This is a genomic window from Bacillus sp. 41-22 (assembly GCF_025809295.1).
Classification (GTDB): Bacteria; Bacillota; Bacilli; order Bacillales; family Bacillaceae_G; genus Bacillus_A; species Bacillus_A mycoides.
The window spans coordinates 1,704,804-1,762,474 of record NZ_CP084035.1 but is presented as its reverse complement, the minus strand read 5'-3'; the positions used below and the strand labels follow the sequence as shown (position 1 = coordinate 1,762,474).

At 34.5% G+C, this 57,671-nt stretch carries 52 protein-coding genes, 2 pseudogenes, 1 riboswitch and 1 other annotated feature (2 of these 56 cut by a window edge); of the genes and pseudogenes, 12 read left to right on the top strand and 42 right to left on the bottom strand.

The window, feature by feature from the left end; all coding sequences use genetic code 11:
- From LCF45_RS09060 to LCF45_RS09050, 3 genes and pseudogenes are all read right to left on the bottom strand, one after another.
- Positions 1-561 carry the 5' end (the start) of an MFS transporter gene (locus LCF45_RS09060; protein ID WP_033730393.1) on the bottom strand. The gene continues 651 nt to the left of window position 1, outside the view, so the window shows 561 of its 1,212 coding nt (coding positions 1-561); it begins with the start codon at positions 559-561; the stop codon falls past the left edge of the window.
- A 289-nt stretch (positions 562-850) separates the two neighbouring features.
- Entirely contained in the window at positions 851-2,110 is a 1,260-nt protein-coding gene (hflX, locus tag LCF45_RS09055; RefSeq protein ID WP_002126761.1) for a GTPase HflX, read from the bottom strand.
- Between the two features lie 480 nt (positions 2,111-2,590).
- Positions 2,591-3,141: pseudogene (locus LCF45_RS09050) on the bottom strand (cobalamin biosynthesis protein CbiN).
- A 182-nt stretch (positions 3,142-3,323) separates the two neighbouring features.
- On the opposite strand from LCF45_RS09050, the gene LCF45_RS09045 reads away from it, so the two are divergent.
- Positions 3,324-4,307, top strand: coding sequence for a ketoacyl-ACP synthase III (locus LCF45_RS09045; protein ID WP_263894750.1), 984 nt, complete (start codon positions 3,324-3,326; stop codon positions 4,305-4,307).
- Positions 4,308-4,364: 57 nt separating this feature from the next.
- Here LCF45_RS09045 and LCF45_RS09040 read toward each other — a convergent pair whose 3' ends face one another.
- From LCF45_RS09040 to LCF45_RS09025, 4 genes are all read right to left on the bottom strand, one after another.
- Positions 4,365-5,633: an MFS transporter gene (locus tag LCF45_RS09040; protein WP_002126758.1), complete on the bottom strand. Its 1,269-nt coding sequence runs from the start codon at positions 5,631-5,633 to the stop codon at positions 4,365-4,367.
- Between the two features lie 154 nt (positions 5,634-5,787).
- Positions 5,788-6,123 (bottom strand): YrdB family protein, encoded by a 336-nt coding sequence (locus LCF45_RS09035; RefSeq protein WP_002064764.1) that lies wholly within the window; start codon positions 6,121-6,123, stop codon positions 5,788-5,790.
- Between the two features lie 531 nt (positions 6,124-6,654).
- Positions 6,655-7,467, bottom strand: coding sequence for a polyphosphate kinase 2 family protein (locus LCF45_RS09030; protein ID WP_002126756.1), 813 nt, complete (start codon positions 7,465-7,467; stop codon positions 6,655-6,657).
- Positions 7,468-7,794: 327 nt separating this feature from the next.
- Positions 7,795-8,103 (bottom strand): hypothetical protein, encoded by a 309-nt coding sequence (locus tag LCF45_RS09025; protein ID WP_016126765.1) that lies wholly within the window; start codon positions 8,101-8,103, stop codon positions 7,795-7,797.
- Positions 8,104-8,192: 89 nt separating this feature from the next.
- Here LCF45_RS09025 and LCF45_RS09020 point away from each other — a divergent pair, with 89 nt between their 5' ends.
- On the top strand, positions 8,193-8,657 hold the full coding sequence (locus LCF45_RS09020) for a hypothetical protein (protein WP_016126764.1): 465 nt from the start codon (positions 8,193-8,195) through the stop codon (positions 8,655-8,657).
- Between the two features lie 19 nt (positions 8,658-8,676).
- Here the strand turns inward: LCF45_RS09020 and LCF45_RS09015 are convergent, their stop codons facing one another.
- From LCF45_RS09015 to LCF45_RS09000, 4 genes are all read right to left on the bottom strand, one after another.
- The gene (locus tag LCF45_RS09015) at positions 8,677-8,955 is read right to left on the bottom strand and encodes a hypothetical protein (RefSeq protein ID WP_263894749.1); all 279 of its coding nucleotides are present in this window, start codon (positions 8,953-8,955) and stop codon (positions 8,677-8,679) included.
- 28 nt (positions 8,956-8,983) lie between these two features.
- Complete coding sequence (locus LCF45_RS09010) at positions 8,984-10,246, bottom strand: MFS transporter (RefSeq protein ID WP_003188619.1); 1,263 nt, start codon at positions 10,244-10,246, stop codon at positions 8,984-8,986.
- Positions 10,247-10,442: 196 nt separating this feature from the next.
- On the bottom strand, positions 10,443-11,822 hold the full coding sequence (locus LCF45_RS09005; RefSeq protein ID WP_003188625.1) for an S-layer homology domain-containing protein: 1,380 nt from the start codon (positions 11,820-11,822) through the stop codon (positions 10,443-10,445).
- Between the two features lie 258 nt (positions 11,823-12,080).
- On the bottom strand, positions 12,081-13,325 hold the full coding sequence (locus tag LCF45_RS09000) for an N-acetylmuramoyl-L-alanine amidase (RefSeq protein WP_003188627.1): 1,245 nt from the start codon (positions 13,323-13,325) through the stop codon (positions 12,081-12,083).
- A gap of 325 nt (positions 13,326-13,650) precedes the next feature.
- Here LCF45_RS09000 and LCF45_RS08995 point away from each other — a divergent pair, with 325 nt between their 5' ends.
- On the top strand, positions 13,651-14,136 hold the full coding sequence (locus LCF45_RS08995; protein WP_002135545.1) for an 8-oxo-dGTP diphosphatase: 486 nt from the start codon (positions 13,651-13,653) through the stop codon (positions 14,134-14,136).
- A 28-nt stretch (positions 14,137-14,164) separates the two neighbouring features.
- Here LCF45_RS08995 and LCF45_RS08990 read toward each other — a convergent pair whose 3' ends face one another.
- The 3 genes from LCF45_RS08990 to LCF45_RS08980 are packed head-to-tail and all read right to left on the bottom strand — an operon-like array spanning position 14,165 to position 17,320.
- Positions 14,165-15,790: a YndJ family protein gene (locus LCF45_RS08990; protein WP_263894748.1), complete on the bottom strand. Its 1,626-nt coding sequence runs from the start codon at positions 15,788-15,790 to the stop codon at positions 14,165-14,167.
- A 5-nt stretch (positions 15,791-15,795) separates the two neighbouring features.
- Positions 15,796-16,407, bottom strand: coding sequence for a DUF4166 domain-containing protein (locus LCF45_RS08985; protein WP_002186178.1), 612 nt, complete (start codon positions 16,405-16,407; stop codon positions 15,796-15,798).
- A gap of 4 nt (positions 16,408-16,411) precedes the next feature.
- Positions 16,412-17,320, bottom strand: coding sequence for a DoxX-like family protein (locus LCF45_RS08980; protein ID WP_002126739.1), 909 nt, complete (start codon positions 17,318-17,320; stop codon positions 16,412-16,414).
- Positions 17,321-17,512: 192 nt separating this feature from the next.
- Positions 17,513-17,699, top strand: a riboswitch (Lysine riboswitch).
- Positions 17,700-17,900: 201 nt separating this feature from the next.
- On the opposite strand from LCF45_RS08980, the gene LCF45_RS08975 reads away from it, so the two are divergent.
- Both LCF45_RS08975 and LCF45_RS08970 read left to right on the top strand, forming a co-directional pair.
- Positions 17,901-19,130, top strand: coding sequence for an aspartate kinase (locus LCF45_RS08975; RefSeq protein ID WP_002031134.1), 1,230 nt, complete (start codon positions 17,901-17,903; stop codon positions 19,128-19,130).
- A 356-nt stretch (positions 19,131-19,486) separates the two neighbouring features.
- Positions 19,487-19,939 carry a VOC family protein gene (locus tag LCF45_RS08970; protein WP_002126736.1) on the top strand — a complete coding sequence of 151 codons (453 nt, stop codon included), beginning with the start codon at positions 19,487-19,489 and terminating at the stop codon, positions 19,937-19,939.
- Positions 19,940-20,655: 716 nt separating this feature from the next.
- On the opposite strand, the gene LCF45_RS08965 is transcribed toward LCF45_RS08970, so the two are convergent.
- Both LCF45_RS08965 and asnA read right to left on the bottom strand, forming a co-directional pair.
- Positions 20,656-22,011: an RNA-guided endonuclease TnpB family protein gene (locus LCF45_RS08965; RefSeq protein ID WP_041868014.1), complete on the bottom strand. Its 1,356-nt coding sequence runs from the start codon at positions 22,009-22,011 to the stop codon at positions 20,656-20,658.
- A gap of 529 nt (positions 22,012-22,540) precedes the next feature.
- Complete coding sequence (gene asnA / locus LCF45_RS08960; protein WP_002126735.1) at positions 22,541-23,524, bottom strand: aspartate--ammonia ligase; 984 nt, start codon at positions 23,522-23,524, stop codon at positions 22,541-22,543.
- Between the two features lie 70 nt (positions 23,525-23,594).
- Positions 23,595-23,854 (bottom strand) — a binding site (T-box leader).
- Between the two features lie 408 nt (positions 23,855-24,262).
- Between asnA and LCF45_RS08955 the strand changes: the two genes are divergently transcribed.
- Positions 24,263-24,394: a DUF3934 family protein gene (locus LCF45_RS08955; protein WP_000047589.1), complete on the top strand. Its 132-nt coding sequence runs from the start codon at positions 24,263-24,265 to the stop codon at positions 24,392-24,394.
- A 135-nt stretch (positions 24,395-24,529) separates the two neighbouring features.
- Here the strand turns inward: LCF45_RS08955 and LCF45_RS08950 are convergent, their stop codons facing one another.
- From LCF45_RS08950 to LCF45_RS08925, 6 genes are all read right to left on the bottom strand, one after another.
- A complete protein-coding gene (locus LCF45_RS08950; protein ID WP_078203063.1) occupies positions 24,530-27,724 on the bottom strand; it encodes a DEAD/DEAH box helicase in 3,195 nt (1,064 codons plus the stop codon).
- 118 nt (positions 27,725-27,842) lie between these two features.
- Positions 27,843-28,775: a response regulator gene (locus LCF45_RS08945; RefSeq protein WP_078203062.1), complete on the bottom strand. Its 933-nt coding sequence runs from the start codon at positions 28,773-28,775 to the stop codon at positions 27,843-27,845.
- A gap of 2 nt (positions 28,776-28,777) precedes the next feature.
- Positions 28,778-30,076: a sensor histidine kinase gene (locus LCF45_RS08940; protein ID WP_002012226.1), complete on the bottom strand. Its 1,299-nt coding sequence runs from the start codon at positions 30,074-30,076 to the stop codon at positions 28,778-28,780.
- Positions 30,077-30,139: 63 nt separating this feature from the next.
- The gene (malS, locus tag LCF45_RS08935) at positions 30,140-31,852 is read right to left on the bottom strand and encodes an oxaloacetate-decarboxylating malate dehydrogenase (RefSeq protein WP_002012227.1); all 1,713 of its coding nucleotides are present in this window, start codon (positions 31,850-31,852) and stop codon (positions 30,140-30,142) included.
- 74 nt (positions 31,853-31,926) lie between these two features.
- Positions 31,927-33,366 (bottom strand): aspartate ammonia-lyase, encoded by a 1,440-nt coding sequence (aspA, locus tag LCF45_RS08930; RefSeq protein ID WP_002012229.1) that lies wholly within the window; start codon positions 33,364-33,366, stop codon positions 31,927-31,929.
- 24 nt (positions 33,367-33,390) lie between these two features.
- A complete protein-coding gene (locus LCF45_RS08925; RefSeq protein ID WP_002130957.1) occupies positions 33,391-34,662 on the bottom strand; it encodes a cation:dicarboxylate symporter family transporter in 1,272 nt (423 codons plus the stop codon).
- Between the two features lie 378 nt (positions 34,663-35,040).
- Between LCF45_RS08925 and pyrH the strand changes: the two genes are divergently transcribed.
- Positions 35,041-35,784 (top strand): UMP kinase, encoded by a 744-nt coding sequence (pyrH, locus tag LCF45_RS08920; RefSeq protein ID WP_003188660.1) that lies wholly within the window; start codon positions 35,041-35,043, stop codon positions 35,782-35,784.
- A gap of 227 nt (positions 35,785-36,011) precedes the next feature.
- Here pyrH and LCF45_RS08910 read toward each other — a convergent pair whose 3' ends face one another.
- The 12 genes and pseudogenes from LCF45_RS08910 to LCF45_RS08850 form a co-directional block, all read right to left on the bottom strand.
- Positions 36,012-36,581: an imm11 family protein gene (locus LCF45_RS08910; protein WP_003188662.1), complete on the bottom strand. Its 570-nt coding sequence runs from the start codon at positions 36,579-36,581 to the stop codon at positions 36,012-36,014.
- Positions 36,582-36,691: 110 nt separating this feature from the next.
- A pseudogene (locus tag LCF45_RS27040) lies at positions 36,692-37,265 on the bottom strand (imm11 family protein).
- Positions 37,266-37,504: 239 nt separating this feature from the next.
- Positions 37,505-38,158: an SMI1/KNR4 family protein gene (locus LCF45_RS08895; protein WP_002126717.1), complete on the bottom strand. Its 654-nt coding sequence runs from the start codon at positions 38,156-38,158 to the stop codon at positions 37,505-37,507.
- Complete coding sequence (locus LCF45_RS08890; protein ID WP_263894745.1) at positions 38,155-39,744, bottom strand: T7SS effector LXG polymorphic toxin; 1,590 nt, start codon at positions 39,742-39,744, stop codon at positions 38,155-38,157. Before LCF45_RS08890 ends, LCF45_RS08895 begins: the two co-directional genes overlap by 4 nt.
- Entirely contained in the window at positions 39,741-40,103 is a 363-nt protein-coding gene (locus LCF45_RS08885) for a DUF3958 family protein (RefSeq protein ID WP_002126715.1), read from the bottom strand. Before LCF45_RS08885 ends, LCF45_RS08890 begins: the two co-directional genes overlap by 4 nt.
- 42 nt (positions 40,104-40,145) lie before the next feature.
- Entirely contained in the window at positions 40,146-40,424 is a 279-nt protein-coding gene (locus LCF45_RS08880; RefSeq protein ID WP_002126714.1) for a TIGR04197 family type VII secretion effector, read from the bottom strand.
- A gap of 357 nt (positions 40,425-40,781) precedes the next feature.
- A complete protein-coding gene (gene cls, locus LCF45_RS08875; RefSeq protein WP_263894744.1) occupies positions 40,782-41,993 on the bottom strand; it encodes a cardiolipin synthase in 1,212 nt (403 codons plus the stop codon).
- A gap of 129 nt (positions 41,994-42,122) precedes the next feature.
- Entirely contained in the window at positions 42,123-43,268 is a 1,146-nt protein-coding gene (locus LCF45_RS08870; RefSeq protein WP_002086373.1) for an ABC transporter permease, read from the bottom strand.
- Position 43,269: 1 nt separating this feature from the next.
- On the bottom strand, positions 43,270-44,379 hold the full coding sequence (locus LCF45_RS08865) for an ABC transporter permease (RefSeq protein WP_002126711.1): 1,110 nt from the start codon (positions 44,377-44,379) through the stop codon (positions 43,270-43,272).
- Between the two features lie 36 nt (positions 44,380-44,415).
- Positions 44,416-45,354, bottom strand: a complete 939-nt coding sequence (locus LCF45_RS08860) for an ABC transporter ATP-binding protein (RefSeq protein WP_002086377.1) — start codon at positions 45,352-45,354, stop codon at positions 44,416-44,418.
- A 124-nt stretch (positions 45,355-45,478) separates the two neighbouring features.
- A complete protein-coding gene (locus LCF45_RS08855) occupies positions 45,479-46,579 on the bottom strand; it encodes a sensor histidine kinase (RefSeq protein ID WP_016119985.1) in 1,101 nt (366 codons plus the stop codon).
- 4 nt (positions 46,580-46,583) lie between these two features.
- Entirely contained in the window at positions 46,584-47,222 is a 639-nt protein-coding gene (locus LCF45_RS08850; RefSeq protein WP_002012250.1) for a response regulator transcription factor, read from the bottom strand.
- Positions 47,223-47,441: 219 nt separating this feature from the next.
- Between LCF45_RS08850 and LCF45_RS08845 the strand changes: the two genes are divergently transcribed.
- From LCF45_RS08845 to exsE, 4 genes are read left to right on the top strand one after another with little or no spacing between them, the layout of a single operon-like run.
- Positions 47,442-47,987 (top strand): RNA polymerase sigma factor, encoded by a 546-nt coding sequence (locus LCF45_RS08845; protein WP_309439211.1) that lies wholly within the window; start codon positions 47,442-47,444, stop codon positions 47,985-47,987.
- Positions 47,984-48,427: a hypothetical protein gene (locus LCF45_RS08840; protein ID WP_002126705.1), complete on the top strand. Its 444-nt coding sequence runs from the start codon at positions 47,984-47,986 to the stop codon at positions 48,425-48,427. Before LCF45_RS08845 ends, LCF45_RS08840 begins: the two co-directional genes overlap by 4 nt.
- The gene (locus LCF45_RS08835; protein WP_002126704.1) at positions 48,420-49,490 is read left to right on the top strand and encodes a hypothetical protein; all 1,071 of its coding nucleotides are present in this window, start codon (positions 48,420-48,422) and stop codon (positions 49,488-49,490) included. The genes LCF45_RS08840 and LCF45_RS08835 overlap by 8 nt, the downstream gene beginning before the upstream one ends.
- Positions 49,487-50,443 carry an exosporium protein ExsE gene (gene exsE / locus LCF45_RS08830; protein WP_002126702.1) on the top strand — a complete coding sequence of 319 codons (957 nt, stop codon included), beginning with the start codon at positions 49,487-49,489 and terminating at the stop codon, positions 50,441-50,443. The genes LCF45_RS08835 and exsE overlap by 4 nt, the downstream gene beginning before the upstream one ends.
- Before the next feature lie 30 nt (positions 50,444-50,473).
- Here the strand turns inward: exsE and LCF45_RS08825 are convergent, their stop codons facing one another.
- Together LCF45_RS08825 and LCF45_RS08820 are read right to left on the bottom strand one after the other, a co-directional pair.
- Positions 50,474-51,721 (bottom strand): DUF445 domain-containing protein, encoded by a 1,248-nt coding sequence (locus LCF45_RS08825; RefSeq protein WP_002086386.1) that lies wholly within the window; start codon positions 51,719-51,721, stop codon positions 50,474-50,476.
- Positions 51,722-51,874: 153 nt separating this feature from the next.
- Positions 51,875-53,212, bottom strand: coding sequence for a D-serine ammonia-lyase (locus LCF45_RS08820; protein ID WP_002168690.1), 1,338 nt, complete (start codon positions 53,210-53,212; stop codon positions 51,875-51,877).
- Between the two features lie 149 nt (positions 53,213-53,361).
- Between LCF45_RS08820 and LCF45_RS08815 the strand changes: the two genes are divergently transcribed.
- Positions 53,362-53,907, top strand: coding sequence for a helix-turn-helix domain-containing protein (locus LCF45_RS08815; RefSeq protein ID WP_002012259.1), 546 nt, complete (start codon positions 53,362-53,364; stop codon positions 53,905-53,907).
- A gap of 56 nt (positions 53,908-53,963) precedes the next feature.
- Here LCF45_RS08815 and LCF45_RS08810 read toward each other — a convergent pair whose 3' ends face one another.
- From LCF45_RS08810 to LCF45_RS08785, 6 genes are all read right to left on the bottom strand, one after another.
- A complete protein-coding gene (locus LCF45_RS08810) occupies positions 53,964-54,644 on the bottom strand; it encodes a prolipoprotein diacylglyceryl transferase family protein (protein ID WP_003188684.1) in 681 nt (226 codons plus the stop codon).
- A 17-nt stretch (positions 54,645-54,661) separates the two neighbouring features.
- Positions 54,662-55,216, bottom strand: a complete 555-nt coding sequence (locus LCF45_RS08805; protein ID WP_002031090.1) for a TlpA family protein disulfide reductase — start codon at positions 55,214-55,216, stop codon at positions 54,662-54,664.
- A gap of 18 nt (positions 55,217-55,234) precedes the next feature.
- On the bottom strand, positions 55,235-55,948 hold the full coding sequence (gene ccdA, locus LCF45_RS08800) for a cytochrome c-type biogenesis protein CcdA (protein WP_002031088.1): 714 nt from the start codon (positions 55,946-55,948) through the stop codon (positions 55,235-55,237).
- 54 nt (positions 55,949-56,002) lie between these two features.
- Positions 56,003-56,815 (bottom strand): M56 family metallopeptidase, encoded by an 813-nt coding sequence (locus LCF45_RS08795; protein WP_002126694.1) that lies wholly within the window; start codon positions 56,813-56,815, stop codon positions 56,003-56,005.
- 1 nt (position 56,816) lies between these two features.
- On the bottom strand, positions 56,817-57,233 hold the full coding sequence (locus tag LCF45_RS08790; RefSeq protein ID WP_002031086.1) for a BlaI/MecI/CopY family transcriptional regulator: 417 nt from the start codon (positions 57,231-57,233) through the stop codon (positions 56,817-56,819).
- Positions 57,234-57,358: 125 nt separating this feature from the next.
- A protein-coding gene (locus tag LCF45_RS08785; RefSeq protein ID WP_002031084.1) for a DUF3942 family protein crosses the window boundary here: on the bottom strand, positions 57,359-57,671 show its 3' portion. The gene runs 86 nt beyond the window's last position; the window shows 313 of its 399 coding nt (coding positions 87-399); its start codon lies beyond the right edge, outside the window — the gene reads right to left on this strand; its stop codon occupies positions 57,359-57,361.

Genomic DNA, 57,671 nt, shown 5'->3' with positions numbered 1-57,671 from the left:
AATTAACAATACAATTCCTACTGCTGCAAAGGCTGTAAAGCCTAAAGAACCAATTTGACCGAGCGGAACGAAAATTAATGCTGTAAAAATAGGTGCTAGAGAATTCCCTGTATTTCCTCCAACTTGATAAATCGCTTGCGCTAAACCTCGTTTTGCACCGGCTGCCATATAAGCAACACGAGCGCCCTCTGGATGAAAGACCGCGGAACCTAATCCAATAAATAAAACAGAAATAATAACAATTATAAAGTTCGGTGCAAATGCGAGTCCAATCATCCCAAGCATACTCGAAAACATACCGAGCGGTAATAAAAATGGTGACGGCTTCTTATCTGAATACATCCCAAAAACCGGCTGCATAATCGATGACGTCATATTTAACGCAAACGCAATCCACCCTACTTGCATATAGGATAAATTCATCGTTTTTTCCAAAATAGGAAACAACGCGGGCACAACCGCTTGCATCGAATCATTCAAAAAATGTCCGAAACTAATCGCAAATAATATTCGATATATTGTCGGTGTTTCTACTGTATTTTTTTGTGAAACTGCCTGCATATGTGTATTTCTCCTTCCTGTACAAAATATATATTTATTACAGTTAGTGTAATAAATTTAGACTTTAATCAGAAAAAATTCTGAGTTTTGAAACATTTCTATTCTATACTGGTTTCATTTCTTTTTCCAGAAATTCAACTTCTAAAAAAATATGTTTTTTCTATCTGCTTTGTCGGATTTATTTATATGAACTCTTTGTATTTTCTTTTATACTAAGGCAGGACGAAAGGAAGGCTTGCAACTATGAAGAAAAGACGATCCTAAAACATATTAGGATCGCCTTTTTTTATTAAATAGAAAAACGCTTATATTTCTCATAATCACTCGTCTTACATTCTAGTGCCATTTTCGTACCTTCGTTTTCATAACTCGTAGATAAAACGTGTGCATGATTGTTGAAATACGAAACTACCTGCCCTTGATCATACGGAATTAACATTTCACACTTCGTATACTCTTTATAAATGTGTGAACGAACTACTTCTACAAGCTCTTTAATTCCAACATGTTTCTTCGCAGATAGATAAACGCGATCTTCTTGCACTTTCGGAATTTCAACATCTACCAAATCTGATTTGTTATATGCATATATCGTCGGGATATTTTCCACGCCAATTTTCTTTAACGTTTCATTTGTAATATCAATTAATTGCTCATAATTGGGATTTGAGTAATCTACAACGTGAATAAGTAAATCTGCTTCCGCCACTTCCTCTAGCGTTGAACGGAATGCTTTCACAAGATGATGCGGTAACTTACTTACAAATCCAACAGTATCCGTTAATAAAAATGATTTATTATCCGGCAAATCAATATTTCGTACAGATGTCTCTAACGTCGCAAATAACATATCTTTTTCAAATACTTGTTTCTCTACAGTACCATTAAAAATTTCAAGCATTGTATTCATTATCGTTGATTTACCTGCATTCGTATATCCTACTAACGACACAACTGGAATTTCATTTTTCTTACGTTGTTTACGCTGCGTTTGGCGCTGTGCAACAAGTGCTTCTAATTCTTTATTTAGAGCCGCAATTTGTTCTTCAATTTTACGACGATCTAATTCCAACTTCTTCTCACCGACACCTTTATTTTTCGTGCCAACTCCCCCGCTTTGTCTTCCTAAAGATTCACGAAGACCGATTAAACGAGGCATCATGTACTGAAGATGGGCCACTTCTACTTGCAACTGCGCTTCTTTCGTTTTCGCACGTTGCGCAAAGATATCTAAAATTAAAATGGTACGATCAATTACTTTACAATCTAAATCCTCTTCTAAATTTCGAATTTGTGAAGGAGATAATTCGTCATTAAAGATGACCATATTTGCATCTGCTTCTTTCACATACGCTGCTACTTCTTCAATCTTCCCTTTTCCAATATAATGCGACGGATTTACTCGTTGTAAATTTTGCGTCACTTGACCGATTACTTCCACATCACAAGCTTCCGTAAGATTTGCTAACTCTTCCATCGAATATGCAAAATCAGCTTCCTTACCTAAATTCACTCCAACTAATATTGCTCTTTGTAATAATTCTTCCATATATTTATTCCTCCATTTCGATTACGCAAAATAAAAAACACAGGTCACTGCCTGTGTTTTCGTAAACGGATAAGGGTTCACCAAAGAAATAGAAGAAAGCAGTGCTTTCGTCCTATACATGGTCAAAAAGTCCCAAGATAGTATACGTATCCAACAAGTGTTCACCTATACTATCCCATTCTATTTATAAAGGCAAAACAAAAAGAGGGCGTATTCGTCCCTCCCTCTTTTTCACATATAAGCTTAATAAAGGGTTCCTTTAAAATAGGCAGACCAATCCCGTTCACTCTGTACACAGACAGAGCCTTTGAGCGCTATTCAATTATTGGCACAAAGTATTGAGACGTAATCTGATTAAGATCAAAGGAAGCCCCTCCGTTCATTTTAAGTTACATAAAGTGTAGCATAAGTAATTCGCTTTCACAAGATTAAACCACCCATAGAAACAGAAAGAAAATCTTTATATTTTTACTTTAATCGTCATTTTTTGCGAGTTCTTCTCACAATAAAAATAACAACAGCAATTAACAATAACACACCTATAGAAACGATAGTTACTTGCCACCAACTTAAACCGCTTACCATTTCATCTTTTAAATCCACTTTCTTCGTCGGAACAGACTCTTTTGCAATATGACTTAAAGCATTTTTCTCAATCTCTGCCTCATCTAATCTCTTCGTTCCACTGCAGATAGATGTCTCTAACTTTTCCTCTCCTCTATAAGAAGAAAAGACTAAGTACTCTCCTCCCTCTGCAAAACGAAATGCACAGCTACTTACACTTGTATATATAATAATTCGCGAAGAACTTGTCCCTTTCCAAATTTTCTTCACTTCAAATAATGTTTTAATTCCGCCTTCACCTTTCTCTTGAACTTCTAACACCTTACCTTCAAACACCACATCATTTTTTTGAAATGCATCTTCTGGTGATACATTAATACAGTCACAAGCATAAGATTTCTCTGGCAAAATAAAAAAGTAAAGCTATAAATTAAAACAAGAGACAACAAATAAATGATTCTTTTCAAGAATCTCAGACCCCTTCAAAGTATCAATTTTAGAAGCTTTCCGTATATTATTTGGACATCACTCCTCAAATTCCTTTCTATTTATTAAAATATATTAATTTTATTAAACAGAAAATCTTTATTGACATTTTTATAACCTGGTATTAGTATCAGGTTATAAAAATAAGTTAGGAGATGTTCCTATGAATTCTAAATCTCGTATTACCGCAATTGGTACTTATGTTCCAGATCAAGTATTGTCTAATAACGATTTAGAAAAGATGGTCCATACGAATGATGAATGGATTGTACAAAGAACCGGCATGAAAGAAAGAAGAATTGCTAACGAAGACGAATACTCCTCACACTTAGCCATTAAAGCAATCGAAAATTTGTGTACAACATATAAGAAAAACTTAGAGGATATTGACTGTATCATCGTCGCTACAACTACTGCTGACTATGTTTTCCCTAGTGTTGCTTGCCAAATACAACAATACTTCAACATACCTCATACACTAGCTTTTGATTTAAATGCGACTTGCGCTGGTTTCACATACGGACTGCATGTCGGTAATAGCTTAATCACTTCTGGATCACATCAAAAAGTACTCGTCATAGCGACAGAGACATTATCTAAAGTTACTGATTACACCGATAGAACGTCCTGTATTTTGTTCGGTGATGGCGCTGGAGCTATTTTATTAGAAAGAGATGAAAACAAACCAAGCTTTATCGCTGCTCACATGGGAACAAACGGTGACGGTGGCATTCATCTATACAGAACAAACTTATCTACTACTATGAATGGCACACTACTACAAACAAGTGAAAAAATTGTTCAAAATGGAAGAGAAGTATATAAATGGGCTGTACGAACAGTACCATACGGCATAAAAGAACTATTACATACTGCAAATTTGCAAATAGATGATATAGACTGGTTCATACCACATAGTGCTAACTTAAGAATGATTGAATCTATTTGCGAAAAATCAAAAATATCTATTCAAAAAACATTAACGAGTGTGGAAGATATGGGGAATACATCTTCCGTCTCTATTCCACTCGCTTTAGATTTAGCTAGAAAAAAAGGAAGATTAAATAACGGAGACACACTTTTGCTATACGGATTTGGTGGTGGGCTTACGCATTTAGGGCTTATTGTGGCATGGGATTTAAGTTAAATACATTAAAAAGAAGTTCTAGGGAATAACTAGAACCTCTTTTTAATTTCATGAAATTTATTTACCTATCCGAGACCATATCACAACTGGAATAAGCAGTAGGGCTACAGCCCCTCCCGCTAATGATAATGCCGCATAACTGGAATTAGCTACTACCATTCCTGACATCGCTCCACCTGAAGCTCCGGCTAACGCAATAAAAACATCTATTTTCCCTTGTGTTTTAGCACGTGTAGAAGGAGTTGTGGAGTCAACGATTTGTGCTGTACCACAAATCAATCCGAGATTCCATCCTAATCCAAGTAAAGAAAGAGCAACAATTAATAATAATAAAGAATCACTCGGTGCTATCGCAGCTATGACACCCGCTGCAAGTAAAATCATCCCACCAGCTATACTCATCGTAGTACGGCCAATTTTATCAATTAACATTCCTGTAACAAGCGATGGAAGGTACATTGCACCTACATGAAAACCAATCACGAGACCTACTGCACTTAAACCATGACCGTGGTGTCCCATATGAACTGGCGTCATCGTCATAATCGCAACCATCACTATTTGAGTAAGTATCATAACGATTGCTCCAACGGTAACACCACGCTTATTCTCTATTATTTCTTCTGTTACTGGTTGCCCTTTATATGTATGTTCCTGTTTATATCTTTCTATTATGTTAGCAATAATTAACGGATCTGGACGAAGCATAACAAAAAGAACAAGACCCGCAAGTATAAATGCCGCTGCTGATAATATGAACGGACCAGCAAGGTTAGGAATTCCAATTGAATCAGCAAAATCCCCCATTACACCTACTAAATTCGGACCAGCCACCGCACCAAAAGTCGTCATAACCATCGTAATACTAATAGCAGTTGCTCGCTGCTTCTTATCTGCTAAATCGGTACCAGCATAACGAGCTTGTAGATTCGTCGCTGTACCTGCACCGTATATGAGTAAAGAAACTAGTAAAAGAATAATACTATTTGTTAACGCAGCCAATACAACTCCAATAGCCCCTAGTCCCCCTATTATAAACCCTGTTGCAAGTCCTATTCGGCGACCATATTTTTGCGATAACTTCCCAACAAAGAAAGCCGCTACCGCAGATCCCATTGTAAACATAGCAGCCGGTAATCCTGCATACGCATCCGTCCCAAGCATTTGCTGTGCAAGAAGTGCACCTACTGTAATTCCAGCAGCTAATCCCGCTCCGCCAAACATTTGTGAAATACTTACGATTATTAACGTTCGTTTATATAATTTTTGTTGCTCTTCTTCTGTATACATACGCTTACTTATTAAAGCATCTGCTGTATCTATCATTTCCTCACCCTCCCTATGAAACTAATATCTCTTGTTAATGTACTATAAAACAACAAAATCCCAAAATTTAAAGCGCTTAAATTTATCCATATTTCGTTACTCCTACACCTTAAATAAGGCTAAGTTCCTTTCGTGAAGAAACTTAGCAAAAAAATTATTGTTTCCAAATAATGATTAAAGTGCGATTTATTATAAATACCATCCCAAGAATAATAGCTAAGGTTATTTGATCAACAACATATAGAGCAACTGAGGTAACTCCAAACAATATGATTTCCAACATAAACCTATATGGTTCTGGCAGCTTTAATGATGCTTTAGGTGCAATGAAAATCCCCCATATTGTCGCAAAAAGTAGTGGTGAGCCAATGCCAAAAATAAATTTCACATATACACTTTCCCAAAATTGAAAGCCCCAATAACATAGTGATGCAAGAGCACATAATTCTAGAAAAAATCGAATCGCTAAATTTATAGGTTTTATAAACATTTAAAGAACACCCCTTTGAAAAATATATTTAAAATCCTATGAAAATAATATTATGCATCCGTTATTTGAACTTGATACGTGCCCATTCATGACATGTAAAAAACAATTATACATCTTATTAATATTATTCAGTTTATCTTTCTAAACTTCGAAAACTTGATCTTGACGGATAATGAATGAAAGCAAATACTTAATGACAGTGATACATATGCCTATAAGCACAAAATAAAGAACTCCACGGTTTACGTTTCGCCCATTACCGAGGAGTTCCCAAAATAACTCTATAAATTTTTTTGACAGCTAACGTTCCATAATTAAAATGCGATTCATATTTAGCCTATTCCCCTACTACTCTTTCTTAAAGCTTCCCCTTCCTAAAACAACAAACTTACTACAGCACAAACTAAAATAATTGGTACACTCGCTTTATATAAATATATAAAATACTTCCAACTAAAAAGCTGTCTTGTAATTTGGGTTTACCAAATTACAAGACAGCTTCCCTTCATATTTCCTATACAAACCTTTTTACTATTTGACTCCTGCATCTTGCACAGATTCAATTTTCTTTTTCTTTCCTTCTTTTATTTCATTATAATAAGAAGGTAATTCTATATTATGCTCTAAGAAATAATCCTCAATTAATGAAATAATTACTTTCAATGTTTTCAAACGGGCGTATAATTTATCATTACTCGCGATAATATGCCATTTTGCATTCGGCTTATTTGTATTTTCAAACATGTCTTCTATTGCTTCGACATACTCATCCCATTTTTCACGATTTCGCCAGTCTTCATCTGTAATTTTCCACCTTTTAAGAGGGTTGTTCTCTCTTTCTGTAAATCTCTTTAACTGCTCATCTTTACTAATATGATAGAAAAACTTTCCTATTATGTAATGATCATCTGTTAATAGTTTTTCGAAATCATTAATTTCATCATACGCTCTCGTCCACTCTTCGTTTGTAGCAAAGCCTTCAACACGTTCAACTAATACACGCCCATACCATGAACGGTCGAATATAGTAATTTGCCCGTACTGAGGCAGTTTCCGCCAAAAACGTTGCAAATAATGATACCGTTTTTCATGAGGAGCAGGTGCTCCAATTGGATTTACTTGGAATCCGCGTGGATCAAGATGTTCAGTCACTCGCTTAATTGCTCCGCCTTTACCTGCCGCATCCCAACCTTCCATAACCATCATAACGGCTATTTTCTCTTCTTTTAATATTTGCTGTAGTGCCAATAAGCGCATTTGATATTTTTCAAGTTTCTTATTGTACTTAGATTTTGATTCAATTCTTTTCGTTAAATCTACTTTAGCAAGATGCTCTTTTTCCATCAAACGAATCCCCCTTGTTATATGACAATGTTATTTTAACATATTTATTGGTAATTTTTTCATATTAATATCTCTTTTAACTAATACTCGTACCCCTCCACCTATATCTATCTTTTATAAGTTGGACGCTACTTTATATTAATAAATTAATCCCCCTGATATGCTTTTTCGTATCCTTTAGCAAGCATTTATTATTAATCAAAAAAACAAAATAAGGAAACTATGCCGAAAAATCTCTACACAGTTTCCTTGTTTTTTTAAATGTGCGTGTGACATACTTGGGAAGATTAATAACGAAAAGATAGGAGCTCTATCGATTCACTTATACTACAAACGAATTACAGGCGGAATATCTCCTTCTCGTAAAAAGTAAGCAAACACTGTAAATCCAATAATTAATATTGAAAATAATGTTATTATAATTCCACCTGGTAGTGTTAGAAAAATAGTATTCAAGCTACTCTTCATAGAGAAAGCAATCGAGTATATTCCTAGCAGAAGACTGATTATAGCAATAGCCACATAAACCACTACCGCATACCATGGATTGAGTTCCAATAAAACAACAGAAATAAATATATACAAAAATAACAGTTGTAGAAACATGCTGCTTCCCATACTTACTAATTCTTTCAATATACCCTCTCCTAAACTACATGGTATATTATCTTAAAAAGAGAAGATAATAACAAATAAATCCTTTAAAGAATGGGAGCTCTCTAAAGATGAAACGAAAAATATTTTCTCTCTTTGCACTAATCTGCTTAGCACTACCAATACAAGCTAGTGCATACACATTTCAATCACTACCAGTTGCGTCAAAGTCTAAACAGTGGTATATCGAAATTGACAAATCTCATAACTCAAACAAGCAAGCCGTGCAGCCAAAACAAGGTGTATATGATACGTATAGTTTACTCTTAAAAAATATTGGTAATGATGTTGCAAATGTATCGGTGGAAATACTTGATAACACACCTACATCTAAAGCTACCTTTAATCCTACTTCATCTAATAACAACGTTTCAAAAAGTCATACAAGCTTTGACTACATGGTATTCCCATTAGACTTTAATAGCCATAATTTTAAAGTTGTCATTACTTGGGAAGAAAAGAATTTCTCTTACAACGGTCATCCAGTACATGAGAGTAAAAAAATGAAGCAAACATTTGTGTTTAATGAAGAGTAAGTCCTAATTTGATTAGGGCTTACTCTTTATTTACAAAACCCGTTTGAATTGCTTCTGTCACTTCTTTTGCAATATGTATTTTTGTAGCGTCTACACAGATTTTTTTGTCCCAAACATGTACGGAAGGCTCTTCATTAGACAAATGCTTAATTAAGATGAATCGATTATATGTCATTTTATTTTCTATAGGAGTAGCAATATACACCGTGAAATTCCTTGCTTCAAATACCTTTTCTCCCAAAACGTATTTACATCCCAACTCATGTACTACTAAATCATGTAGATTTTCTATAGTCATATACCATCCCCCCTTTTTGCCTACATAATCAATCGAACCGCCGAATACTTGGTACAGACAATGCCATTCCAATTGTTATGAGTACTAAAATAGCTAGCATTATAATTGTTATCTTTCCACCTATTACAGTAGCTAACCAGCCTACCACCACATACCCTAATGGTAATAAAGCAAATGAGCCTAACATATCAAGACTTGCCACTCTTCCAAAAGCTTCTTCTGGTACAAGCTCTTGTAAACTTGTTTCCCAAATAAGCCCAAATATCATAATACCGAATCCTTCAATTGCCATTAATCCAATTAAGGCAGGTGCCCAAGAAACGAAAGGCATAATTAATAACGCCATTCCACTAATTAAAACACCACCATACGCAAGTAATCCTCTCTTATGCCACCGCTGCCTCCCACCAAAAATTAGTGCTGCAATTACAGCTCCAGCACCAGAAGCAGCCATACCTAAGCCATACACGTAAGCTTCAAAATGATGATGAACATTAAACAACCATGGAATTAATACAACGATAACGCCTGCATAACAAATATTAACGAAAGAAAAGACTAGAATGGTAATCCACAACCACGGATGACTTTTTAAAACTAAAATACCTTCCATAAACTCTTGTTTGTAATCGATCTTACTCTTTTCAATGGGTTTTATTTTTTTAAACTTAATTTCTTTTAAAGATAATAAACATAAAAATGATAACAAATACGTTGCTGCATCTAGTCCGAAGCCTATCCCTGCAGATGTAACTGATACTATTAACCCACCAAGTGCTGGGCCAATTAATCGTATTCCTTGATTACTCATTTGCGTTAATGCATTAGCTGCATTTCGAATTTCCGGTACAAATACTTTTGCTCTTACAGCTGAATACGCCGGCTGAAATCCCCCTTCCATAAGTCCATATAATGCCACGAGTACATATAATAGCGTAATCGTTAACAAATCCATAAATATAAGTGTTGCAAGTAATAGCATTAATATGCAGCGGATTATATCTGTAAATAACATCAATTTCACCCGGTCAATACGATCCACGACTAATCCAGCAAACGGTAACGCTAGAATATTAGGAAGCATGTACATTGCCATAGTCATTCCCATTACAACTGTTGAACCAGTTAATGAATACACAACGACTGGCAGAATAACCATCGTTATCGAACTACCTAAAGTCGAAAGTAATTGCCCAATCCATAAAAACTTGAAGTGTGGTGACACTTTAACTGGCAATAATAATTTACCGACATAACCTAAATTTTTCTCTGTTGGTATTTCTCCTTGCATATCTCTCTCCTCTTTTCAAATTAAGTTAATACCTAAGATTAAACACAGAAAATTCAATCTTTATTACCTTTAATTATATATGAACTGTTAAATTATTGGTAAAAATATAAAAAAGAAAATCATAATGAATCTACAAATATTACGTGTTGAATATAAATAAAAAAGGTGTTTTCATATATGAAAACACCTTTCCACTTTATAATTTTAAGTTCTTCTTCAATGTCCAATATTTTTCTGGAGCATTTTCAAGTGAGAATTCTACCCAGCCATTTGGATCTTCACGATATACATTTACTTTTGTACCATTTTCTAATTTTCCAACTTCATTTTGTGTAACGTTTGGTACACTCTTAATTGGATTGTTAAACGGGAATGGAACTTGATAGTAAGATCCTACAGTTTGAACAGTAGCTTTCGCATCTTTTGCATAATCTTTATATGGAATTGTTTCGCCTAATGCCTCTACATTTAATGTATTAGGGTTTTTCGGTAATCGTTTTACATTTTGATAATCTTTGTTATTGAAAGGCTTAATACGCTCCATAATATTAGCAATTTTGCCAGCCCATTCTTTATCAGTTGAATACATTACATTCATCGCAGGTAATGTGTAACCTTTGAAATACTTAGCACCTTGTTCTAAGTAATTCTTTCTCACATAATCAGCATTGTATGAAATACTTAATCCATAAGATGGTAAATATTTTGCATGTGCGAATGGGTCCCAATCATACGCTCGTAGTCCAAATAAATTATGTTTGCGATATGCAATTTCTGATTTCCCGTATCCAGACTCTAAGATTGCATGTGCTGCTAAATATAAAGAGTTCACGCCATACTCGTTTTGCGCTTTAATAAAGTCTTGTCCAACTCCAACAAGCGGACTATCGGGATGATATCTTTTAATATAATTATCAATCTCTTGAGCTGTTACATTAGAAGGTAATGTTACATCTAAATCGATATATGATGCCATGGCATTAAATAAAAATTGTGCATATTCTTCACGTGTTAAAACACTAGTTGGATTAAATGCACCTGCTCCATTACCTGCAGCAACGCCGTTAGACTCTAATGCACTAATCGCATCATTTGCCCAATGATCTTTCGGAACATCATTAAATGTATGCTTAGCTTTTACTTTTAGTTTAAAGGCTTTCTGTAAAATTACAGCCATTTCAGCACGAGTTAAAGATTCTTTCGGTCTAAATGTTCCTTTACCATCACCTACGAAAATCCCCATATCTGTTAAAGTTAAAATTTCATTTTGGAACATTGTCGTTCCTTCGCTAATATCAGAGTATGGATTTTTATATTCGCTTTTCGCTTCTGGTTTTAATGCACGATATATTAATGCGGCTACTTGCTCACGATTTACAACATCCCCGAATCCAAACTTACCATTATCATATCCTGCAATAATTTCTTTTGATGTTAAATTAGTAATTGCTTTATACGACCAATGATCTTTCGGAACGTCTGGAAATTCCTTTTCAGCTGCAAATGAAGTTGCCGGAGCCATCACTACTTGAAGTGCGACTGTCACTGCTAACACATTAGAAATAACTTTTTTCATATTTTTTTAACACGTTATGTATATGCTTGTCCCGTGTTAACTTGCCTCCCTTTTCAATAAAATTTTCCCTATTAAACTAACAAACTCTTAATTAGTCAACAGTAAAAGTATACGTGATACAAATAAACTAATCTACCATTATTTTATTTATAATCAGCATAATACGATATATCTTTTTATTTTGATACAAAATTATATAAGCTCATATAAAAAGTCCATCATCTCTATATAGATGATGGACTTAACAATTAATATTTTTTATTTAGCTAAACGATATTTTGAAACATCGAAACCTTTCCACTCATAATAATCTAAAATCCCAGCATAAACTGCCTCTGCAGCAATTTGTCTTCCTGATTCAGTAGCTAATTTGCCATTATCTATATTATTATCAATAAAGGCAAGCTCTGTTAAAACTGCTGGTACTGTATTTTTATTTACTACATAAAACGAATGATCATCTTTTATATCTCTATCTCTTGTATGTAGTGCCTCTACTACTCGCTTTTGAATTTTTTTCGCTAATACTTCGCTATCCTTTTCAATCTGTGTCTCTTCTCCACGCTTGGATTTTTTATAATAATATGTTTCCGTTCCATAACCATCATGATTTTGAGAAGAGTTTGCATGAATGCTTACAAATATATCTGCATTGTTCTCTTGACCAAATTTCACTCGATTCACAAGAGACTCATTCTTGTTACTTCCTGGATTTCCGTTCTCTTCACGTGTTAACAAAGCTTTTAAAGGTGTATTTTTTTCTAACAATTGCTGTAATCTTAAAGATATATCAAATACAATTTCACTTTCCTCTACACCTTGCCCTGGATTCCCTGGATCAAATCCTCCATGACCAGGATCAATAATAACTACCTTTTCTACTAAAGGGTTACCTATTTTAAGAGAATCTGCCTTTTTAATAAATTGAGCTGCCTCTGCTTTAGTTAGAATTTTTTCAGGCTCCCATTTATCACCAGTACCAACAGAAATCCCTAATTCAACTAGGATGTTAGCTTTTGCTTTCCCCCAGCTTTTTTCTAAATCACTGAATTTAGTTGCTGGAGTACCATTTACTTTAGAATCTAATTTGTAAGCTTCTACAATAAGAGAGGCCATTGAAACCCGGTCAATTTTCCCAGTTGGATCAAATACGCCTGGGCCTTTCCCTTTAACAACACCAGCTTTTTCTACAGCTGCGATGTATGGGGTATACCATCCGTTTTGAGAGTCACTGAAAGATGGTTTAGCATCTTTATCGAATGGTAAGTTTAAGATTTTAGCCATCATTGTAGCTGCTTCTGCACGAGTGATCTCTTTTCCAGGCTCGAACATTCCTTTCTCGTTACCTGTAACTGCGCCTTTTTCTGCTAAGTAGTTAATAGAATCTTCTGCCCAGTGCCCTGCTTGGACATCTGGAAACGTTTTTATTTGTGCGAAACTACTAGATGAATAAGATAATATACTAGCTGCGATTACTGCTGCTGCGATTATTCTATTTTTCATAGAATATATTCCCCTCTCAAGTACAATGTTTTTATATAACAGACTAATTATAATTCTGAAAATTAGTAATAGTCAATTGCATTTTGTATAATTTTGTCTTATTATTGTATTTTTTGGAACAAATAACTATAGTTAAACTATAAGAGACTCATTTCATCCCGCATTAACGGGCAGTAAGACCCCCACCTCAAAATTCAGCGAAAGCAAAGAAGTTAGGTGGGTGATCAACTGCCCGTAAAAGCCCGATTGGTGAGGGCTAATAATCAGTGGGAGATGAAGAACCCCCCACTGATTAAAGTTTCACTTTATAAGAGGAGAGATTCGTATGAGCACGAATTGGAAAAGCGTCGAACACCGCATTTATACAATGTGTATGATTCAACATAATAACGAAGTATTACTAATACAACGGCCGGATCATCTAGGCTTCCCTGGTTACATCGCTCCTGGCGGTAAAGTAGATTTTCCAGAAAGTATCGTTCAAGCTGCTAAACGAGAAGTAAAAGAAGAAACTGGATTACTTGTTTCAAATTTAACTTTTAAGGGATTAGATGAATACGTAAATCCGAAAGAAAATGTTCGATATATGGTATTTAACTATTGGACAGATTCATTTGAAGGTGAACTCCTTTTGAATCCTCCTGAAGGCGAATTATTATGGGTGCCAATTGATACAGCACTCAATCTTCCTATGCAAGATTGGTTTAAAGAGAGATTCCCATTATTTTTTGAAAAAGGTACGTTTGAAATTCAGCGTGTTTGGGACCAAGACTTGGATAAACAAGTTGCTATGACAATTACCCATACGTAAAAAAGCTTGGAATCTCTCCAAGCCTTTCTTACTTTCCCTCTATTTTCTTAATCTCATAATCAATTTCTAAAAAATTAACTCCAAATATCCACATTCTATGATTAGCTTCTAATATTTGATCCTTTCTCTCTTTAATAATAAAAGTCTCTGCTAATGGTAAGCGTATTGTAAAGAAGCGGGTATGTAAGTATATCCCTTCATCTCCCTTACGACGCTCTCTTAGCTTACTTGTAATCATTAACTGGTTCGTATCATTGTACAACTTCAAAATACCAGTCATATTCGAATATGGTAAAGGCAATGCGATATTCATATATGTCTCGTTCTTGTATGCATGCTTTGAATAGAGGGCTACAAAAACAGACTCTCCTGCTTCATTTTTTCTTAGCCAAGCCCTTACATTCTCTCTTCCATCCTTCTCATCTATTATCCCAATGATAGAGCCATGCATCGTTTCCCACTTGCCGCCCATTCCTAAATGTATTTGTCCTACACGCTTACTCATTTTCTCATAACAAAATGCAACCGGGCGGAACCAACGAGTCCATTTAATATGCGATTGTAACTCATACTCTTTTGTATTTTCATAAAAACGAATAATACTTAAAGGAATCTTCGTCATGTCAAATGCCTCACTATGAAAATCATTCATTTTATCAACTAAACCTTTGTATTCCTTGCTATCTATTAAATTTCTGTTATGTAAAAATGCTTCACCAACTGTCGCATTTCCTCTTAACCTGCTCATTGTTTTCCCGTAATATTTATAATTCGGAGTACTCTTTTCAATCATCCAACCAAGAAAAGCTGGTAACGCTACTCCAATTCCATTTACAACACCGTGAATCCAGACCATTTGTGCAATTGTAATCGTCATTACTTGTTTGAAATTTCCGTATGAATATATGAGTGAAAACATTATTGTTACCATAAGTGTACTGGATGAAAGAGTAAGGAGAATCTTTGCACTTATAGCATTGAATTTCGTTCTCCATACGTAAATCCCATATCCATAAATGGCACATAAATATATGAACACTGCAAAAAATTCAAATACCCTCGAATACGTAATTCCTATTGCAACTGTCATTGGAGAAATGACGATGATAAACATAATAGAGTCATATAACTTACTTCCCCGTTCTCTTTTTCTTCCAAGTAAACCAGCTGATAACGGCAATAAAAATGCCGAATAATGAAAGTGTGCCGCTGTAAGTAAAACAATGTCAGAACTAAAGTGCATAATTGAAACCTTTGCTACTGAAGCAAAAAACCAAAAACCACCTAAAAACAAATAAATAAACGCACTATCGATAGCCGTCTCTTCTATCGGTTTCCATCCTCTTTCTAACAATCTACTTACACCAAATAACGCAACGATTCCTGTATATGCAAACCAAAGTAGCGCAAAGAAATAGTGATTTGTTACGAAAGCTAGCATTGCACTGATTGCTGCGATTGGATATAAAAACGATACAAATTTATAAAATAATACATACGATCCATTTCTTTTTTTCTTGTCAATAATACAAAAAGACATCGGTATAAATAACAAAATAGATAATAAAATAATTGCTTCAACTGGGTTTACATTTGACCACTCATATATTAGAAAAATAATATAGCAATCAAGCCCAAATAGTATATTTTTCATAACGTTTATTCCCTTTCCACAAATGTTCCCTTATATGAAAATAACGAACCAATTAACGGATTACGTACTTGTACATGAATTCGAAAACATTGCAGTGCATCATCATAACTTTCAACAATTTTTGCCTCTCCGTATAAAAATCTAGGTAACGGTATTTTTCTTCCAAACATAAAAAACCATTGTTTCTTTGAAGAAATATGCATCCCGCCTTTTTCATCAATATAAAAATTCAATGTAGAAACGAGTAAATGTGGCTCACCAAAATAATCTACAATTTCATTATTCTCTTCATCCAACTGCATAACAGCGTTAAAATATCTTTTCTTATTATGAAAATAAAAAGTACGATTCCACCGTACAAACTCATTTCCATGTTCATCTCGCTCAGCGGTATTATGTATCACAAACGGAACTTTTTGCCCTCGCTCAGAGAAAAACATTCGAAACTTCGATGTAATTTTTAATATTAATTTAACGAAAAAAGATCCTCCATAAATTTCATCCATTTCCCCTTCCCCAATAAAGCTATTTTCCTTTGTTATCGCATATCGTTCCTGCAATTTTGGATGAAGCTTTTTATAAGAATCCCCTAATAATCTTTCATAAATATTAACCATATACTTATCCCTTTCTCGTCCTCTTGCAATTTTTTGCGCTTGGCAAATTAGTGCTATTTATATAACCGACAATCGATAACCCTATTAGAAGAAAATTTAATGTAATCGGATTAAACGGTTGCGTAAAACTAGCGATATTCGTCGATCCTGCCGCTAATGTTAAAACTATCAACAATATAATATGCAATATAAATAGTTTTCGCTTTTGAAGTGGCAATAGCCACATAACACCCCATATTATTTCTAAAAATCCAACTATTTTAAGTATAAAAATACTACTTTCATTCGATCCGATTAGTGCAGAAAGCATCTTTACTTCTTCTGAATGAGTAAACATCAATTTCGGTACAATCCCTTGATATAACCATACGAAAGCAAATAAAAAGCAAACTAGCCAATACGTCATCGTTCTTCTAATTAGCAACTTAGGATGAAGTCCCTTTTCTAACCATAATTTTAAAGCATCAAAACTCCATGCTGTCGCCCAACCTAATAGTGGACGAAAAACATATAAATCTATCACATTTCCTATACGACCAAATCTCGTATCATAATCATATTGCGTTTCAAAATGAATATGTTCTTCATTCGGTGTATACTTCCAATAACCACGCCCTATTTGTATAAGTGATAATTGATTGTCTGTCCAAAATTTTAAAGAGGAAATGCGTTCTCCAGTTTCTTTTCTTATTTCACCTATCGATTCCCCTTCTCCGGCTATTTCAAGTCCAAATCCGATCTTTGTTTTATATAAAAACTTCTGTGGTTCTCCCTCTTTTTTTTCTAAATACGAAATCTCAGTAAAACGAGCATCCCACTCTGTATGTATATCAGGCTCTTGTGTATATGCCCATAGTTTCTCCATTGTTGTGTTCATTTCTGTGGCTACATAAATAGGCTTTTTCTTCCCCATCCTTCCACCTCCCATGCGCTATATTTTCAATGTACATGCAATGAATCGATTTTGCTACATTTTTCACAAACTAATTTAATAAAAAGATAGAATTTCAAAAAAATACAAAAAACACTTGATTCCCTGAAAAATTTAAATTATTATAAAACAAATGTTACCAACAACTTCATAAATCATACACTCTCGCCTAAAACGTGAGATAGAGGTTGCAACGCTTATAAGTATTCTAAAGGAGACACAGAGATGTCTATGATTTTAGAGGAAAGGAAGTGTTGCCGAAATTGATAAATTTCTCTGCATTTATCAATTGGGGCTGTTTTCGAATAGAAACAGAACTGTCATATGTACAGACGTGTACGTATGAAGAGCTATCTACAAAAAAGAGATATCATTTTTATGATATTCCTTTTTTGGCGGTTTTTTTATTAGCTCCGTTTTCTGTTTCCCTTTTCCTGTAACAGCACCATCCTCACTTATTTGAGATGGTGTTTTTTGTTTTTCTCTCTGGTAACTACAGGAATATTGGGATTTGTATATGTCCTAACCTATTCTTAAAAATGGACGAAAGAAGGAATTCGTAATGGAAACGATTGTACAAAAATTTGGCGGTACTTCTGTCGGAAGCGTCGAACGCATTCAACATGTAGCAAATTTAATTATTGAAGAATATGAACGAGGACATAGTATTGTCTCTGTCGTTTCAGCAATGGGAAAAAGTACGGATAAACTTGTAGCACTTGCTAACGCTATTACTGAAAATCCAAGTAAACGTGAAATGGATATGCTCCTATCTACAGGAGAACAAGTAACTATTTCATTATTAACAATAGCACTACAAACAAAAGGTTATAACGCGATTTCATTAACAGGATGGCAAGCTGGTATTACGACAGAATCTGTACATAGTAGTGCACGGATTACTGACATTAACACCACTCGTATTCAGTCTCACCTTACTGAAGGCACGATTGTTATAGTAGCTGGTTTCCAAGGAATAAGTGAAGAAAATGAAATTACCACACTTGGTCGTGGTGGCTCCGATACGACTGCTGTCGCATTAGCTGCTGCATTAAAAGCAAAAAAATGTGATATTTATACGGATGTGACCGGCGTATATACGACTGATCCACGAGTTGTACAAGATGCTTATAAATTAGATGAAATTTCTTATGACGAAATGTTAGAGCTTGCCAACCTCGGTGCTGGCGTATTACACCCACGCGCTGTTGAATTTGCTAAAAATCATAATGTAATTTTAGAAGTTCGCTCAAGTATGGAACAAGAAAACGGAACAATTGTAAGGGGAGAATGTAACATGGAACAACAATCAATCGTTAAAGGTATTGCATTTGAGGATAATATTACACGTGTCACAATTAAAGGATTAGAACAAGGTGCACTTTCAACAGTTTTCTCTACATTAGCAGCAGCACATATTAATGTAGATATTATTATTCAAAGTATTACAAATGAAGGAACTGTTCACCTCTCCTTCTCAATCCATTCTAATGATTTAAGAGAAACATTAGAAGTATTGGAACAAAATCAAGAAGCACTTCACTATGAATCTGTAGAACATGAAAATCATTTAGCAAAAGTATCAATTGTAGGATCTGGTATGGTATCTAACCCAGGAGTTGCTGCGAATATGTTCACTACTTTAAAAGAAGAAGATATTCATATTAAAATGGTAAGTACATCAGAAATTAAAGTATCTGTCGTTATTGACCGTCTTCATTTAGTAACGGGTGTTGAAGCACTTCATCAATCATTTATGGCGAAAATTGAACCTTTAGTGCAAATGATTTAATTTCCACCAGTAAAACTTACAACAAATTATACGAATCTATTTCCTTCCTATATAAATAGAAATAGGGTGGGAATATTTTGCGGGGAAGTCGAAGTTCTTTTATCAAATAGCAACTACAGTATCAAATTCTTGAAACTACTTGAAATGATAGTATTCACGAAATAAAGTTCGCGTATATTTCAATAGTAGAAAGTTTACGAAGTGTTTTTTGTTAATAAGTTGTTATATGACATACCCGAAAACACCTTGTCACATTTTCCTACACTGTGACAAGGTGTTTTTTGTTTAGAAGAGATTCTAGTATAATTATGAGGATAATTAGATAATAAATTTATACATATAAGGAGATAAAGACAATGACAAAAAACAAATTACTAAGAATGGACAATATCAGCATCGTTGTAGAATCTCTTGATAACGCAATCTCTTTCTTCGAGGAGATTGGCTTGAATCTCGAAGGGCGAGCTACTGTTGAAGGTGAATGGGCTGGTCGCGTAACTGGACTCGGTTCTCAGTGCGTAGAGATTGCTATGATGGTTACGCCAGATGGTCACAGCCGAATTGAACTTTCGCGATTTCTCACCCCACCTACTATAGCAGATCACCGGACAGCTCCTGTAAACGCCCTCGGTTATCTGCGCGTCATGTTCACCGTCGAGGACATTGACGAAATGGTATCCAGACTTACTAAGCATGGTGCTCAGCTCGTTGGAGAAGTAGTTCAGTATGAGAACTCGTATCGACTCTGCTACATTCGTGGAACCGAAGGAATTCTAATCGGTTTGGCGGAAGAAATCGGTAACAAATAATTAAGTAATTTTTTATAAAAAATTATTGGCTTTGCCAAACAGAATTTCATTATCAATTAAACCATATTTTTAACCACGTCCTAACTTTAGAACGTGGTTATGCTTGTTTGAGCTTTTAAAAATGTATTTTCATTTTACACATAGATTTCAAGACTCTATCCAAATCGTTCTTTAACATATTATCAACATCCCAAAATCATTATAAAATAATTTAATTATTCATTTTATCCTTTCCTAGGAAATATAACTGACTCTTCTCATTTTATATCTTATCGCTCTTTCCCATGAAAAAACGCTCTATATTCATTCAAAATAACTTTCTTCACATCCGAGTAAAATACCATCATGAATAGTGCAACTCCTAATACAACCACCTGTATTTTTTCGTAATCAATGAATGCAATTATAATTAGCAAACCAAATCCAATGTCAACTACCCCCACTGAGTTGAAACGTTTCAGTGGGGGCTTGAGTTAGAACGCTAGGTCTTCTCGTCTATCGCTAGATAGTTTGACGCTCTAGAATTCATGCCACCTTACAGTAACACCCCAAGTATCTTTTTGGTTGGTACTAGAAACGAACAATCGTTTCCCCACTTGCACCACCCTTTCGAAAAAGAGCAATTCTTCCTTGTGGAAGAAGCCACCACTCAGATGACTCCGGCGTGTGCTACAAGCCCCGACAAGTCGAGTACACATGGATGGTTGACGCACCCACTAAGCTATGCACGAAGCAACAGCCTTACGTTTTTGCACTTCTAATAGAATCGGCGTTTTCACTTTGAGATTGTCATCCAATTCTACAACTCTCGATTTTTCCAATGTATTCAATGCACCATTAATATCAGCATGAATACATTTCCCTGCTTTACTTTGGTACAGACCACGAGTGATCCGTTTGCCACTAAAGCGATAATGCGTCCTATCATCCTTATCCCAAACTGGAACCCTATCTTTATCAAGAAAACTAGCTTTTGAAGTATAGCTTTCTTCTTGTTTTAAAAATCGGATGCCTTCTTTTATACATTTATTCTCAATTGCTGCAATCAGTTTATGAAATGGGATTTGAACAAATTTTTGATTATTCTTTTTTCCCATATCAGATTTTTGTTTCCAACCAGCGTTATACCCTACGACAACAGTATCTATGTTGAATGCTTTCACTTTTTCGAACAACAAGCCTACAGTTTGTGAAATGTAACCATTTATTTGTCTTTCCCGTTTATGCCAAAGTGCAGCCATTTTGTTCGTTACAACTCGTTTAGAAAGTCCATTTTCCATGTTTTTCAGTTGTAGATTACGTATCATTTTATTGAAGTACTGGTTAATGGATTTTAATTTTTTTCCATCAATTAAAAATGCATCACCTGTATTTGTTACGCAACTTAATAATCTGTCTACACCTAAATCGCAACTCAAAGCTTTACTAATAGTCGTGGGTTGTTTCTTCATTTGAGAAACGTGCATTTCATATGTGTAATGCACCTCAAAGAACCGACCTTTTTGCTTCGGTACAATCTCAATGTAGGAGATTTTTTTATTTCTTAAGTTTTTAGGCATACGTATTTTAATGGAACCGAATTTTTTTCTGAATGCAACATTCATCGGAATCATCCAATACCCGTTATTATCAACTTTTGGAACTTGATAGATTTCAATGATTCGTTTGTCAGTGGAACGGGAATAATTCGGAAACTTAGGACGACCTGTGAAGGTTTCAGGTTTTTTCTTCCACTGTTCCATTGCTTTAAAAAAGCTCTTCACTTCTGTAAATAAGGCTCTACGAATCGCTTGAACAGAGTTTGATTGAATACCCCAGTAGTTCATATCGGTTTGCATGGCAGTGTCCACTTCTTTTACAGTAGCCATCTTGTTATTATTCAAATAACTTTGTTTAATCGTGTACAATCCAACATTTCGCAATGCTTTAGAACTATGTGACATGCGTTGCAGTAAGCGAAATTCTTTAGCTGTGAGACAAGCTCGTCCGATATTCTGTTTCTGCGTGAATCGTTGCATGTTTTCTCTTTTTTTTTGTTTACGTAATACTTTCACTGCTCTCTTTTTAGTCATTGTTTTCACCACCTTTCTCAGAGAGTTCATTAAAATTATTTCTTTCCTAAGATAATGTTTTATCTTAGGAAATCTCGTTTCACGAAACGAGAACTAACACTTTTGTAACTGTTAATTACTTTTGACAAATCAATATTTGGAACTAAACGGAACTAAATGTGAACATGGTCTTCATCTTAATTCCTTTTTGCTCAAGTAACCGAATGATTATTATCCAATTTCGTTGTCTTACGATATATTCCCTCCTTATCTACTACAGATTATATCGTAAGACAAAAAGAAACGAATGTTCCCCATCAAAAAATTGTTATGAACGAAACAAAAGAGTTCAGCCTATTGACTGACGGCAATTCATCTCCACCTGAATTGTTGGGTTTCACCCGTAACACAAATCAGATGGAGTCTTCTTGCCGAAAAGGATAAAAGGAGACGAAAAAGAAACCATTAGTAAAACTCACTGTAAACTATTCGTTTACAAAATAAAAAAGAAAGAATAGCTCTATGTTTGAGCTATTCTCTCTCACTTCTATTAAAACAAATGAATGTTTTCTTTCTTGCAAGCTTCACGTAAATCATCAGGCCATACAGAAGATTGAACTTCACCGATATGTGCTTTACGTAAGAAGTACATACACATTCTTGATTGGCCGATACCACCACCAATTGTTAATGGTAGTACGTCTTCTAAAATACCTTTATGGAAATCATACTCACGTTTGAAGTCTTCACCAGTTTTCGTTAATTGCTCATCAAGTGCTTTACTATCAACACGAATTCCCATTGATGATAATTCGAACGAAGCTTGTAGTACTGGGTGCCAGAATAAAATGTCACCGTTTAATTTCCAATCATCATAATCGGACGCGCGTCCATCGTGCTTTTCACCTGAACGGAGTGCATCACCAATTCCAATAATAAAGACTGCACCGTGTTCTTTCGCAATTGCATGTTCACGATCTTTCGGTGTTAATTCTGGATATTTATCTTCCAGTTCTTGAGAAGTAATGAAAACAATTTCTTCTGGTAAATACTTTCCAAGGAACGGATACTTTTCAAATAAGTGATCTTCCAATTCTTTGAATATTCCATAAATTGTTTGTACTGTTTTTTGTAAGTAATCGATAGTACGCCATTCTTTTTGAACGATTTTTTCCCAATCCCATTGGTCAACATAAATGGAATGCGTTGCATCAAGTTCTTCATCACGACGAATCGCGTTCATGTTTGTATATAAACCTTCACCAGCTTCATATCCGTATTCATGTAATGCGAATCTTTTCCACTTCGCTAGTGAATGTACAATTTCTAATTCTTCTCCTGAATGTAACATATCAAATTCAATTGGACGTTCTACACCGTTTAAGTGATCGTTTAATCCTGATTTCTTCGTTACGAATAATGGTGCAGATACGCGGAATAGTTCAAGGCGCTTTGCTAATTGATCCTCGAAAAATGTTTTAACTTCCTTAATTGCGATTTGAGTCTCTCTTACTGTCATTAATGATTGATACATGGTGGTTTCCTCCTAAAATGTTTGGATGTTGTGAAAAGAAGCCAACAAAAAAAGCCCTTCTTTCCCAAAAAACTGGGACGAAAGACTTTGGTTCCGCGGTACCACCCAAATTAGCAACAGAGGTTGCTCACTTATACAGTACGGAGATTAAAAAATCTCGATACTGTTCTTCTTGTAACGGCGAAGTTCCCGGCTAAGTCTACTTTCCTATAAAGGATTTCGGTTAGCGACTCCAGGAGGTTCTTCATAATAGGCTTCGTATCAGGCTCACACCGCCCCTGACTCGCTTAAACTACATCCTACTACTACTCGTCCTTTCATAGTCGTTTTATTGTCACATCTCTGAAACATTTTATTAATGATTATTCTATACAAAAAATCGATAAAGTCAACAAAAAGTTTCAAAAAAATTTTCAATTCTTTATTTTATGCCTTTACCGATTGTTCTTAATATAACATTTTTATTTCCTTTGTCTCTTCAATCCAAAAAACATTTCACTAATTGAAACTAACATATATACAACAACTAGTGTGATTGTTCGAAATATAGAATCCGCAGTATTTCTTATTATTTTCATTTTCTTTATAATTCCTTTCAGTTTACTCGCAATTTCATGATATACTATAGCATTCAAGCAGTTTGTTTTTATTTAAAGCAAGCATAGTCATTTATCGATAGTATTTTTCTAAAACATTGGCTATTATCAAATCAGATTTTTTATATAACGGAGTGATCATATGAGTAAAACGAAAGCAAAACCGAAAAAAGGTGTAGGACAAGGTACAGGAAGTAAAGGATGGAACCGTTGGCAATCAAGTGCGAAAAAGAAAGCTGCAAAACCATACAAAAGTAAAGGTACAAAGAAATAAAATAAATAGTGGGAGACGAACAACTCCCACTATTTAAAGTTTCACTTTATCTCTTTACTTTGTACAAAACAAAATATAATTATTACAACAAAAAAGCTATGCTTTCATCTCTATGAAAGCATAGCTTTTTCCATATTAAATCATAAGAATATCGCGGATTTCTTCCTCCGTAATAGAAGATAACTTCTCTTCTCCCGGTTCGATAATTTCAGCGATTAAATTTTTCTTACTCTCTTGTAACTCGTGCATTTTTTCTTCAATTGTTCCATGTGCTACTAACTTAATCACTTGCACTGTATTTTTTTGTCCCATTCGATACGCTCTATCCGCAGCTTGTTGTTCAACAGCTGGATTCCACCACAAGTCGTACAATATAACTGTATCTGCACCTGTTAAATTTAGTCCTGTGCCACCAGCTTTTAACGAAATAAGAAATAGATCCCCTTCTCCTTCGTTAAACCGATTGCATAGCTCTACACGTTCTTGCGCTGGTGTACTCCCGTCTAAATAAAAGTATGGAACTGCTTGACGATTTAATTCACGTCCGATTATCGAAAGCATCTTCGTAAATTGGGAAAAGATAAGAATTCTCTTCCCTGTACTTCTGCATTCCTCCAAAATTTCTAGCAGCTGATCAAATTTAGCTGAACTACCTTTATAGTCATCAACAAACAAAGCAGGATGACAACAAATTTGCCGTAGTCTCGTTAAACCAGCTAAAACCCGAATTTTATTTTTACGTAACGTATCTTTATCCAAATGTTTTAACGTTTCTTCTCTTAACTTTGCTAAATAAGCTGCGTAAATCCTCTTTTGATCTGGTAAAAGTTCTGATGATTGTAAGTGCTCAATTTTTTCTGGGAGTTCGTGTAATACATCACCCTTTAACCTTCTTAACACGAATGGTTTTACCCGCTTCGCAATATCTTCTCGTCTTAAATCACCGAACTCTTTTCTTCCCGGTAATAATTCTGGGAAGACAACGTGGAAGATAGACCATAGCTCTTCTAATGAATTTTCTACAGGTGTTCCTGTTAATCCAAAACGGTACTCCGCCTGCACTGTTTTTACCGCTCTTGCAGTTTGCGTCGTATGATTTTTAAATGCTTGTGCTTCATCAAGAAATAGCGTATGAAATGGCTGCGCATATAACCTTATATCTCTTCTCAGTAAAGGATATGACGTAATTACTACATCAAATTTCGTTATATCTTTTAAAATTTTTCGGCGCTCTGCTTGATTTCCATCGGCAATAACTGCTCTAATATGTGGAGCGAATTTTTTTAACTCGCTAAGCCAGTTGTAAACGAGGGACGACGGAGAAACAACTAATATAGGCAGTTTCTTCTCTCGAATTTCCGGCAAAACAGAGTCTATAAAAGCAATACTTTGCAACGTTTTCCCCAGTCCCATATCATCAGCTAAAATGCCGCCAAAACGATAATAGGCAAGTGTTTTCATCCACTGGAATCCGTATGTTTGATACTCTCTCATTATCGCATCTAAGCCACTTGGCACCGCAAACTTCAGCTTTTTAGGATTTTGAATGTTCTCTACCAATTCTTGAACAGACTCATCTAAACTTAATACGTTTCCTTCTTGCAGTGAATTCATCCATTTCACACTACGAATAAGAGGGACATCTATTTCTTCGCCCTTTAAAAATTCTTTTCGAATACTAGATTCTTTTATAAACTGATTAATATCATTAAACTCTTTACTCTCAAGTGATAGTAGAGCACCACTTGCTAAACGATAATATTTTCGTTTCTCCTCAAGAGCGACTAATACCCCTTTAATTTCTGCCTCTGGAATACCTTTTATATCAAAGCGGAATGATAACCAATCAATTCTCTCTTTCCTTCTAACTCTTATAAGAGGAGCTGTGTCTCCCTTATGAATTCGTAATTTGATGGCTGACGTCGCATAAATATCAACTAAACCTTTTAACGTTGGAACAGCATGATATAAAAAGTTATACTCAGCTTCTTCATTATGCATAAAATAACCGCCTTCCGTTTTCGCAAAGGCACTTTCACTCATAATGTCTAAAATCTCTTTTTCCTTTTTCTCATCACGATTAAAAACAGATGGCTGCCCATCCTCTTCTAACGGATTAATCACGACGTTTCCATAATGAAATTCGAGACCTGCTAACAAACGATTTTTCACTCGATCTAAATACAATTTTGCTTTTAGCGAAGGCGTTTCCACACAATCTGCTACTACCTCATCTATTCGCACAGTTCCTAGCTTCATTAACCCTGGTACAACTTTTGCTACAAAGTGCTCCATCTTATCTGCTGGAATATACAATTGGTTACTACTAGAACGATTCATCATTTTTTGTAATTCGATAAGCCGCTTACAATCCTCAGCGTTCAACTGATACAGTTTCCCTCCAAATAGAGCATAACTATACGTATCCATTACTTCTACTTGTTGTAAGCCGTCAATATAAAGTGTAAACCCACCGTTACTCCCTTTATTAAACTCAAAATGTAAAGGAAGTAGCCCTTTTGAAATTTGTAAACCGTGAAAAGATTTTCCATCTTGATTAAGTCCCACAAACTCAACTTTAGAAAGTAAAGAAAGCATATCCTTCCATGAAGCTGGCGGTATTAAAATCATACTATCATCTTGTTTTGCATGTACTTCCAGTGTATCCTCATACATTTTTTCATTATGATAAATTTTAATGAGCTGCTGAATAATCGCATCCGTTTCTTGCCTGAAGCTATGTACATCTGGTGTGTATGTAAATTCATTGGAACAATGAAAAGTCTCTCTTTTCTCCACGTTAGAAAGAAATTCTCTAATATGATTTATAAAGTATGTTTTCGCAAGTTTTAACTGAATTCCAAGAAGGGCCCCACCGCTTTTCGTCGCTACTGGTGAACATATAAACGCAACATCTAATATTTCACGTGTATCAAAACGGTGTTGTTTACTTTTTGGCCGCAGTGGTTTGTCTGCAAACAACTGAAACATCCCGCTCGTTAATTGATCATTTCCGCTCATATTTTCGGACATGCCGCCCGTTTGCTGGTTATAATTTATTTGTATTAGTACGGCTGCAACATGTTGACAGTACGTTTGAAAAGACGCTAATGAAGGACAACTACATTTCGCAACAACATCACCTTTTTTAGCTTTTTCTACTGTAACATGAAAATCTTCATTCCCTTTTACCGTTGCCTCGCAAATTTCTTTATTTTCATCATAATGATTTATTATTACTTTATTTGATTTATAATAAGCTTCACCTCTTTTATATGAGGTCTCTCCGCATACTTCTTTAATAATCGATTTATTTAATGTAAAACTCATTTTTTGACACTTCCTTAATTTAAAACCAGTTTCTCTTAACTAACATTTTACATGCTCTACGAGAAAATATAAAATGTAGATTTAATAAAAAAAGATGCTCATTTATAAGCACCTTTTTTCACGCTATCTCCATCAACCGTTTCGCCTCAAAATACAACACTTGAATAAACTTTTTCGTATTAATTCGCGTATGTCCAGAAGTTGCTACTTCTTCTTTTGTCATTTCTGTCATCCGTTTTCTAACTACAGTGAAATCAAAAAATTTCGGAGCATAGCTTTCAAATTTCGGATTTGAAAAGTCTGTTAATCCAAGGGAAGCTAAGTGATTTAACGATTGATAAATCGCTCTACGTACCCTTTGTTCAGATGCTTTTCTCTCCTTATCTATATCTGCATCTGAAGCTATATTCTCTAATTTTCTTATAGTTATATGGTGAAAGATATCTTTTAGCGCAGGAAATCCAAATTCAAACGTTTGCTCTTTTTCTTGTCCATATAAATATTCCAACATACTAAGTAAATCTTTACTTCCATTCTCTCCCGCAATACCGAGTTCTGATAATAAATAGCGCCCTGAATCTGCTATTCTTTTTCCTTCCTGCATTGGCTCATTTCGAACTTGCGGCTGTTCCCACTTAAAAACGTTATTCAATGATTTTTGAATATCATGTATAGAGCGCTCTAAACGAATACGTTCCATTACTTTACGTACAACAGATACAACCTCAATTTTATTTAATGGTTTCGTAATATAATATTCAACACCAAGTGTATACGCCTCACCAATAAGCTGTTTCGATTCAACTTGAGAAATCATAATGATTTTCCCTGTAAAAGAGGATGCAATATGGCGAACTGTTTCAATCCCATCTCGCATTGGCATTAATAAATCAATAAATAAAATATCTACTTTTTTAAAATTTAATTGATCCGCTTCAATAAAAGCTCCATCTTCCGACTCTCCAATTACTTCCCCAAGATCGCCATCTTCAATAATTTGTGAAAGCATGGAGCGGAAAACTTCATCATCATCTACGATATAATAAAACAACTTTATTCTCCTTCCCGCTTTAAACTGCACTCCGGTAAACAAACGATAAACTTACACCCTCCGCCAGTTTCTCGGTCTTCTAATCTCACTTCTCCACCTAGCTCTGTTACCATTTCGTTTATGTAAGAAAGTCCAATACCTGTTGAAGGTGTTCCCGCTTGATCATACTTTGAAGTAAATCCTGGCTTAAATACTAATTTCTTATACTTCTGTGCAATACCAGGACCATCGTCAATTACTTCAAAGAATATATGTTTATCTCGTTTATATAGCTTAATAATAATGAGACCTCTACCCTCAATTGCTTCAACTGCATTTGCAACTAAGTTATTAAAAATGGATAAGACCGTGTACACATGATATTCTGCATGCTCACCTTCTATATGTTCCGAAAAACGTATATCTTTTTCTAACATTTCAGCATATTTCTCATTAATTCTTACAATCATTTCCGCTAATTCATGTCCTTCTACATACTCAGCCACATTTTTATCTAATAACAGTTTAGATAGTCCTGCAAAAATTCTTTGATTATCCTTTTTGATTTCGTGCACTTCTCCTGCTATTTTTAATGCTGTTTTGCTATTTAAATCATCGTTCGCTTGTAAGTTTCGATATAGTTGATATGCTTCTTGTGTAATTAACTCAGCATTTTGTAACGTTTTTTTCAAATGGACAGATTCCACATATAAATTAGAGAGGTACATTAACATATTTTCATTTTCTTTTCGAACTTGTGATTCTTTTAACTTCGTTTCATATAAGTTCATCATATTTAAAAAACCAAGTGCAAAGAAACTACGGAAAATAGCAATAATAATTAGTTTATTCACTTCAGAAACTGTTATCGTTGTCCCCAGCACTAACATATGATAAAACGCAAGTTCAGACATACTTGCGATAATTTCAATTGTAATTCCAAGACATCCTATCACAATTGGCTTCTGATGAAACTTATTCACCCTACAAAGCGAAAAAAGACTTCCATAAATAAAATAATAAAAGAACACAGGATAACGCAAATAAAATGATTCTGTCATATGGAATGAACCTTGCAATACCCAGTCAAGACATACACGAAATAAGACTACAGATATACCTACAAGAATACCTGCAGCTGCTGCTGGCACTCTTCTTAAAAATAGTAATAAAAAGAAGAAAAGCGGTGTCCCGAAACTAACACGAAACATATCATTAAAAGGATGAAAATTCAGCTCTCCAGCAATCGGAACAACAACCATTAATATAATTAAAAGATACATATCTTTCTTCCATAATTGATTCCAATTCAAAGGTGCCACTTCCTATGCTTTTTTCAATTGTAAAAGTGAAAGCCCGCTTATAATTATAAACGGGCTTTATTTCTATATTCTAACCTTTTCTACCGCTTTTATTTGGCGATACTCCGGTTCCCATATTGCTTCTTTTACGGCAATCTTAATATCGTCATCACTTAAGTTCTCTCTAGCAACACCTTCTGCAACTGCAACTTTCGCTACTTCAATCGCAACCAGTTCAGAGATATTACGTAACTCTTCAACTTCTGGCAAAATAGGCGCTCCTGGCTGACTTGTATCTACCATACTTGCAACTGCTTCTGCTGCTGCTGCGAACATTCCATCCGTCATGACGCTTGCACGAACAACAATTGTACCAAGACCTAGTCCTGGGAAAATAAGTGCGTTATTTGACTGTCCAATCACATACGTTACACCGTTATATGTAACCGGTTCAAACGGACTTCCTGTTGCAACTAATGCTTTTCCTTCTGTCCACTCGATTAAATCTGCTGGTTTCGCTTCAGCAAGTGGCGTTGGATTCGACATTGGTAAAATGATTGGTCTTTCTACGTGAGAAGCCATTTCTTTAATAATTTCCTCTTTAAATGCGCCTGCAACAGTAGATGTACCAATTAAAATTGTCGGTTTTACATGTTTCACAACTTCAGCAAGTCCGATAGCATCATTTTGTTTCCAATCACTTACTTCAGCTTCTTTTCTTGCATATGGAATTTGGAAATCAAGAAGATCTTCCATATTATCTGTAACCAACCCATTACGGTCAATACACCAGAAACGATTATGTGATTCTTCGTCTGATAAGCCGACACGAACCATTGCATCTCTTACTTGATCTGCGATACCGATTCCAGCCGTACCAGCACCAAACACAACTACACGGTGTTCACTTAACGGTACACCAGAAGCTTTTACTGCCGATAATACAGCAGCAAGTGAAACTGCCCCTGTACCTTGAATATCATCATTAAATGTACAAACGTCATGACGATATTTATCTAAAATTTTTCGTGCATTTCGAGAACTGAAGTCTTCCCAATGTAGAAGTGCTTTCGGGAATTGTTTATTTACCGCTTGAACAAACGTATCAATAAATTCATCGTAAGCTTCACCTGTTATACGAGGGTGACGATTTCCAATATAAAATGGATTGTTTAATAATTCCTCACGATTTGTACCTACATCTAAAATTACCGGTAATACACGGCTAGGATCGATTCCAACTGCGGCCGTATATACAGCCAATTTCCCGATTGCGATGTTAATTCCACCAACACCCCAATCACCAATTCCTAATATACCTTCTCCATCCGTTACAACGACTAAATCAATGTTTTCAGCTGTTGCACCGATATTTGCAAATGCATCTTCAATACCTGATGGATCGTTAATTGATAAATAAATGCCACGTGGTTTACGGTATTCATGACTATATCTTTGAATTGCTACACCTACAGTTGGTGTATATACAATCGGTAACATTTCACGTAAATGCTCTGTTAAAATACGATAAAATAACACTTCATTTCGATCATGTAACGCTGTTAAGTATACATTCTTTAATAAATCATCCGGCTGAGAACTAAATTGTTCATACGCTCGGCGTGCTTGTTCTTCTAACGTTAAAACCGCTGGCGGTAATAACCCTTTTAAACCTAACTCTTCTCTTTCCTCTTGTGTGAAAGCTACCCCTTTATTTAAAAGTGGTGTTGATAATACTTCTGCTCCTCTTAATGTTGTTTCTAATGCACCATTAGAAGCCACTGTAAACTTACTCATAACATCCCTACCTCTATTCATATATAGCATTTCTATATTGTAAACAAAAAAGAGGGGATTGTCCCCCTCTTCTTTTAATTTTTCTTTAAAAGAGTTGCTCCTGCAATCCCTGGGTGTGTCATTTCGAATGGATCTAGAATTAACTCTAATTCTTCTTGTGACAATACACCATTTTTCACACATAGTTCTCGAACGGATTGCCCTGTCGCAATTGCTTCTTTCGCAACGCGAGCTGCTGCTTCATAGCCGATATGAGGGTTCACGGCTGTAATAATTCCTACACTCTTCTCAACGTACTCTTTTAAGCGATCTTCATTCGCTTCAATTCCTTTTAAGCAATTATCTGTAAAGGCACGGAAACCGTTATTCATAATGCTAATAGATTGAAGTAAGTTGAAAACAAGTACTGGTTCCATAACATTTAATTCTAATTGTCCTGCTTCTGAAGCAAGGCAAATTGTATGGTCGTTACCAATTACTTGGAACGCAATTTGATTAATTACTTCTGGCATAACAGGGTTTACTTTCCCTGGCATAATAGATGAACCTGGTTGACGAGCTGGTAGCATAATTTCCGCTAATCCAACGCGTGGACCTGATGCCATTAGACGAAGGTCGTTCGCAATTTTAGACATGTTCATCATACATACTTTAAGTGCTGCAGATACTTCAGTGTACGCATCCGTATTTTGAGTTGCATCTACTAAATCTTCTGCACCAACAAGTGGTAGTTCACTAATTGTAGCTAAATGTTTTACAACTGCTTCAATATATTCTGGATCTGCATTTAAGCCTGTACCAACTGCAGTTGCTCCCATATTTACTTCATATAAATGTTGACGTGATTGCTTGATACGTTTCATGTCACGTTCAAGTACGCGGGAGTATGCTTTAAATTCTTGTCCAAGACGAATTGGCACAGCATCTTGTAAATGTGTACGACCCATTTTAATAACATGATCGAACTGTTCTGCTTTTAATTCAAATACATCATGCATATAACCCATTGTTTGTAATAAGCCTTCTAATGCATTTAATGTTGCAATATGAATCGCTGTTGGGAATGCATCGTTTGTTGATTGTGCCATATTTACATGACTGTTTGGACTAATATAATCATAGTCTCCCTTTTCCATTCCTAATAATTCAAGGGCACGATTGGCAATGACTTCATTTGCGTTCATATTCATTGAAGTTCCTGCACCACCTTGAATTGGATCAACGATGAAATGATCATGCCATTTCCCCTCAAGGATTTCTTGTGATGCTTCTGCGATAGCACCACCCTTTTTCAATTCCAATCTTCCTACATCTGCATTAGCAAGTGCTGCCGCTTTTTTTACAATTGCTAACGCTTTAATTAAACCTTCATGGACTTTGTATCCTGTAATCGGGAAATTCTCCACTGCACGCATTGTTTGTACACCGTAGTACGCGTAATTTGGTACTTCTTTTTCACCTAAAAAATCTTTTTCAATTCGTACTCCATTTTTAACTTCAGTTAATGTTGCCATGATTACTCACTCCTTAACAATCTCTTACGCTGCTTTTGTTTGTTTGACCGTTTCTACATATTGTTTTGCTTTCTCATCATCGAATTCGCCTTCCCACTTCGACATAACAATGGCAGCTAATGCATTTCCTAATACATTGACAGCTGAGCGAATCATATCTAAAATGCGGTCAATTCCCGCAATTAATGCGATGCCTTCTAGCGGTAAGCCCATTGATCCTAACGTCGCTAATACAACAACGAATGATGCACCCGGAACTCCCGCCATACCTTTGGATGTTAACATGAGAACGAATAATAGCGTTATTTGCTCCGTCAGTGACATGTGTACACCGTACATTTGTGCAACAAACAATGCCGCTAACGCTTGATAAATAGCTGATCCAGTCAAGTTAAATGTATAACCTGTCGGAATTACGAAAGAGGCAACTGCCTTTGGACAACCGAACTCTTCCATTTTTCTCATTATATTAGGTAAAACAGCTTCTGAACTTGCTGTCGTAAATGAAAGAATAAGTTCTTCTTTTAAAATTTTTATTAATGTAAAAATGTTTACTCCGACCATTCGTGCATTAATACCTAATACAATCACAACGAATAGTATAACAGTTACGTATACAGCTAGCACTAGTTTTCCTAAAGGAAGTAGTGTTGCTACACCAAATTTTGCAACCGTAACAGCAATTAATGCGAATACACCAAATGGTGCGAATTTCATCACTTGATTTGTAACCCAAAACATCGCTTCGAGTACACCTTCAAAAAAGTTAAAAACAGGCTTTCCCTTTTCACCGATTGCTGCAACTCCTAAACCGAATAGTACTGAGAAGAATATAATCGGTAATAAGTCACCTTGTGTAATAGACTCAAATATATTTTTCGGTACAATATGAACAATCGTTTCTGCAAAGCCTTTCTTCTCTGTTGCATCTGCTGTTTGTTTATAAGAAGAAATATCACTTTGCTGTAAATTACTCATATCAACGCCAGTACCTGGTTGGAATATATTCGCTGCAAGTAATCCCATTAAAATAGCAATCGTCGTAATAATTTCGAAATAAAGAATTGTCTTACCGCCCAGTTTCCCAAGCTTTTTCATATCTCCTACACCAGCTACCGCAACAATTAATGCTGAAATAACAATCGGTACTACAATCATCTTAATTAAGTGAATAAATATATCCCCAATTGGTGTGATATAAGAAATCGCCGTTTTATTGCCATAAAAGACTGCCCCTACTACAATCCCTAAAACAAGCGCGACAAAAATTTGTGTTGCCAATCCGAATTTTTTCATTTATGTTCATCCCCTTCATGCGAACGCTTTCAATTTGAATTTATAAAAGCTACTCACACATCATATAAGCGAACCTACAAAATCATACAAAAACCTACAAGTTCGTCACAAAAAATTCAAATTTATTTCTTATAATATTCATTGACACTTTTTTATAAAAAAGAAATAAAATAACCTTGATAAAACATCAGATTATTTCGTATAATCTAAAAGATATACGTATTCTAAATAAATGGGGATGAAAAGGAGTGGATGTTATGAAAAATCACGTGAAGAAGTTCATCATATCTATTTCTTTTCTATTTCATTTTCTTACGAAGGAACAAAGGCATTAGCCTTTGTTCCTTTTTTATTGCAATCTATATAGGGGGAATTGTTATGAAACCATATAAACGCGTCTTAATTAAACTAAGTGGCGGCGCACTTGCTGATCAATCTGGAAATAGCTTTAACTCCAAACGATTAGAACATATCGCAAACGAAATAATATCCATTATTGACCTAGATATCGAAGTATCCATTGTCATCGGCGGCGGTAACATTTTCAGAGGTCATCTAGCTGAAGAATGGGGAATTGATCGTGTAGAAGCTGATAATATCGGTACGCTAGGTACGATTATTAACAGCTTAATGCTTCGCGGCGTTTTAACAAGTAAAACAGATAGAGAAGTACGCGTTATGACTTCCATCCCTTTTAATGCAGTAGCTGAACCATATATTCGCCTACGTGCAGTACATCATTTAGATAACGGTTATGTTGTCATATTCGGTGGTGGTAACGGGCAACCATTCGTTACAACAGATTACCCAAGTGTACAAAGAGCCATTGAAATGAATAGCGACGCCATTTTGGTCGCAAAACAAGGTGTAGACGGTGTCTTTACAAGTGATCCAAAATATAATAAATCAGCGAAAATGTATCGAAAACTGAACTATAACGATATTGTTAGGCAAAACATACAAGTAATGGATCAAGCAGCTTTATTGCTTGCTCGAGATTATAATTTACCGGCACACGTCTTTAACTTTGATGAGCCTGGCGTTATGAAAAGAATTTGTTTAGGTGAACATGTTGGGACGTTGATTAATGATGATGTTTCGATGCTTGTGCATGAAAAATAGTATTTTTCATCGGAAGTTTTGTCCACCCCCCACTAATTATTAGCCTTCTCCAATCGGGCTTTTACGAGCAGTTGATCTCCCACCTAACGTCTTTGCTTTAGCCGCATTTTGAAGAGGGAATCTTACTGCTCGTTAATACGAGATCAATAGTCCCCTAATTTGTATAACAAGGGGACTTAAATTTTTATCGTAAACTTATCAGGGTCATTAATAATGTTAGAATTTCTTTACGAAAGCTCTTCCGAATCCCACACTTCAATAAATTCAAAACCTTTTAAATCACTTTGTTCAATTAAAACCTTCAATTCATCCGAAATAAAAACAGCCGTAGGATGAATTTTTCCATTTATGTAAACCTTAAATATCATTTCATTTTGAACTATATTAAAATCAAATGCGAACTTTTCACAACCTACTATAAGGCCTGTAATCATTTTTTTAAAGATTGCTTTATCTCCATCAATTGCATCTAGTACATTCAATACATGAACTAAATAATATATTTCACTATTTGAGTTACGTATAAGGGGTAAGAATTCAACATCAGTACCTACTATAGACTCTAATAATTTTTTTGCCTTTTCACTAACCATTAGGGCACCAATTTCTCCCCAGAAGTGCGGAAAATCACTGGCCTTTCCTTCCTCTAAACATTCAATAGGTAGCTTTCTCCATGAATCTACTAATTTTATTGTAGAGTTAAACTTCCCTTCAAAAAACTTTTTATCTTCTTTATAATTTAATAATTGAAAATACTCATAGTTATCAGAGAAATTTCTTAATTCCCAAATCTTCATAGCTATTCTCCTTTACTACTGAGTGATATATTGTTGTTTCTGCCCCCTTACTTATTTTTTGCTCTCTTAGATATGGGGTCCCCCCAATAATCTAATTAAATTAGTTTTCTTTACGCACCCTCTTCTAAATTCCACACTTCAGTAAATTCAAAACTTTTTAATTCACTCTCTAAAATTGCATTTTTGAATTGATCTGATACTAAAAGATAGCTAGGATGCACCTTCCCATTTATATTCAATTTAAAAACTGGTTCGTCCTGAACAACATAAGAAATAAATACAAATTTTTTACATCCTATTATTAAACCTGAACTTAACTTATCAAAGATTGTTTTATTAGTATCAAGTGCTTCCAACACCTTTAAAACATGCATAGCATAGTATTTTGTGTGTGTGTGTTTGTTTATGAAGTAATGGTAAAAATTCAATATTATCTCCTACTATAGGTTCTAAAACATTCTTGGCTTTTTCACTAATTATTTGTACACCAGACTTTCCCCAAAAAATAGGATAATCGCTTGACTTTCCTTCACCTGTTACCTCAATAAACTTAGGCGTCCATGAATCTGAAAAACTCACCGTAGAATGAAAACTAGTTTTAAAATATTTTTTATCCTCTTCATAGTTCAATAATTGAAAGGTTTCATAATCATCAGTCGAGCTTTTTAATTGCCAAATTTTCATATATATTCTCCTTTATTATTACCATTTATTTACATATTTATTTCTTGGGTTCATTTCACCTTAAATTACCTTCTAATAAATCTCTTCTTATTCCATGTAACACTGTTCGGGTTCACATTCCTTATTTAATCCTTTTAAAAAATAAAAAACAAACCAACCTTTAAAATGTTAGTTCGTTTTTTATAAATCATTAAATTAATATCAGGTAATTAAAAATGAATTTCAGATTATATTTAACATTAGTTATTTTTATCCATTGGTATTGCATTTAGCGCTAAACCAACAGGTCCTAATTTTCCAATTAATTTTTTTGCTTTTCCATATGGAGCCCCTTTTACTAATGTAAAAGGAAGGTTTTTCGATCCTTTTAATAGTTCCCCCGTTGAAATATCAAGTGCTAGTACACTTTTTATCTTTACTAAATCTTTTAATCCCCCATTAGGAATTTCTATTAACACTATATTACACGTATCAGGGATTTCCTCTTTTATTTCCTGTATTTTTCGATTCAAACACCCCGTATTTACCCACTCACTAAAATCTAATGTAACTACAGTGGCATGATTTGGATTCATATCACCAGAATCAACAGCCCTCACTTCTTGTACATCTGCACCTTGCGACATTAAAAAAACATTACCACTACCATCATCACCAATAGAAACATAACCATTTGCATATTCTGTTACTTCCCAGGTCTCATTTCGTTCTATAATATCCTCAGTACCATAAATTGTTAATCCTCCACCTATAGAAAAACCATTTGTATATTTCAATAAACCTTTATATATATTAGGTAATTCGACTTTCATTACATCTTCTATTTCTTGAATTTCAATTTCATTTGCTGGATTATTTTTTATTAAACCAGAAACATTAGATAAATTTATCATTTTTTCACAAAACCTCCCAAACTATCAAAATATTTATAAGCAGCTACCAATACCTTTCTTGCAGTTTTCTGATCAACTCCTGCCTCAATCATTTCTCTATAGCTTACATTAAATTCATAATTTATATCAGTATCATATCCTTCAAGCCTTCTTCGCTTTCTTTGCATAGCGGAAATTTTCGCATGAGGTAAACCAGAACTTGATGGTAAAAGTATTGCTTGAGCTTTCTTTTCGTTATAATCAAATCCACCCTTAATAGCCCATCTTTTAGCCCATTCATTTTGTATAGGATGATGTGATTGTATTCGATTATCAGCAGCTATATTTTTATTTCCTGGAGCACGATTAACCGCTGGACTTAAATAACCATGATCATCGATATCTCCTTTTTGATATCCCCCTGGTCTTTTTGCATTTCCTATCTTTATATTCATGCCGTTATTTGGACTACTTGCTTTAACCAAATAATCTTTCATTGTAGGTATTTCAATTTTCATAGAATCCATACCTGCAATAGCCAGACGGTCTCCCATTTGCAAATTATTTGTAACACGTGAGAAACCTTTTGTTAATGTAGTTATATTACCCACTTGTCCCAATTTACTTGCTTTACTTAATCCTTTATCACCAATGAGCCCAAGTCCAATTTGTGTAAAAGCATAACTTCCCCACTTAGCACGACTTTCAGCGTCTCCATTTATTACATCATTAATAAACGAATCTGACAATGTTTTCCACATAGCAGGTAAGGTTTCATCTAAATGAGTAACAGCGTAGCCCATGTTCTTCCATGTTTCCCATTTACCAAGTGCCACAACACCATCTATTGTATCTTCAACAGCTTGACCCGTACCTTCTAAAATACCATCTATAATTTTTTCAGATGTAGATTTTTCAGGAGGTTTCTTGCACACCGCTCCCTCTTCCATTGATCCTTCCTTTAAAAGATTATCAACTTGACGTTTTCTTTCATCAGCAATTTCTTGAATCGAAACGGTCCAATCCATATTTAATCCTTGTGTACTAAACGTACCACTTACAGGACTAAATCCTTTCCCGCTTTGGACTTCAGCGAGGCCGGCAGTAATGCTAGCCACTAGTTGAAGAGCTGTGTTGTAGTTATTACTGGACGTATAGTTAAATTCATATAGATGCTCTAATTTTTCTTGCAGTTTTTTTCTCATCTCCACTAAAACAATAACCATGGCATCTATTCCAGGCAATACTGTAGCAATACTAATTGCTTCTATACTTGAGACCATTCGATTAATTTCTTGAATTTGCTCTCTTATTTCTTGTTCGATGACATCTGTGGAAGCAACTTGTGATTGAAAATCACTTGGAAACGCATCATTTTGACGAATTAATTCTTCACATAAATAAATGATACCTTGTGCTAAAGGACGAAAAGTTTGGACAAAAAATATTTTTGCACTACTATATGTTTTTCCTTGCAAAACCGTATCAGTTGCAAAGGTATCAATTGATTGGATTGCTTGCTCCATAGCTTGGATAGTAGCGACACATACAGCGTTCATGCTTTGGGTCTGATTTTTTACTTCCCCTACATACATATTTAAACTCATGCTTTATCCTCCCTTTTTAATCGCTGTTGCCGATATGTAAGGTCGGTTTCTAAATCAATAAGATTGCGTCTTTCTTTAAGTAATGTTTCTTTTTGATTTTCCAATTCAAATGTTAATTTCCGCTCAATATGCTGCGACTCTTGAAGCTTATTCATAAAAAAATTAGAAACTTCTTTATCACCATGCCATGTTTCTAAAACTCTATTAAATAAACGATTATTTCGACTTCTCAATTCATGAAAGTCCATTTCTGTTTGTCTCTGGATTTGAATCGCAGCTTGATTTCGATCTTGTTTCTCGAATACTATCCGTAATTCTTGATTTAATTGGTCTACTTGCTTTTCAATGTCTTGACTCATCTTATTCTTCCTATCCTTCTCCCTTTACCCTAGGTTGTCACATTAGCGAAATGTATTTTGTAGTTCATTATCCATTCTTTCAAAATCCTTAGCTGCTAAATGAATATTATCAACTGCTTTTTGAAAGGCTCCACAAAATTGTCTAGTCAAATCTAGCATTTGTTGATTCGCTTCTTGCGCCTGGGCATTAACAGTTAGTGTAGTACGGCTCGCCTTTGTGATAGAACGATTTGTTGCACTTTGGATTGTATTCGAGGCATTTCTCATTTGAGTGGCGATTTGTGTAGCCGTTTGAAAATTACTTTGAAAGTTCCCCATCATTTAAACCCCTTTTAGTTTCAAAATTATATCACGTTACTCATTTTGATTTATCGAAAATTTCAGTTATGAAACTACAGTTTTTTAAGCATTCAACTAGAACTCACTTAGAACTCTTAATCAAAATAGAGGCATTAGTTTAACTTTAATTTAACTACATATTGAATTTTTTACCGAAGCGCAAATGAAGACGGAGGGGCACCCGCCAGACCAGACTATTTTTTAACTACCAATAATAAATTATAAAATAAGAAAGAACCTTCTGTTTTTGAAGGTTCTTTCTTATTTCTCAACTTTTTGAATAAACAATACAGCTTTCTATTTACTATATTCTACATTTCCAGTATTCCAGTTAAATCATCACAAATAAAAATCAACCAATCCCGCAAATTTCTCCTTACAACGCTCCCACAAAGATAACTTCTCAAAAAACTCTTTCGTCATTTCTTTCGAATCATGAAAATCTTGTGTTAACGCCGCATTCACTTCTGATACGATAGATCCACCATGAATATACAAATTCATCTCATCATTTATATAGAAGCTACGCGCAGTAAAGTTTGTTGTACCAATAACGGTTAATTCATTATCAATCAGCATTAACTTTCCATGAAACATACCTTTTTTATAACCATATACCGTAATCCCGTTATTAACAGCTTGACGAATATAAGGATACGCTGCCTCTTTAATAAGAGGAATATCTGGTTTATATGACCAAAGTATTTTTACTGTAACACCACGTTTTTGCGCTCCAATTAAAGCATTCATTAATTCTTTATTTTTCGCTATAAAATAAGGTGTTGTAATTACAATTGAATGTTTCGCTTGTTTTATTAACTTTATATATTTTTCAGCGACGTGATGTCCATTGTAGCTAACCATCGTATGTAATGTATTCCCTTTACTCGCTTTATTCGTACTTCTTTTTATATGTTCTTTCGTATCTCGTTTCCAATCTAAAGCGAATTGCTCTTCTAAATCTTTTGCTCCTTCTCCTCTAAGCCGCACATGATAGTCACGCCAATATCCAAATCGCTTATCTTTCCCTAAGTACTCATCCCCCATATTAAAGCCACCCGTATAGCCAATCTCCCCATCAATCGTCGTAATACGACGATGATTACGATGGTGAAGTGAATAAAATCCGAATGGCAATTCAGGTTTTCTACTATATGTAAAATGTACACCACTTTCCCGCAATTCATTTTTCATCTTTCTTTCAAATGATAAATCATTAATGCGATCAACCGATAAATATACGTTTACTCCTTCTTTCGCCTTCTCCTTTAATAAGTTTAAAAAAGTATGGCTACTTTTATCATCCGATAAAATATAAAAATAAGTGTAAATAGATCGCTTCGCTTCCCTTATATCAGTAAACAACTGTTTATAAAACGACTTCCCTTCTACATATAATTGAAAGTCACTATAATGAGGTGCATACTCTGTCGGCATATTTTTCCCAGCTTCCATTTTCCTGCCTAAAGTAACATCGATATGCATCCAAATTAAAATAAAAACGAAAATAGCAATAATAATAGAAGTAACTCGCAATATTTTTTTAATCATTTTGATTTCCTTCCGCTCATATTACTTACTATTTCGTAGTGTTTCATTAAATTATTTTTTCATACGAAATGTCTTTCTTACTTTTATTTGCGAATACAAAAAGGTGTGGCATTGCGCCACACCTTTTCATTAAATGAAGTTCCTCGCATCATTATTTCTTCCAAACTTATAAATAGCAATTAAGAAGAATGCTATCGCGAAAGCGAATAAAATTAAAATATTTAAATACAACTCAGAAAATGGAATGCCTTGCTGTAGTTTTGAAATCGTATCTAGTAACCAACGCTGCGGAAGGAAATCAGCTACTTTTTGTACTGCTTTCGGCATAATGTCGTACGGGAAATAACATCCAGCAAGTAAACATGTTGGTACTATTACTATATTTTGCATTGCATTTGAAGCAGTTGAACTTTTTGAAAAAGACACAATGACTAACGATAAACCAATTGCAATTAAAGCGAATATCATAAGCACACCAATCATAACTATGAAAGGCATATTTATAGTTGTGTGAAAAACATTCGTCATAAAGAATACTGCAATTACAATTTGTACTGTTAATATCATCATATTTACTGCGACATTAGATAATATAAATTTCTTTCCGTCAATCGGCGTTGATAATAATCTAAAATACGTTCTGTTCTCTTTTTCTTTTAAAATAAATCCTGATAAGTTCACTGCTGAAAATAACATAAACATAATAAGATAACCCATCGTTTGATTTGTCATATCTTTATTTTTTGAAGTATCTTCAAGTGTCTCAGACTTTACTTTAAATGAACTTTTTTGATAACCAGCGTACATACTATTAAACGTACTTTGATCGGCCCCTGCCACTTTACTAATCGCAGCGATGTTATCAACATAGTTATATAAATACGATTTTATAAATCCTGTTACTTGATCGCCTTTAATCGATGAAATCTCAATATGACTCGGTTTCCCTTCTCGAACACTTTCAGAAAAACCAGACTGTAATGTAATAACACCATCAAGTTTTTTTGAAGTGAGTTTATCTTCCACTTCAGATTCCTTAATTTTACTAACATTTACATGATTGAGTCCTTCTAAAAATTTCACTGTATCATTTGCGATAGGTTGATTTTCTTTATTTATAACCCCAATATTTAACGTTCCTTGCCCTACATTCCCATATATCGAAAAGGAAATGAGCGTTCCTATTATCGGCAAGCTAATAATAATGAGTAACCCCTTTTTATTTTTCAAAAGCACAGATAACGTTTTTTGTATGAGCCATAAAATATCTTTCATACTATAGCCCCTCCCGTCTACGTAATGCAATAATCGCAATTAATAAAAAGAGTGCTGAAATTCCGAGGTTTAAAAATATTACTGGCAGTGCCGCCCCTATGTCATTTGCATAAATAATTTTCATAATGGCTGTGTTGGCCCACGTTAATGGCGATAAATTCGTAACGACATTTTCTTCCACTACGAAATACGCACCACCAAAAATAGAAGCTAATTGCACAACAACCATAATAATCGCTCTAGATGCCTCACCTGTTTTTGTAATAAATCCGATTCCTAAACCGAAGCTAATTGCTAGAAAGACTTCTGTTAGTAAAATAATAAATATGATTCCAATATGGTCACCCCAATTCGCTTGAAAAACAAATTTACTAAATAAAACGACGAGTAATAGACAAAGTGCATTCGCTACAAGACTACCGAGCACTTTCCCAACGAAAATCTCAGCTTTACTTATAGGTGCTGCAATTAAACGATCTCCTGTTTTACGTATTCGTTCTCCTCGAATTAAAAAACTCGCCCCCATTGCAGCGTACAGTGCAATCATCGTCGTCATTACAACCGCATAGTAATCCATAGAACCTGGTTTTTTAGCAGCTTGTAAAGATGTTTCTTTAATATAATCATTATGATTTCCGTTTGAAATAACTGCGCTAACCTTACTCGGATCTACTTTTGCAACTTCGGCCACTACGTTGTACTTATCAACAAATGTTGTAAGCATGCCTTCCACAATACTTCCCTCAATACTACTTTTGTCACTTCCATAAAATTTTGCACCATCTTTATTTAACTCTACATAAGCAGCATATTTATTTTGCTTCACTTCTTCTTTCCCATCTATACCTTCGGAAGCTTTTTTAAAATGAATACCTGATTTATCAACTTCTTTTGTAAATGCTTCAAATGATTGAGAAAACGTGCTACTTGCTTCATCTTTATATAGCACTTGTATATCCTTAAACGATTGACTATCGCTATTAAATGCATTCGTTAACGCTGTTCCTAACACAAGCATAAGTACAATTGGAAATGCTAACATAAAAACTAAAGTTCTTACGTCCCTGAAATCTCTTTTAATGTGCATCACTGCAATGTTAAAGATGTTCAATTGATGAACCTCCCTTTACCTTTTCTTCATTTACCGTTATTTATCTCGTAAGTTTCTTCCAGTTAACGTAAGAAATACTGTTTCTAAGTTTGGAGCCTGCTCCTCTAACGAACGAATTTCAATGTCATGATTAATGAAATGCTGAATAATTTTATTTAAATTATTTAATCCTGCATCCGAGTTTACCTTGATTACGTTCTCTTCAATTTGAACAGCTTTCACACCATTTATCTCTTTTAAATTTTCTACATCTAAATTTTCTACTGACTTTACTTCAATCCAAATATCTTTCGTATCTGTAATAATCGCTTTTAACTGTTCTTTCGTTCCTTCTGCAATTACTTTACCGTGATCGACAATTGCTATTTTCGTACAAATCTCTTCCACTTCTTCCATGTAGTGACTCGTATAAATAATCGTACTTCCCATTTCATTTAATTTTCGGACAGACTGAAGAATGTAGTTCCTTGACTGCGGATCAATTCCAACTGTCGGTTCATCCATAATAATTAACTTCGGTCTATGAGCGATTGCACAAGCGATATTCAGTCTTCGTTTCATCCCGCCAGAAAAGTTTTTCGGATAACTTTTATGTTTATCACTAAGGCCTACAAATTGAAGTGCTTCCTCTACTCTCGCTTTTAGCTCGGCTCCTCGTAATCCATACAATCCAGCAAAGAATTTCACATTTTCATAGGCAGTTAACTCTTCATAAATCGCAATATCTTGTGGAACGATACCGATATTCATTTTCGCAAATCGATTATGTTTCTTTATATTTTTTCCTAGTATGCTAATTTCACCTTCATTACTTCTTAACAAACCAGCAATCATATTAATCGTTGTACTCTTACCAGCACCATTCGAACCTAAAAAGCCAAATATTTCTCCTTCTTTAATAGATAAAGACATATTATCTACCGCGATGAAATCACCAAATTTTTTCGTTAAATTTTTAATTTCCAATGTGTTCATCATTTCACCCCTATTTCGGTTTCTCTGCTTTTATTATAAACAAAAAGAATGAACCTGCTCAGTGCAGAAGTTCACCCTTTTCACATGAGATTATTCACTTTTTTCATATGAGATGATTCATCCCTCATATCGGCAACAACATCGTTACTGAAAAACCACTTGTTCCATCTACAATAATTTTTCCGTTTACTGATGCTGTTCGCTCCTCCATCCCCATAATACCGAGGCCTTTCTTAACAAGAGCTGCACCTTTACCATTATCCTTCACTTGTACTTTCACCATCTTGTTCAGTACATGAATATCTATTGAAATGACTGTCGCATCAGCATATTTCATCGCGTTTGTTAGTGCCTCCATAACATTTTCACCAATAATCTTCCACTGAATTGGTGAAATCATATCTAAGTTCCCTTTATATACGAATGGAATATTTATATCATGCTTACCAGCAAATTCCTCTATGAATAATTTCATACGATGAATACCAATTTGCTCAGTTGGTGGCTTCATATTTTTTAATGTAATCCGAATGCTTTCAATTCCATCTTTTGAAATATGAATGGCATTTTGTAATAATTCCACAGATTTTTCTTTATCTATTTCCATTAACCTCTTTGCTGCTTCCATTTGAATTAGTGCACCTGTCATTGAGTGACCGATTTTATCATGGATTTCTTGAGATAGTCGATTTCTTTCCTCTAATTTAAATGTGTATTCAGATTGCCTTATGTAATCTTTATTTTCATTTAAGCTTTTCGTAAGTCTTTGTATGTCTTTTCTCATTTTATCATTTTGCATTTCTAATTTTAATAATCGTGCTATATAGCGGTGAGCTATCGTTAAGGAAAAAAAACAAAATGCACTTATAAGTCCATACGTCATTTGAATACCTTCACCTATAAAAATAATAGGTAGAATCATAATGAAAAAGATTAACCATTTCTTTTTTATGTAATAATTTGCAATTTCATATAAGTTCAAAGGTAAAAACAAAATAAAAAACGGATGAACCTTCCATGTAAATAACATAACTACGCCAATTGACACACAAGTTAATATGTTTTTGTACGTATCTTTTTTAAATATAGAGATCAACACGTTTACAGAAAGATATAAAAGCAAAGTAAGTATAATCCATGGTAAGTTCGTAACATTTAAATGAATGTAGCTAAACACTATATATAAAAAGACAATAAGTTTACTTACAGTTAACCAAAATTCCATAACATTAATCTACTTTCCCTGTTAAGTAATAAATCGCAATTTGCGTGCGATGTTCTAGTCCAGTTTTCCCTAAAACTGATGTAATATAATTTGCAATCGTTCCTTCAGATATGAAAAGTTGCTTCGAAATTTCTTTATTTGAGAAACCTTTCGCAATTAATGCGATAATACTAAGCTCTCTTTCTGTGAAAAGGCTCTTATCAATTTTAGATTCTTCCTCTTTACTTTCCATTAAATTAGACTTAATTTTATCAAGCACTACATCTTGCATAACAGTTTGACCGTTATAAACTCCTTTTATCGCATCACGAATACGCTCCGGATCATTATTTTTTAATAAATAACCTTTCGCTCCGTTTTTTACTGCGTCCAAAATATATTCATCATCATCAAATGTCGTTAAAATGAGAGGCTTCGTTTTTGTCTCTTCACAAATTAACTTCGTCGCCTCTACCCCGTTCATGTTTGGCATACGAACATCTAAAAGCGCAATATCAACTTCATACTTTTTACAATACGCTACAGCTTCTTTTCCATCATTTACGGTATCTAATACTTCAAACTCTTCATATGTATTTAAAATAATTTTCATACCTTCTCTAATAAAAGAATTATCATCGGCTATTAATATTTTAATTTTCATGTTTGTTAGTATGGACCTTATCCTACTAACATTCACATCCTTTCTCCATGTAGCATTTCCTCTTTGCTCATTATATACTTCTCTTTACCATTTTTTCACACCTTTTTCATATAGCCCTCCTGCTAAAAATATATTATTCTTTTTTTATAACATGTGTAGGGTGACTTATCATTTCTTACGTCTATATAATAGAATGCGTCAAAAAGGAGGGAGAGACCGATTGAGGAAAAACAATTAGTTGCAAAAGCACAGCAAGGAAGCGAACATGCTTTTCGTATCCTTGTACAAACATATCGTCATTATATTTTTCAAGTTATCTTTTCCATTTTAAGACATGAAGAAGATGCTAAAGATGTTACACAAGAAGTATTCGTAAAAATTCACGCCTCTCTCCAAAATTATCAATTTCGCGGATTAAAAACGTGGATGGCACGTATTGCCACCAATCACGCTATTGATTATAAGAGAAAAAAAGCTAGAGAAAACGAAGAACTCTCCTTATGTAAAGAAACTGCGGAAAATATAAAAGCCTCTCATAATATCGAGGCTTTATTATTGACGAAAGAGCAAAAATTACTCATTGCTCAAAAACTGCGAGAACTTCCCGACAATTACCGTGACGTCGTTCTCGCACATTACTTAGAAGAAAAAAGTTATCAAGAAATTGCTTTGCAAGAAAATATTGAAGTGAAAACAGTCGAAATGAAACTGTATCGGGCAAGAAAATGGATTAAAAAACATTGGAAGGAGGAAGAGTTTCTATGATGCATTATTCAAAAGAAGATTGGCGCAATTATACATTAGATGTTATATCAAACAATGAACGTGAATCTATGGAAGAACATCTTTATGAATGTGATCATTGTTTAGCACTTTATATGGAAAGTATTGATGAACAACACGAAAACCTTCCAATGATAAATGATGATTCATTTACGAACGAAGTTATGACGCAAATTAATTTTGAAACGTTACAGCCTAATGAAAATATAAAAACAAACTCACTAAAGCGCACAATTATTCACTACATAATTGCGACTGCGGCTACAATTATTTTTATGGTAAGTGGTTTATTCCAGTATATTTTCACAGCGACATCAAATTTCGAGAAATCTTCAAAACATAACGAGTCTTCTATCTCACAACAAATTGTAAACAAATCGGTAGACACATCAAAAAAGGACGGAGGTTCAAAGCATGAATAAAAATCCCTTTTTAGCACTTGTATTAGGGCTAATTCCTGGGCTTGGTCATTTATATTTAAAGAAATTCGGACGATTTATTTTATATAGCGGAGGGGCTTTATTTCTATTTATCTTTGCAGCATTTTGTACAATAGCATTAGGAGCGCGTGATATTGCTTTTCTTTCTCTATTTTTACTAGTCGTGTTATGGGCGATCAATTTATTAGATTTAGTTATCACTATTATTAATCAATCGAAAAAACAAGCAGCCGGAGAATTTACAGAGTCCTCTAAAGAAAGCGAACGATTTTATATCATTCTTCTATCAATCATTCCTGGGCTTGGTCATTTTCAATTAGGACTTATGCAACGCGGACTTACATTTTTAGTCGCTTGCACAGGAATCGGAAGTATGATTATATTCGTTGCACTCTTAACATCTCAAGGAAGTTTCCTTATCTTCCTTATTACGTTACCTGTTTTATGGATTTATAATTTCTTCGATGTTGTTCAGCAACTACAGAAAAAAGAACGTGGCGAGCAATTAGTTGATCGTACTATTTTTGAAGACTTTGAAGAGCACCGAGAACAAGGAAAGAAAAGTAAAACATTTGCTTCTATTTTAGCGATGTTCCCTGGAGCAGGACATATGTATTTAGGCTTACAACGCCGTGGTCTTCAGCTTATGGCAGCCTTTTTACTATCCATTTATTTACTCGATTTATTAAGACTCTCTGCGTTTTTATTTTTAGTACCAATCATTTGGTTTTATAGCTTTTTTGACACATTACAGCAAACAGCCAAATACGGAAAAGAACGCGTACATGACGAACCTATCATCGACTATTTTATAAATCATCAAAGATGGATCGGTATCGGTTTAATTACACTCGGTGGTTATTATTTATTAGATCAAACAGTCCTTCCTATTTTGAATGATTATTTTGTAACTATATTTAATATTCATCTTAGCGAACTATATTATCGCTATTTCCAAACATCTATCGTTGCTCTCCTTTTAATTGGTGGCGGCTTTAAATTGTTACTTGGAAATAAAGAAAACAAAGGTGGTACAAACGAATGAGAACATGGCGCGTTGGAACATTCTCAATGGGGCTTTCCATTATTACATTAGGTTGTTTCTTACTATTTTCAGTTATGAAAGGCACTCAAGTATTGGATACATTAACAGCATGGTGGCCTGTTTTACTTATTATACTTGGCGCTGAAATTTTACTATACCTTCTATTTTCTAAGAAGGAACAATCATTTATTAAATATGATATTTTTAGTATTTTCTTTATTGGAGTTTTAGGAAGCGTTGGAATTGCTTTTTACTGTTTATTATCAACTGGATTACTAGAAGAAGTTCGTCATTCTATTAACACAACTAGGCAAACGAGTAATATTCCAGACGGACAACTTGATATACCTGAATCTATCAAAAAAATCGTAGTGGATGCGGGGCATCACCCTCTAACGATAGAGGGAAATAATACAAATCAAATTCATCTTTTTGGAACATATGAAATGACGACAAAGGCAAATGAAAAACCTAATTTAAAACAAGAGGATTTCCTTTCAGTTCAAACGGCTGGAGAAACGATGTATATAACGTTAAAACCATTACCGGTTCAGCATACGTTTTTTAACTTCGCACCACAGGTGAAACAAACACTCGTTCTTCCGCAAAATAAAAATGTAGAGATCCGCGCTTCGAATAACGAACTATCTCTTTATCCAGGTCAATTACAAAATAATTGGTTTGTACAAAACAGTTCAAACGTATCTGTTCATTTAACTAAAGAAAGTGATGTTTCTTTAACAGCCGTAACAAATCAAAAAGAAACTCACGGAAACACACCTTGGGAACAAGTAGAAGATTTAGCGAAAAAAGAAAATAATTCTTCAGAAGAAAATCCAGAATTAAATGGGCAAGAACATTGGTATAAAAACTCGATAAAAACAGGAAATGGAACGTACAAATTAAATATTGAGAAAGCTTATAATTTAAATATGAGCGTTATCGAAAAATAAGAAACCTTCCACAATTGTGGAAGGTTTTTCTCATATAATCGCTTTTATTCCTTCTAAAATTAATCCAATCATAAAACCACAAACAGCCCCGTTCACACGAATCCACTGCAAATCTTTACCGACATTATTTTCAATCATTTCGATTAATGTTTTATCATCTAACTTATCAAGGTTTTCTTGCACAAGCTTTCCAATTTTCGAATGATTCTTTTCAACAATAGTAACAACTTGTTTTTGTAACCAATCTTCTATTTTTTGAACAGTCAGTTCGTCTTCTTTTATTTTATTCATTTGTGTTTGTAAGAATGGAACAACATATTTATCAGCAAATTCTTCATTCTTCACAAAGGTAACTGCCCTACTCTGTACTTGCTCTAGCATTTCTTTTATTTTGTCTGTAGCATCCCAATTTGCAATCCATTTTTCTTTCCACTTCTCTAATTCCTGTAATAAAGATTCATTTTCTTTTACATTTATAATCTCTTGACGAATTTTCGCTAATATAAGTTGTCTTGTGCTATTATCTGCATCTTGTAAGCTGTTAATATTACTAATGATAAACTTCTGCAAAATGCCGCCGATTTTATCTTCATCTACAATATTCATAAATGATTTCAAAGTAAACTGCAGGAATCCATCTACTTTTATGTTTTCCATCGCCTTCATACCTAAGCTTCCGAGCTGATAACGTGCTTCATCTTGAGCCGTCCAATCTTTCACTTTTACTAATATGTAATCAAGTGTTTTTTCATCATATTCTTGCACTACTAATTGATCCACGAGAACTTGTAATATGTTACTTGTGTTAATTGTATGCAAATACGTTTTTAATTCTTTTTCAATAATAACTGCTAATTTTTCTGTATCTATTTGAAGAATCGCTTTCTCAGCAATTGTTACAATTCCTTTTTTCACAGCGTCAGACTGTAACTCTTTCTCAGCAATTTGCAGTACCATTTGTGCTAGCTGCATTTCTTTTACTTTACTTGTAATACTTTCTTTCGTCAGCCATTCATTTTCTAACGTAGAAACGAGACCCTTTGTTACCCGTTTCCGATTTTTAGGTAATAATGCTGTATGTGGAATTGGAATTCCCAACGGATGACGGAATAAAGCTGTAACCGCAAACCAATCCGCAAGTCCACCAACTAACCCAGCTTCAAATCCCCCTTGAATAATCTCCCCAGCTACCGTTCCTTGAAAAGGGATGGAAGCCGCAAAACCTACGCCCATAACCCCAAGCGAAATACCCGCTATATATTTAGTCTGTAATGACATCGTATACACATCCTCTTATTATGTAAAATAAAGCTTTTTGTTATTTTTATTCGATATTAGCAATCCTTTATATCTATACTATAAAGAACTAGTGCGAAAATAACAAAGAATTTTATGTACATGAAAAAAATGAGGCTGTAAATAGCCTCATTTTTATTTACACGTTAATTCCAAACCTTTCTTATAATACCCATTCATCACGTCTTCCGGAACCATACTCCCACCAGTTCCCCACACAATATGAGTACCTTTCTTCACCTTCTCTGTTAACTGTTGTTTTTGTAAATACTCATTTTCAGCTTTACATACATTCAACGGCCCTATCATACCCGCTAATGCAGAAGGCTCTAAATAAATATTTTCAGTATCAGCCAGTTCTTTTAATAATCTATATAACTCTTCATCACTTACTGTATAATTTCCACTCAAAAATGGTTCCATCGTTTTACCGACAAATCCAGATGGTCTTCCTACTGCAAGCCCATCCGCATCAGTTACATTGTCAATCCCGATATCTTGAACGGCAATTTTATCGTGAAGCCCTGTCATTAAACCGAGTAACATACATGGAGAGTGCGTAGGCTCCGCAAAGAAACAGTGCACATTGTCTTTGTACAATAACTTTAAACCAAATGCTACTCCGCCAGGCCCGCCACCTACCCCGCACGGAAGATAAACGAATAAAGGGTGCTCTTCATCTACTACAATTTCTAACTCTTCTAATTGTTTTTGTAAACGTGATGCTGCTACTGCGTATCCTAAAAATAAATCATGTGAGTTTTCATCATCAACAAAATAACAGCTAGGATCTGCATCTGCTTGCAGTCTTCCTTCTTCTACTGCTTTACTATAATCAGCTTCATATTCAATAACGTTTACACCTTTACTTCTTAATAAATCTTTTTTCCATTCTTTTGCGTCTGCCGACATATGAACAGTCACATTAAAACCTAATTTCGCACTCATAATACCGATGCTAAGCCCTAAATTGCCAGTAGAACCTACTGCAATTGAATACTTCGCAAAAAAACCTCTAAATCTATCACTATCTAAAATTGAATAATCATCTTTCCCTGTTAACATTCCATGCTGAAGTGCCAGTTGCTCTGCATGTTTCAGCACTTCGTATATTCCGCCTCTAGCTTTTATTGATCCTGATATCGGAAGCCCGCTATCACATTTTAATAGTAATCCCCCTAAAATAGGTTGCCCATAACTTTTCTCTAAAGATTGTTTCATAGAAGGTATTTTCACTAAAGGTGATTCTATAATACCGCCTGTTTCCTTCGTTTCAGGAAATACTTTCGCAATATATGGTGCAAAACGCTTTAATCTCTCTTCCGCGTCTTTTACATGTTCTTCATTAAGTGGCGAATTTTTTATTGCTGTTTCATACTTTTCCATATTCGGGTTTATCCAAAATACTTCTTCTGTTGCGATTAAGTTATTTACTAGTGGATATTGCTCTTTTAATGCCTCTATCTCCTTCATTCCTCTTCCTCCTCATATCCTTGTAGATAGCCATATAATAAATTATAATTAAATTAATTTTAATATAGTTTAACATAAATAATTCATTTTAGTTAATTTAAATTTAATTTATTTAAATATAATTTAATAATTATTAAGGAGCATTTATTATGGAAAATATAGATATTGGTAAAAAGATTGAAAAACAAAGAAAAGAAAAAGGATTAACTAGTAAAGAATTAGCAAAGATGGCCGAAATCACACCATCAATGCTTAGTCAAATTGAACGTGGTTCTGCTAACCCTTCTATTCAAACATTAAAGGTACTTGCAAAAGCTCTTGATGTTCCAACATTTAGTTTTTTACTTGAAGAAAATAATACAGACGATTTAATTGTACGTTCTCATAAAAGAAAAAAAATGATTATCGATAATTTATCATATGAATTGTTATCACCTGATTTCACAGGAAATTTAGCAACAGCAATTATGACTATCCCACCGAATACTGCTTCATCAGAAAATGTTCTAGAACATAAAGGTGAAGAATTAGCATTTGTATTAGACGGAAAAATCACATTGCACTTAAATGAAGAAGAATACACATTAGAAACTGGTGATAGCGTAAAAATACCAGCTTATTTAAAACATAAATGGGTAAATCAATTCGAGAAAAATGCGATTGTTTTATTTTCTGTTACTCCGCCGATTTTTTAATTCATATGATGATACAAAAATAGCCATGCATAGATGCTCTCAGTGCATGGCTACTTTTATTTTTTTGGTACGAACAAAATCCCTAGACTAATAACACAAAAACTGAGTATTTGCTGTATTGAAAGACCAACTAAAACCGAATTTTGTTCACTAATAAGTGAAATAATGATATGAGCAATTCCCTCGCAAATTAGAAAAAAGCTTATATTCTTTCCATTTCCTAATCTTTCATTTTTAATCCATAACGAGCCAATTATACCGAGTGCGAGTATAATCTCATACATGAAAATAGGATGATACAAAAATTTTGATTCATATATTTTCATCCCCCACGGCAGTGTCGTTTGTGCACCTACTTCTTGATGGAATATAAAATAAAAGATTATACTCACGCAAAATCCAAAAGGTAATGTATCAAGTAAAATCCGAAGAGAAAATTGCTCTTTTTTACTTTTCCAAACAATATATATACTCGCAATTACGCACCCTACTATAATATGCTGAATACTTCCTACAGCTAATAATGCTGGCATTGGCGCCCCAATGGCCCATACCGGATTTAAAATTGCCGGTGCGAATTTCCATACTAATACAATGATAAGAAAGCCATTCGTTACTGCATCCATCATTTTTTCATATTGAATATTTTGCTTTTTCATCCTTAGTTTCATTAGAGTAAATCCAAATAAACTTCCTATTATAAGAGAAACGGGTTGTAACCTCACCATCCACTCCATCACTATGAAATCCCCTCTTAATTCTCAATTATTTTCTTAAACTTCTCTTCTAATTGATCTGGAGGTAATACACCTCGTGCATGATCTACAATAATTCCATCTTTATTAACAAAAAATGTCGTTGGTAAAGAAAATACTTTATAATCTATTCCAGCTACTCCGTCCATATCTAATAGAACAGGAAATTTAAATCCGTGACGATCTGCAAATGCGCTCGCTTCTTGTACTGGATCCCCGATTGTTGCATTTACCGCAAAGATTTCAACATCCTCCTTATATTTATCATACAAACGAACTAGATCAGGAGCCTCCATTTCACATGGACCACACCATGATGCCCAAAAATTAATAACATATGGTTTTCCCTTTGCATCATTTAACGAATAAAGCTTCCCATCTAATCCTTTTAATGTTATGTTCGGCGCTTTAAATCCCACTTGTGGTAATACTTCCTTCTCTTGTAACTCCGCTTGTTTCGCTTTTCTTTCTTTTTCTTCTTTCTTAGTATTATAAAAGTTAACTCCGGCCCAAATTAGTGCCCCAGCTAGTATAATAGCAATTAGTTTCTTCACTTTTCTTCCTCCTCATTTCTAAAATCCCGTAAATCCGCCGAATAGACGAATAAAGAACGCTGTAATTTTCGTCATTTGATTTGTATATAATAAAACCCCTGTTAAAATCATCATTCCACCGCCGATTTTCATCATGACATTGGCATAAGTAACAATCCATTTTACCTTTCCAATAAAAAATGCCATCACGAAAAACGGAACTGCAAAGCCAAGAGTATATGCCGTAATATAAAGAAGCGCACTTTCCGGATTGGTCGCCCCGAGCATAAGCACTGCAGAAAATATCGGACCAACACACGGTGTCCATCCTGCTGCATATGTCATGCCGACCAAAACTGAGCGAATATATCCTGTCGATTTACTTCTATACTGCACTTTTTTCTCTGCCATAAGCCACTTAGGCTGAAACAATCCAGTCATAAATAACCCCATCAAAACAATAAAAACCCCACCAATTTGTTGAATCAATCTTTGATTAGATGAAAAAGTAATCCCAATCCAACTCACCGATAAACCTAACGCATAAAATATAACCGAGAAACCGATCATAAAAAATACTGTATGTATAATCGCTGACTTTTGCATAATCCCACGATTTTCTTTTAAATCTTGAATAGACACACCTGTAATATATGATAAATAAGATGGATATAGCGGTAAAGAACATGGTGATATAAATGAAAGTATACCAGCCCCTACTACTAGCCAAATTGTTAAATCCGCCGCATTCATTTTATTCCCCCTAAATACACTACAATGCGTAGTGTTAATTATTAAAAAAAGAGGCTATATGCACTCTCCGACAATAAGTACAATCGACATACAAAATAGCCCTAACGTTACATATACTGAATTTGTATGTAATGGTATATTCAGCTTAACAACTTTCTCATTCAACACTTGCTCAATTCGTAAATTAATTGCGGTTTTCGCAAACGACGCTGTAATACATTGATTTTCCATCGTCTTTATTTTAATTAACTTTAATAATGCACTACCTAGCTCAAATGAAGATTTCATTTTTTGCATCGCATATTTATCTGCTGATAGCTCTTGATATACATGATAACGCTGCAACATCCCTTTTAATATAGGAATATACATCATTCCCTCAGCTAACAATGTAAAGAAAAATAACTTTAATGGATCTCGATTTTTTTGATGATATTCCTCATGTAATACAATCGCATCAATTTCTTCCTCAGAAAATGCCTGAAACATTCCTTCTGAAATGACAATTTTCGGTCGAAATAATCCAATTGTAAATGCCGTAATCTGTAACGTTGATAATACGTACACTTGCTTTCCTTTTCTAGTAATAGACACGAGATTTCTTTTCAATCTTTTACTATAAAAAAATTGCTTCCAAATTCTTTTACTCATAATGATTACAGTAAATAACAGTAATCCGGCTATCATTATACGAAGTATTGATAGTTCCCTCATATGTTTTTGTAATTCAAATAAACAAAATTGAGAAAGGAAAAATGCTTTATTTTGAAAAAGAAATGGGTATGTAACGTAGTATACTAACATGCTTAAAAAAAGCACACTAATAGTCACTGCTAACAAAACGATTTTACGCATTTGCCACTTCATTTTATCGGTCCTCTTTTTTTAGCCGACTTAATTTCTCTTCTAATTTTTTTATTAAAGATGGATCAGCTTGTTCTAACTCATCTATCATATGGTTCACAACAAGATCTCCAAATTCACCCATTAATTCCTGTGTCATTTTCTTCGTTTGATTAGATAAAAATTCTTCCTTCGTTTGTGTAGTACGATACATACCACTTCTTTTCACAATATGCTTTTCTAAATGTGCTTTCTCTACTAATCTGTTCATAACTGTCATTACAGTATTAAAATTCACCGGGGATTCTTCACTTAATCTCTGTTGCACATCTTTAATGGTAATACCCTCAGTAGCCCAAACAATTTCCATTATTTTCGCTTCAAGCGGTCCGAAAAAGTGATTTAACCCTTGCTCATTTAACTTGTAGTTTTGAGTAAACATCGTATGGCCCCTTTCACACTACAGATTGTAGTATAAAATATATAGAAGGTCAAACATAAATGATATTAACTGATACTTAAATGAATCCTAATCTCCACTAATTAGTTATCTGTACCACGTTCGATTCATTGTAAACCTAACTTCTCTCCAAATGTATCATAGAGATAATATTCTAATATTTGCACACTAAATTTCTCATTACGCCCAAGTGCAAATAATTCCCGATCTTTAGCTACGATAGTATCTAATGGAATCACCACATTATCCACTATTTTTGTAATTTCAATTATATTACTTTCTACGTTTACTTCTGTTTTAAATTCAATATTTTCTAATACTATATGTGAACGTCTTCCTGATGCAAAAAAAGTAAAGTTAGGGTTTTTAAAAATTCCAATTTCACTCTCTAACGGATATAAATATTTATAAATTATATCT

Bases quoted from the DNA above. Each gene is read 5' to 3' on its own strand.
- LCF45_RS08985 (WP_002186178.1), bottom strand. From the start codon at position 16,407: ATGGTTAATATTTATGAAAGATTATTAGGGGATTCTTATAAAAAGCTT.
- LCF45_RS08910 (WP_003188662.1), bottom strand. From the start codon at position 36,581: ATGAAGATTTGGGAATTAAGAAATTTCTCTGATAACTATGAGTATTTT.
- aspA (WP_002012229.1), bottom strand. From the start codon at position 33,366: ATGGCAACATTAACTGAAGTTAAAAATGGAGTACGAATTGAAAAAGAT.
- LCF45_RS08840 (WP_002126705.1), top strand. From the start codon at position 47,984: ATGATGCATTATTCAAAAGAAGATTGGCGCAATTATACATTAGATGTT.
- pyrH (WP_003188660.1), top strand. From the start codon at position 35,041: ATGAAACCATATAAACGCGTCTTAATTAAACTAAGTGGCGGCGCACTT.
- LCF45_RS08965 (WP_041868014.1), bottom strand. From the start codon at position 22,011: ATGACTAAAAAGAGAGCAGTGAAAGTATTACGTAAACAAAAAAAAAGA.
- LCF45_RS08820 (WP_002168690.1), bottom strand. From the start codon at position 53,212: ATGAAGGAGATAGAGGCATTAAAAGAGCAATATCCACTAGTAAATAAC.
- LCF45_RS09020 (WP_016126764.1), top strand. From the start codon at position 8,193: ATGAAACGAAAAATATTTTCTCTCTTTGCACTAATCTGCTTAGCACTA.
- LCF45_RS09005 (WP_003188625.1), bottom strand. From the start codon at position 11,822: ATGAAAAAAGTTATTTCTAATGTGTTAGCAGTGACAGTCGCACTTCAA.
- LCF45_RS08810 (WP_003188684.1), bottom strand. From the start codon at position 54,644: ATGGAGTGGATGGTGAGGTTACAACCCGTTTCTCTTATAATAGGAAGT.
- LCF45_RS09040 (WP_002126758.1), bottom strand. From the start codon at position 5,633: ATGATAGATACAGCAGATGCTTTAATAAGTAAGCGTATGTATACAGAA.
- LCF45_RS08950 (WP_078203063.1), bottom strand. From the start codon at position 27,724: ATGAGTTTTACATTAAATAAATCGATTATTAAAGAAGTATGCGGAGAG.
- LCF45_RS08995 (WP_002135545.1), top strand. From the start codon at position 13,651: ATGAGCACGAATTGGAAAAGCGTCGAACACCGCATTTATACAATGTGT.
- cls (WP_263894744.1), bottom strand. From the start codon at position 41,993: ATGATTAAAAAAATATTGCGAGTTACTTCTATTATTATTGCTATTTTC.
- LCF45_RS08885 (WP_002126715.1), bottom strand. From the start codon at position 40,103: ATGAGTCAAGACATTGAAAAGCAAGTAGACCAATTAAATCAAGAATTA.
- LCF45_RS08890 (WP_263894745.1), bottom strand. From the start codon at position 39,744: ATGAGTTTAAATATGTATGTAGGGGAAGTAAAAAATCAGACCCAAAGC.
- LCF45_RS08855 (WP_016119985.1), bottom strand. From the start codon at position 46,579: ATGGAATTTTGGTTAACTGTAAGTAAACTTATTGTCTTTTTATATATA.
- LCF45_RS09010 (WP_003188619.1), bottom strand. From the start codon at position 10,246: ATGCAAGGAGAAATACCAACAGAGAAAAATTTAGGTTATGTCGGTAAA.
- LCF45_RS09045 (WP_263894750.1), top strand. From the start codon at position 3,324: ATGAATTCTAAATCTCGTATTACCGCAATTGGTACTTATGTTCCAGAT.
- LCF45_RS08990 (WP_263894748.1), bottom strand. From the start codon at position 15,790: ATGAAAAATATACTATTTGGGCTTGATTGCTATATTATTTTTCTAATA.
- LCF45_RS08795 (WP_002126694.1), bottom strand. From the start codon at position 56,815: ATGAAGTGGCAAATGCGTAAAATCGTTTTGTTAGCAGTGACTATTAGT.
- LCF45_RS08970 (WP_002126736.1), top strand. From the start codon at position 19,487: ATGACAAAAAACAAATTACTAAGAATGGACAATATCAGCATCGTTGTA.
- LCF45_RS09015 (WP_263894749.1), bottom strand. From the start codon at position 8,955: ATGACTATAGAAAATCTACATGATTTAGTAGTACATGAGTTGGGATGT.
- ccdA (WP_002031088.1), bottom strand. From the start codon at position 55,948: ATGAATGCGGCGGATTTAACAATTTGGCTAGTAGTAGGGGCTGGTATA.
- LCF45_RS08980 (WP_002126739.1), bottom strand. From the start codon at position 17,320: ATGGGGAAGAAAAAGCCTATTTATGTAGCCACAGAAATGAACACAACA.
- malS (WP_002012227.1), bottom strand. From the start codon at position 31,852: ATGAGTAAGTTTACAGTGGCTTCTAATGGTGCATTAGAAACAACATTA.
- LCF45_RS08925 (WP_002130957.1), bottom strand. From the start codon at position 34,662: ATGAAAAAATTCGGATTGGCAACACAAATTTTTGTCGCGCTTGTTTTA.
- LCF45_RS08850 (WP_002012250.1), bottom strand. From the start codon at position 47,222: ATGAAAATTAAAATATTAATAGCCGATGATAATTCTTTTATTAGAGAA.
- LCF45_RS09035 (WP_002064764.1), bottom strand. From the start codon at position 6,123: ATGTTTATAAAACCTATAAATTTAGCGATTCGATTTTTTCTAGAATTA.
- LCF45_RS08790 (WP_002031086.1), bottom strand. From the start codon at position 57,233: ATGTTTACTCAAAACTACAAGTTAAATGAGCAAGGGTTAAATCACTTT.
- LCF45_RS08870 (WP_002086373.1), bottom strand. From the start codon at position 43,268: ATGAAAGATATTTTATGGCTCATACAAAAAACGTTATCTGTGCTTTTG.
- exsE (WP_002126702.1), top strand. From the start codon at position 49,487: ATGAGAACATGGCGCGTTGGAACATTCTCAATGGGGCTTTCCATTATT.
- LCF45_RS08815 (WP_002012259.1), top strand. From the start codon at position 53,362: ATGGAAAATATAGATATTGGTAAAAAGATTGAAAAACAAAGAAAAGAA.
- LCF45_RS08955 (WP_000047589.1), top strand. From the start codon at position 24,263: ATGAGTAAAACGAAAGCAAAACCGAAAAAAGGTGTAGGACAAGGTACA.
- LCF45_RS08975 (WP_002031134.1), top strand. From the start codon at position 17,901: ATGGAAACGATTGTACAAAAATTTGGCGGTACTTCTGTCGGAAGCGTC.
- LCF45_RS09000 (WP_003188627.1), bottom strand. From the start codon at position 13,325: ATGAAAAATAGAATAATCGCAGCAGCAGTAATCGCAGCTAGTATATTA.
- LCF45_RS08860 (WP_002086377.1), bottom strand. From the start codon at position 45,354: ATGAACACATTGGAAATTAAAAATTTAACGAAAAAATTTGGTGATTTC.
- LCF45_RS08880 (WP_002126714.1), bottom strand. From the start codon at position 40,424: ATGATGGGGAACTTTCAAAGTAATTTTCAAACGGCTACACAAATCGCC.
- LCF45_RS08835 (WP_002126704.1), top strand. From the start codon at position 48,420: ATGAATAAAAATCCCTTTTTAGCACTTGTATTAGGGCTAATTCCTGGG.
- LCF45_RS09030 (WP_002126756.1), bottom strand. From the start codon at position 7,467: ATGGAAAAAGAGCATCTTGCTAAAGTAGATTTAACGAAAAGAATTGAA.
- asnA (WP_002126735.1), bottom strand. From the start codon at position 23,524: ATGTATCAATCATTAATGACAGTAAGAGAGACTCAAATCGCAATTAAG.
- LCF45_RS08825 (WP_002086386.1), bottom strand. From the start codon at position 51,721: ATGTCATTACAGACTAAATATATAGCGGGTATTTCGCTTGGGGTTATG.
- LCF45_RS08895 (WP_002126717.1), bottom strand. From the start codon at position 38,158: ATGATAAATTTATCTAATGTTTCTGGTTTAATAAAAAATAATCCAGCA.
- hflX (WP_002126761.1), bottom strand. From the start codon at position 2,110: ATGGAAGAATTATTACAAAGAGCAATATTAGTTGGAGTGAATTTAGGT.